51 protein-coding genes (2 of these 51 running past the window's edge) are annotated in these 57,671 nt (G+C 49.1%); all 51 read right to left on the minus strand.

Translation table 11 applies throughout. The features are described 5' to 3' along the window. Positions 1–202, minus strand: partial view of a response regulator gene (locus DVH26_RS36550; RefSeq protein WP_239630484.1) — the 5' end (the start) only. 524 nt of this gene lie to the left of the window's left edge; 202 of the gene's 726 nt are visible here — the first part of the coding sequence; the start codon lies at positions 200–202; its stop codon lies off the left edge, out of view. A gap of 4 nt (positions 203–206) precedes the next feature. Next, positions 207–1,361 carry a sensor histidine kinase gene (locus DVH26_RS36555; protein ID WP_239630485.1) on the minus strand — a complete coding sequence of 385 codons (1,155 nt, stop codon included), beginning with the start codon at positions 1,359–1,361 and terminating at the stop codon, positions 207–209. A gap of 121 nt (positions 1,362–1,482) precedes the next feature. Then, on the minus strand, positions 1,483–4,098 hold the full coding sequence (locus DVH26_RS36560; RefSeq protein ID WP_239630486.1) for a stalk domain-containing protein: 2,616 nt from the start codon (positions 4,096–4,098) through the stop codon (positions 1,483–1,485). 193 nt (positions 4,099–4,291) lie between these two features. Further along, positions 4,292–5,497, minus strand: a complete 1,206-nt coding sequence (gene metK / locus DVH26_RS36565; RefSeq protein ID WP_239630487.1) for a methionine adenosyltransferase — start codon at positions 5,495–5,497, stop codon at positions 4,292–4,294. Positions 5,498–5,700: 203 nt separating this feature from the next. After that, positions 5,701–5,973 (minus strand): alpha/beta-type small acid-soluble spore protein, encoded by a 273-nt coding sequence (locus DVH26_RS36570; protein ID WP_239630488.1) that lies wholly within the window; start codon positions 5,971–5,973, stop codon positions 5,701–5,703. Between the two features lie 87 nt (positions 5,974–6,060). Beyond that, positions 6,061–6,654 (minus strand): hypothetical protein, encoded by a 594-nt coding sequence (locus DVH26_RS36575; protein ID WP_239630489.1) that lies wholly within the window; start codon positions 6,652–6,654, stop codon positions 6,061–6,063. 96 nt (positions 6,655–6,750) lie between these two features. Next, the gene (locus DVH26_RS36580) at positions 6,751–9,972 is read right to left on the minus strand and encodes an S-layer homology domain-containing protein (RefSeq protein WP_239630490.1); all 3,222 of its coding nucleotides are present in this window, start codon (positions 9,970–9,972) and stop codon (positions 6,751–6,753) included. Positions 9,973–10,452: 480 nt separating this feature from the next. Then, positions 10,453–14,358, minus strand: coding sequence for an S-layer homology domain-containing protein (locus tag DVH26_RS36585; protein WP_239635609.1), 3,906 nt, complete (start codon positions 14,356–14,358; stop codon positions 10,453–10,455). Between the two features lie 269 nt (positions 14,359–14,627). Continuing rightward, on the minus strand, positions 14,628–15,737 hold the full coding sequence (locus DVH26_RS36590) for an MraY family glycosyltransferase (protein WP_239630491.1): 1,110 nt from the start codon (positions 15,735–15,737) through the stop codon (positions 14,628–14,630). 411 nt (positions 15,738–16,148) lie between these two features. Beyond that, a complete protein-coding gene (csaB, locus tag DVH26_RS36595; RefSeq protein WP_239630492.1) occupies positions 16,149–17,288 on the minus strand; it encodes a polysaccharide pyruvyl transferase CsaB in 1,140 nt (379 codons plus the stop codon). Beyond that, entirely contained in the window at positions 17,261–19,315 is a 2,055-nt protein-coding gene (locus tag DVH26_RS36600) for a DUF5693 family protein (protein WP_239630493.1), read from the minus strand. The genes csaB and DVH26_RS36600 overlap by 28 nt, the downstream gene beginning before the upstream one ends. A 17-nt stretch (positions 19,316–19,332) precedes the next feature. Then, positions 19,333–21,039 (minus strand): phospho-sugar mutase, encoded by a 1,707-nt coding sequence (locus DVH26_RS36605; RefSeq protein WP_239630494.1) that lies wholly within the window; start codon positions 21,037–21,039, stop codon positions 19,333–19,335. Positions 21,040–21,112: 73 nt separating this feature from the next. Then, positions 21,113–21,544 (minus strand): 3-hydroxyacyl-ACP dehydratase FabZ, encoded by a 432-nt coding sequence (gene fabZ / locus DVH26_RS36610; RefSeq protein WP_239630495.1) that lies wholly within the window; start codon positions 21,542–21,544, stop codon positions 21,113–21,115. Between the two features lie 195 nt (positions 21,545–21,739). Further along, positions 21,740–22,291, minus strand: coding sequence for a CDP-alcohol phosphatidyltransferase family protein (locus DVH26_RS36615; protein ID WP_239630496.1), 552 nt, complete (start codon positions 22,289–22,291; stop codon positions 21,740–21,742). 112 nt (positions 22,292–22,403) lie between these two features. Further along, positions 22,404–22,661, minus strand: a complete 258-nt coding sequence (locus tag DVH26_RS36620) for a DNA-directed RNA polymerase subunit beta (protein ID WP_239630497.1) — start codon at positions 22,659–22,661, stop codon at positions 22,404–22,406. A 27-nt stretch (positions 22,662–22,688) separates the two neighbouring features. Then, on the minus strand, positions 22,689–23,558 hold the full coding sequence (locus DVH26_RS36625; protein ID WP_239630498.1) for a flagellar hook-basal body protein: 870 nt from the start codon (positions 23,556–23,558) through the stop codon (positions 22,689–22,691). Between the two features lie 82 nt (positions 23,559–23,640). Continuing rightward, positions 23,641–24,549 (minus strand): flagellar hook-basal body protein, encoded by a 909-nt coding sequence (locus DVH26_RS36630; RefSeq protein ID WP_239630499.1) that lies wholly within the window; start codon positions 24,547–24,549, stop codon positions 23,641–23,643. A gap of 73 nt (positions 24,550–24,622) precedes the next feature. Beyond that, positions 24,623–25,621 carry a rod shape-determining protein gene (gene mreB, locus DVH26_RS36635; protein ID WP_239630500.1) on the minus strand — a complete coding sequence of 333 codons (999 nt, stop codon included), beginning with the start codon at positions 25,619–25,621 and terminating at the stop codon, positions 24,623–24,625. A gap of 192 nt (positions 25,622–25,813) precedes the next feature. Next, positions 25,814–26,101 carry a sporulation transcriptional regulator SpoIIID gene (gene spoIIID, locus DVH26_RS36640; protein ID WP_239630501.1) on the minus strand — a complete coding sequence of 96 codons (288 nt, stop codon included), beginning with the start codon at positions 26,099–26,101 and terminating at the stop codon, positions 25,814–25,816. Positions 26,102–26,288: 187 nt separating this feature from the next. Then, the gene (locus DVH26_RS36645) at positions 26,289–27,026 is read right to left on the minus strand and encodes a M23 family metallopeptidase (protein ID WP_239630502.1); all 738 of its coding nucleotides are present in this window, start codon (positions 27,024–27,026) and stop codon (positions 26,289–26,291) included. A 67-nt stretch (positions 27,027–27,093) separates the two neighbouring features. Further along, positions 27,094–28,137, minus strand: coding sequence for a stage II sporulation protein D (gene spoIID / locus DVH26_RS36650; protein ID WP_239630503.1), 1,044 nt, complete (start codon positions 28,135–28,137; stop codon positions 27,094–27,096). Positions 28,138–28,387: 250 nt separating this feature from the next. Then, complete coding sequence (murA, locus tag DVH26_RS36655) at positions 28,388–29,707, minus strand: UDP-N-acetylglucosamine 1-carboxyvinyltransferase (RefSeq protein ID WP_239635610.1); 1,320 nt, start codon at positions 29,705–29,707, stop codon at positions 28,388–28,390. A 192-nt stretch (positions 29,708–29,899) separates the two neighbouring features. Further along, positions 29,900–30,151: a DUF1146 family protein gene (locus DVH26_RS36660; protein WP_239630504.1), complete on the minus strand. Its 252-nt coding sequence runs from the start codon at positions 30,149–30,151 to the stop codon at positions 29,900–29,902. Between the two features lie 20 nt (positions 30,152–30,171). Continuing rightward, a complete protein-coding gene (locus tag DVH26_RS36665) occupies positions 30,172–32,679 on the minus strand; it encodes a S8 family serine peptidase (RefSeq protein WP_239630505.1) in 2,508 nt (835 codons plus the stop codon). Between the two features lie 369 nt (positions 32,680–33,048). Continuing rightward, positions 33,049–34,563 (minus strand): NADH-quinone oxidoreductase subunit N, encoded by a 1,515-nt coding sequence (locus DVH26_RS36670; RefSeq protein WP_239630506.1) that lies wholly within the window; start codon positions 34,561–34,563, stop codon positions 33,049–33,051. 4 nt (positions 34,564–34,567) lie between these two features. Then, a complete protein-coding gene (locus DVH26_RS36675) occupies positions 34,568–36,196 on the minus strand; it encodes a complex I subunit 4 family protein (protein ID WP_239630507.1) in 1,629 nt (542 codons plus the stop codon). Then, entirely contained in the window at positions 36,186–38,069 is a 1,884-nt protein-coding gene (nuoL, locus tag DVH26_RS36680) for an NADH-quinone oxidoreductase subunit L (RefSeq protein ID WP_239630508.1), read from the minus strand. Before nuoL ends, DVH26_RS36675 begins: the two co-directional genes overlap by 11 nt. Before the next feature lie 76 nt (positions 38,070–38,145). Further along, the gene (gene nuoK / locus DVH26_RS36685) at positions 38,146–38,457 is read right to left on the minus strand and encodes an NADH-quinone oxidoreductase subunit NuoK (protein ID WP_239630509.1); all 312 of its coding nucleotides are present in this window, start codon (positions 38,455–38,457) and stop codon (positions 38,146–38,148) included. A gap of 2 nt (positions 38,458–38,459) precedes the next feature. Beyond that, positions 38,460–38,984 (minus strand): NADH-quinone oxidoreductase subunit J, encoded by a 525-nt coding sequence (locus DVH26_RS36690; protein ID WP_239630510.1) that lies wholly within the window; start codon positions 38,982–38,984, stop codon positions 38,460–38,462. 1 nt (position 38,985) lies between these two features. Next, entirely contained in the window at positions 38,986–39,429 is a 444-nt protein-coding gene (gene nuoI, locus DVH26_RS36695; RefSeq protein ID WP_239630511.1) for an NADH-quinone oxidoreductase subunit NuoI, read from the minus strand. A gap of 45 nt (positions 39,430–39,474) precedes the next feature. Then, positions 39,475–40,488: an NADH-quinone oxidoreductase subunit NuoH gene (gene nuoH, locus DVH26_RS36700; protein ID WP_239630512.1), complete on the minus strand. Its 1,014-nt coding sequence runs from the start codon at positions 40,486–40,488 to the stop codon at positions 39,475–39,477. Next, positions 40,488–41,588 carry an NADH-quinone oxidoreductase subunit D gene (locus DVH26_RS36705; RefSeq protein WP_239630513.1) on the minus strand — a complete coding sequence of 367 codons (1,101 nt, stop codon included), beginning with the start codon at positions 41,586–41,588 and terminating at the stop codon, positions 40,488–40,490. The genes nuoH and DVH26_RS36705 overlap by 1 nt, the downstream gene beginning before the upstream one ends. A gap of 6 nt (positions 41,589–41,594) precedes the next feature. Next, positions 41,595–42,596: an NADH-quinone oxidoreductase subunit C gene (locus tag DVH26_RS36710; protein ID WP_239630514.1), complete on the minus strand. Its 1,002-nt coding sequence runs from the start codon at positions 42,594–42,596 to the stop codon at positions 41,595–41,597. Further along, entirely contained in the window at positions 42,593–43,111 is a 519-nt protein-coding gene (locus tag DVH26_RS36715) for a NuoB/complex I 20 kDa subunit family protein (RefSeq protein WP_239630515.1), read from the minus strand. Before DVH26_RS36715 ends, DVH26_RS36710 begins: the two co-directional genes overlap by 4 nt. Beyond that, complete coding sequence (locus DVH26_RS36720) at positions 43,096–43,461, minus strand: NADH-quinone oxidoreductase subunit A (RefSeq protein WP_239630516.1); 366 nt, start codon at positions 43,459–43,461, stop codon at positions 43,096–43,098. The genes DVH26_RS36715 and DVH26_RS36720 overlap by 16 nt, the downstream gene beginning before the upstream one ends. 350 nt (positions 43,462–43,811) lie before the next feature. Beyond that, positions 43,812–44,213 (minus strand): F0F1 ATP synthase subunit epsilon, encoded by a 402-nt coding sequence (locus DVH26_RS36725; RefSeq protein WP_239630517.1) that lies wholly within the window; start codon positions 44,211–44,213, stop codon positions 43,812–43,814. Positions 44,214–44,345: 132 nt separating this feature from the next. Beyond that, a complete protein-coding gene (atpD, locus tag DVH26_RS36730) occupies positions 44,346–45,752 on the minus strand; it encodes a F0F1 ATP synthase subunit beta (protein ID WP_239630518.1) in 1,407 nt (468 codons plus the stop codon). A gap of 125 nt (positions 45,753–45,877) precedes the next feature. Further along, positions 45,878–46,735 (minus strand): ATP synthase F1 subunit gamma, encoded by an 858-nt coding sequence (gene atpG, locus DVH26_RS36735; RefSeq protein WP_239630519.1) that lies wholly within the window; start codon positions 46,733–46,735, stop codon positions 45,878–45,880. A gap of 119 nt (positions 46,736–46,854) precedes the next feature. Continuing rightward, positions 46,855–48,372 (minus strand): F0F1 ATP synthase subunit alpha, encoded by a 1,518-nt coding sequence (atpA, locus tag DVH26_RS36740; RefSeq protein WP_239630520.1) that lies wholly within the window; start codon positions 48,370–48,372, stop codon positions 46,855–46,857. Positions 48,373–48,389: 17 nt separating this feature from the next. Further along, the gene (locus tag DVH26_RS36745; protein WP_239630521.1) at positions 48,390–48,941 is read right to left on the minus strand and encodes a F0F1 ATP synthase subunit delta; all 552 of its coding nucleotides are present in this window, start codon (positions 48,939–48,941) and stop codon (positions 48,390–48,392) included. Beyond that, positions 48,938–49,426 carry a F0F1 ATP synthase subunit B gene (gene atpF, locus DVH26_RS36750; protein ID WP_239630522.1) on the minus strand — a complete coding sequence of 163 codons (489 nt, stop codon included), beginning with the start codon at positions 49,424–49,426 and terminating at the stop codon, positions 48,938–48,940. The genes DVH26_RS36745 and atpF overlap by 4 nt, the downstream gene beginning before the upstream one ends. Before the next feature lie 85 nt (positions 49,427–49,511). Continuing rightward, positions 49,512–49,727 (minus strand): F0F1 ATP synthase subunit C, encoded by a 216-nt coding sequence (atpE, locus tag DVH26_RS36755; protein WP_054796275.1) that lies wholly within the window; start codon positions 49,725–49,727, stop codon positions 49,512–49,514. A gap of 112 nt (positions 49,728–49,839) precedes the next feature. Beyond that, positions 49,840–50,619: a F0F1 ATP synthase subunit A gene (gene atpB / locus DVH26_RS36760; protein ID WP_239630523.1), complete on the minus strand. Its 780-nt coding sequence runs from the start codon at positions 50,617–50,619 to the stop codon at positions 49,840–49,842. A 25-nt stretch (positions 50,620–50,644) separates the two neighbouring features. After that, a complete protein-coding gene (locus DVH26_RS36765; RefSeq protein WP_239630524.1) occupies positions 50,645–51,013 on the minus strand; it encodes an ATP synthase subunit I in 369 nt (122 codons plus the stop codon). Between the two features lies 1 nt (position 51,014). Further along, positions 51,015–51,251, minus strand: coding sequence for an AtpZ/AtpI family protein (locus DVH26_RS36770; protein ID WP_239630525.1), 237 nt, complete (start codon positions 51,249–51,251; stop codon positions 51,015–51,017). 174 nt (positions 51,252–51,425) lie between these two features. Further along, positions 51,426–52,568, minus strand: coding sequence for a non-hydrolyzing UDP-N-acetylglucosamine 2-epimerase (gene wecB / locus DVH26_RS36775; RefSeq protein ID WP_239630526.1), 1,143 nt, complete (start codon positions 52,566–52,568; stop codon positions 51,426–51,428). 25 nt (positions 52,569–52,593) lie between these two features. Next, positions 52,594–53,223, minus strand: coding sequence for a uracil phosphoribosyltransferase (gene upp, locus DVH26_RS36780; protein WP_239630527.1), 630 nt, complete (start codon positions 53,221–53,223; stop codon positions 52,594–52,596). A gap of 186 nt (positions 53,224–53,409) precedes the next feature. Continuing rightward, positions 53,410–54,570, minus strand: coding sequence for a tryptophan synthase subunit beta (gene trpB, locus DVH26_RS36785; RefSeq protein WP_239630528.1), 1,161 nt, complete (start codon positions 54,568–54,570; stop codon positions 53,410–53,412). 90 nt (positions 54,571–54,660) lie between these two features. Beyond that, on the minus strand, positions 54,661–55,992 hold the full coding sequence (locus tag DVH26_RS36790; RefSeq protein ID WP_239630529.1) for an ABC transporter substrate-binding protein: 1,332 nt from the start codon (positions 55,990–55,992) through the stop codon (positions 54,661–54,663). A gap of 174 nt (positions 55,993–56,166) precedes the next feature. After that, a complete protein-coding gene (gene glyA, locus DVH26_RS36795) occupies positions 56,167–57,414 on the minus strand; it encodes a serine hydroxymethyltransferase (RefSeq protein ID WP_239630530.1) in 1,248 nt (415 codons plus the stop codon). Between the two features lie 63 nt (positions 57,415–57,477). After that, positions 57,478–57,671, minus strand: partial view of a TIGR01440 family protein gene (locus DVH26_RS36800; protein WP_239630531.1) — the end only. The gene runs 514 nt beyond the window's last position; 194 of the gene's 708 nt are visible here — the last part of the coding sequence; the start codon falls outside the window, past its right edge; its stop codon occupies positions 57,478–57,480.

Here is a 57,671-nt window from a genome sequence, read left to right on the forward strand (position 1 = left end):
CCGGCATGTTAATATCCATTAATACGATATCCGGTGATAACGAATTACACAACTCGATGACCTGAATTCCGTCACCGCACTCGCCTACAACCTCAAGATCGTTCTCCATATTTAAAATGCGTTTGACCCCTTCGCGAAACAGCTGGTGGTCGTCTGCAAGCACGAGCTTTATATTGCGCTTCGTATTTCCCATGATGTCCATTATCTTACTCCTCCTTCGAGTCTAGTTTAATTGGAATCAACATCGATACCTTCGTGCCGGCCCCTTTAGCCGATTGAAGCTCCATTCTGCCCTCGAGCAGCTCAACACGCTCACGCATGCCTATTAAACCGTAATGACTTCCTTTCTCAATCTTTTTATCGATACTTTCAACAGCAAACCCGATTCCGTTATCGGTCACGACGATTTTGACCATTTGCTGCTGATAGGTTACCTCTAGTGTAACATGAGAAGCTTGCGCATGCTTCGCTACGTTGGAGAAAGCTTCTTGAACAAGGCGATAAATCGCGACTTCCATCCCCGACGGAAGACGGGAGTCTTTCCCCGTAAAATCGAACTGCGTGCGGATTCTCGATTTTTCCTCAAAATCCTGTACGAACTTCCTGACGGCCGGAATCAGACCGAGATCGTCCAAGGCCATTGGCCGGAGGTTAAATATGATTTTGCGGACTTCCTCAATCCCGCCTCGAACCTGTCCTTTCAGGTCCACCAGCTCTTCTTTAACAGAAGTATAGGCTTGCTTGGTAAGCATCCGTTCGGCGATTTCCGTTCGCAGCACGACGTTTGCCATCGTTTGTGCCAAGCCGTCGTGTATTTCCCGGGCAATCCGTTTGCGTTCCTCTTCCTGGGCCAAAATAATCTTCAAACCAAGCAGCTGTCGATTTTTGGCGGATTCCAGCAACCGGGTTACCTGGTTCAAATCTCCCGACAGGTACTCAAGAACTACATTCACTTGCGAGACGACCGATTCCGCTCTCTCCAGTTGTTTATCGACATTTTTAATCCTTTTTTGCAGATCGTCCCGTCTCGCCTTCAGGTACAGCTCCTTCTCCCTGTAGGTAGCGAGCTGAGTTTGCATCTGCGTGGCGAATTCGTAAGCGGTCCGTATGTCCTCTTCCTTGAATCGTTTAAAATCACGGCTTACCTCGGTCAAACGGATGCGAGCCCGCCTATATTCCATTTCAATATGATCGACCATATCGATCGTTTTCGTCGTTTCGTCGATAACTTGCTCCAGTTCGTTATTAAGTGCGTTCCGCTCTGACCGGACATTCTCGCAAATTTCAAATATCTGATATTTGCTGCTCTCCATGACGTCAATCGCATTTTTAATAATGCGGTCCAATGCGTCCACTTGCATATGCCAGGCCCCTTCATTAACGATTCCATATGGAGAAGCCTGTTCGACCCCGAGTGTCGGACAGGCTCCTAGCAATATAGTACCATATTTATCGACGTTTGTAAGAGGAGCATGGAACTAATTATTGCAGAGTAATTTGCTGCGTTTTCTCATCCCATGTTACTTTCCAGCCGAGATTCTCGGATAAAATCCGAAGCGGTACCATCGTCACATCTTTCATAATCCTTGGCGCGACCTCCGCCGTAATCCGTTTTCCATTCACAATCAGATCGGGATTGTCGATCCAAAGATCGATCATTTTATCGCCTCGAATCACCGTCACCTTACGCTCATTATCGTCCCATCGGACAGTGCCGCCCAGTGCATCCGTTACGAAACGGATAGGGAGCAACGTATTCCCGCTAATTATGACCGGAGCTTGCTCCAAGGTCATATTTTTGCTGTTCACTGTAACCGCCGTCTTATTCACGGTCAGTTTCACCGAGTTGTTCGATGGAGTTGTAATCTGGCCTTTGTAACTAAACGTAATATCGTCGAGGCCGACTTTGCCAACGGCAGCCCGCTCGTCTTGACCCATTTTGTCGTTGACTACATAGACACTCTTTACGGTAATCGGATACTTCAAGTCATATGCCGACAAATCAACGGAAAGCTGCTTCCACCCTTTCCAGTTAATGTTCGGGGTGAGCTCTACATAATAAATCTTACCGCTGTTATCTTTAATTTCCGTTTTCAGAGCATTGAGGCTCTCATCACCATTGACTTTCAATTTCAAAAGCTGCGGCTGGCCTTCAATCTGGATGCCCGTGTCCATATCGGCATAGGCCCATTTGGTCCCTTCGCCTTTGGTGAAGTCATACGCCAACTCCAAATATTTGTTCTTGTTTTCTTCCCGAATATAGACCGAAGTCGTTACGCCTTCCGGAAGCGGTCTGGAGAGCGTCATCACCGCATTGGTGTCCAGATCGTACCACACCTTGTCCTTACCAATAGCAAGAGTCAGCATCGTGCTGTAGCCGTCATAACGGGCGATAAGCTGAACCTGGGTTGCACCAGCGAGACTTTCGACGTTCAGAACGCCGTTTTTAACTTCGCCTTTCATGCCGAGCACTTCCCATTGGATCAGCTCAGCCGGCACCTCTCTGGATTTCCCGGATTTTGTCGTCGCAATGACAGGAAGCTTGTAAGAGGAGCCTTCGGACAAAGCGATGTCGCTTCCGCTAATTCGGAGCCCCGCCAGCTGATCCCGTCCTACGACCGGAATTTCAGCGGATTGCGTTCCATTGCCCGATTTAGCCGTTACTTTTGCTGTTCCTACTTTGGTTGGTGTAAATACATTCTCATTAAACGTGCCCGCTTGATTATCGGAGCTCCATTGTGCTACTACATTATCGGATACAACCGGATTGTAAAAAATATCATAGCCTTTAAACTTCAATGGCACTTGTTCGTTCAAAAATAAAAATTCAGGCGCTTGGATAAACAATGCGCTGACATCGCCTTTAGGTGCGGTAGAATAAACACCGACTCCGTTAACGACTTTTCGCTGAACGCCTGTCTCCGTCTTATTGACCAATACGGGGTTAAATTCCCCTAACGGCCGGGCAACCATCTGGGTCGATCCGCCGCCGTCCAGGTTCATCCCTTTCCATACGCCGACTTTGATCATAAACTGCTGCAGCTCTGTCATGCTCAAGCCTTTGCTTTCTCCGCTATTATCCACTGTAATGAGATAAGCCTTTTTCATGTCTTGCGAGTACCCAATGGCTGTTCGGGAACGGTAGCAGCACAGATCGTCCACGGTTCTTGAAAACTCGGTAGCTTGCCCCCCATCTACCATGATGGTATGGCCGCCGATCATCATTTTGAAATTTTTCGCATCATACTTTTTGCTTGGATCTTGAGGAAGAATCTCATAATCCGCTACCAACGGATCTCCGACCTTCATATGCTCACGAACAAAGTCCGCCGCTTTCCCGGAAGCTCTAAGTATGTATCCGTCTTGAGGAGCAATCATATCGATGATCGCATTATCAGCGATTTTTGTTATAATTCCTTTTTGGACCAGGACTTCTGTCGGCACGGTAACACCATCATTGGAACGGTCCACCTGTCCCCATGCATTAGTGTACATGAACATGGCGTCAATATGGCTGTGCTCGCCGCCCGGCTCAAACCAGTAATACGTTTTATTGATACCGCCGAGAGCGAATTTCGCCCCGTCTTTTGCCTTTATGGAACCTTGAAACGTAAACAAATCTACTATCGGCACATTGTCCTTGGTCAACGCGAAGGAATAAAAACCAGGCAAATAAGGAGGCGTTGCCACCAGCTGTCCGTTGGATATTTCCGGTCCCATCGGAACCCCTTCCGCCTTCGTATTATAAAAATCCCCGTTGACCCCGGCTACCGCCTTGGTTTCTGTAGCCATTCCCAATATGCTCTGCTCTTTGGTCAGCTGGTTGTTCGTGCCTGTCATGACATCCAACTTCACATAGGGATTGGTCAAATCGACCTCGATGACATTACCATTCGTCATATACTCTTTATTGCTTCGTGTCGATTTCCAAACATATTTTTTGAGAACTGCGCCCGTCGTTAATATATCTTGGCCTACTAACGTTACTGTCGGTTCCGTCGCAGCGTACACTTGTGTTGTAGATAAAAGAGGCGACATGCTTATCACAGCCGATAAGACTATTGAAGACATACGAATCCATAACTTATGCTTACTCACGTTGCGTTCTCCCTTCTATTTCCCACTCTCCTTAATCTTAGACTCTATTACTATGGAAAAAGTTACGTTTTGCTAGATTAAAATAAGATAAAATCCACCTTAAATTCGCTATATTTGAACATTTCGCGACAGACAAACAAAAAAGCCCGGTTCTCATAAAAGAACCAGGCTTTGGTATCTGAAGCAGATGAAATTATACTAATGCATCGCGCTTAAGAAGCTCGGCTTTGTCCGTACGCTCCCAAGGCAGATCCACGTCTGTACGGCCGAAATGACCGTATGCAGCCGTTTGTTTGTAGATAGGTCGGCGAAGATCCAATTGCTTGATAATGCCCGCAGGACGAAGATCGAAATGCTGGCGGATCACTTCAACCAATTTCTCTTCAGACACTTTCCCTGTGCCGAATGTGTCAACTGCGATCGAAACCGGTTGTGCTACACCGATTGCGTATGCAAGCTGAACTTCGCATTTGTCTGCAAGGCCTGCAGCAACGACGTTTTTAGCTACGTAACGAGCCGCGTAAGCGCCGGAGCGGTCAACTTTTGTCGGATCCTTACCGGAGAACGCACCGCCGCCATGACGTGCGTAGCCGCCATAGGTGTCAACGATGATTTTACGGCCAGTCAGACCAGCGTCACCTTGAGGTCCGCCGATAACGAAACGACCTGTCGGGTTTATGAAATACTTAGTGTTTGCATCAAGGAACTTCTCAGGCACGATAGGCTTAATAACGTGCTCTTTGATATCCGCTTGGATTTGCTCCAAAGTTACTTCTTCACCGTGCTGAGTCGATACAACGATTGTATCAACGCGTACTGGTGTATCACCTTCATACTCAACCGTTACTTGCGTTTTGCCGTCCGGACGAAGATATGGCAATGTACCGTTCTTACGAACTTCAGACAAACGACGGGACAATTGGTGAGAGATAGAGATTGGAAGTGGCATCAGTTCTGGCGTTTCATTAACCGCAAAACCGAACATCATCCCTTGGTCACCCGCACCAATAGCTTCGATCTGCTCGTCCGTCATTTGACCTTCACGTGCTTCTAGCGCTTTGTTAACGCCTTGTGCAATGTCTGGGGATTGTTCGTTCAAGGAAACGAGCACCGCGCAAGTTTTGGAATCAAAGCCATACTTCGCACGAGTATAGCCAATATCCTGGATCGCTTGGCGAGCAATCGATTGAATGTCTACATATTCGGATTGGCTTGTAATTTCTCCGATCACCAATACCAAACCTGTAGCTACAGAAACTTCGCACGCTACACGTGCATTGGGATCATTAGCAAGAAATGCGTCTAACACTGCATCGGAAATCTGATCGCAGATTTTATCCGGATGCCCTTCTGTAACGGACTCGGATGTAAATAAGCGTCGACCGCGTGGAATGGACATACTATCGACCTCCTATAAGTAGTATTCTTAAATAAAAAGTATACATACAAAAAAATCAACCTTTTCCTAGTGGAAAAGGTTTCTTTAAACATGACCTTCTTTAAGTTATGTTACTGGATTTGTCGAGTACTGTCAATAATATTGCATGAGTTCCCACAAAAATAACATATTTTTTAATTAATAGAAGCTGCATCATTCTTGGACTACAAATTAAACATCATTTCCTCAGCTTTACGTATTAACCTGCTTGTAATAGCTCCGCCAACGGCTCCTGCATCGCGGGATGCAATATGGCCCCAGTAGTCTTCCTTCATCGAATATTGAGGAATTGCGCCTAATTCTGTAGCAAATTCGACATTGGCGCTTGCGTTCGACATCGACTTTCCAACTGGTAAACCAAGCTCTGCAGCAATCTCATACTTCAATGCATCCAACGCTTGCTTACTTTCAGGTACAACCTTTTTGGCTTTTGCCATGAAGTCCACCTCCAAAAGTGATGTAACTGTAGTATGTCTCTCTGCACGATCAGCAAACGTATAAACTGTTGACAGTATGGGTAAAATTTATGGTGTCACTTTAGAACCATCTGCATTGGTTAGGACATAGCTTCCACGCACCATAACAAAAATGTCTTGCTTGTTTTTAGGGTCAGGCTTAACACCACGCCCTTCTCTAGGAACAATAAGCAAATGGTTGTTTTCAACTGCTGCACCAGCAGCCAAATCTTTACCGGACGTTACATCGGCAACACCATTATCATCTGTACTTATTACAGTTACCTTACCGGTTCGAACAATGATTTCAGCACCAGCACCGCCATAGAGCAATTGTCCCTGCTTGAGCTCCACGACGGTTAACTCGGAACTTCCAGAGGCTGGCGATGGGGTAGGTACATCAGGATTCGTTGTGCCAGATGTACCTTTGCCAAGCTCGGCACTTATGATTTGTTTAATTTTCTCTTCCGTCATCGATTGCTTGGCAAGCTCGTCCATCACTTTCTGCTTAATGTTCTGATCAAAATAGCTTTTCGTAATAACCGGATCATCGACTGACCCCGGCTGGATGGTGGAGTTATTGCCGTCTGCGTTCGCGCCAACAATGGTAGCTGCCCATAAGAGCAAAGTACTGACTAAAACTTTTGTATGTGTCTTGTTCATGCTTCACCTCTTGTCATCAGCTTAGTATGTACTGTAAGTATAGCTTGGATATACAAAAAAAAGAAGACCCCGAAGGGTCCTCTCTTTTGAAGCTTATTACTTGGAAACTGTGAATGTTGCAGTTGTTCCGTTACCAGCCATTACGTTGATTACGAAGGAAGTAACACCGGAACCAGCTTTCACAGAAACTTTACCATCTTCAGCTACGACTACATCGGACAATGTACCACCAACTACATCAGTGATGTAAGTTGTCAAGCCGTAAACAGAAGCATGTTTAACAGTTTCGGATTTAGCAGTATTCTCGGATACAACTTCACCGCCGTAGTTATCTTTCAAAGTCAACTTCTCGCCGAGTTTAGCATCCCACATGTAGGAGCTTCCGCTTACGAACAATGTGTCAAACTCAGATGCAGTAAGAGACTTCTCAGTCTTCTTGGACACCAAGCTTGTAACTGTCGGAGCATCAGCCTTCGTAGTTACTTCAAGAGCAGGAGCCGTTTTGCGCTCGCCTTTTTCGTTCGCATACAAGACAGTCAACTTCGTAGTACCTGGGTTGATACCTGCAACGAATTTGTTGTCATATGCAGTTGCAATGTTGTTGTTAGCGGAGCTAATCGATACGATGGAAGAACCAGTTTTCACTTCTTCACCGTTTTTCTTAACTCTTACTTTCAACTCTTTTGCAAGTTTAGGGAAGTTATCTTTTACATACGTTGCTTGAGTAGCAGTGGATCCGCCAAGGTCGAAGAAATCGCCTGCTGCAAGAAGCGTATTGTTCAAAGATTTGTCAGCATAAACTTCGTAAGTGAAGTTGTTGGAAGCACTGTTAGGGTTAAGAACTTCCAGAGTGTTAGACTCTTTGGAGATAGATTTGTACTCACTATCTTTCTTACCTTTTTTGAACAATTCAGCCTTGAATTCGAACGTAGAAGCTTGTGCAGCTGTTGTAGTGTAGAATTTCAAAGATGTGTCAAACAGGTTTGGAACTGGAACGTTGTTTTTGTAAACAGATTCGCCAACAGATGTTACTTTCAACGTTTCAGTTGTGTCGCCGATTTTACCTTGCAGGTAAGTTTGATCTACAGCGGTACCTTCAGTTGCTCTGTAGTTGAGGTTTACATAGTAATCATCATCTTCAGAGTTTTCGTATTTGATTGTTTGACCGTATTGGTCATAGAATTTCAATTTCAATTCGTTGTCCACGTTGCCTGTGATACCAGGAGTTTGGTATTTCTTAGGAGTAGTGGAGAACTTCACGGACTCAATTGTACGAACGTCGCCAACATAAGTAGTCCATGTTTTTGTTACTGGCTTATCTTCCAATTCGATGTCGATGTCTTGAGCACCCGTTTTGTCAACGGATTTAATTGCGATGTATCCTTTGTAAGGACCCGTTTTTTGGATCGCATTTTCTCTCAAAGTGATACCGTTGGAAGAGTCAACAGTAAACTTCTTCTTATCGTAGTAAGCAGTTACTACATCGTCTGCATCCAATACGTCGCCGTTAGCATCTTTGATGATAACAGGTACGTACAGTTGTTTTCTGAATTCTTCTTCACCCAACTTAGTATAGTCGTCGCCTTTAGCAAGCTGGTAGTTGTAAGAACCGAACTCTACGGAAGCAGGCTCTTTGGAAGCTCTGATTTTAACTTGCTTGGATACGGATTGACCGGAACCGTTAGCGAAGATTTGAACTGTTACGTCTTTATCTTCATCAGTGTCGGACCAGATTCTCAGATCGTCAGCATCGTCGCCGATAACGTCGGATACGAACGGATCGTCATTGCCTCTAACACCTGTTTCAAGGTCACGATCAGTTGTTACAACGTTAACGGAATCATTCAAGATAACTGCTTTCTCAACGCGGAAACCGTATTGGTCCCAAGCTTTAACGTCAAGGTAGCCGTATCCGTCTTTACCATCGATAGCGTCGATTTTCTTGCCAGTGGAGTCAACAAGATCACCAACTTCTACTTTAGCAACAACGGATTCCATACCAACTGTGAACAGCTTGTTAGCTTGAACGCCAGTTTCTTTATGGATGATTGTGATGGAGATACGGTCGTTAGTATCAACATCTTTCTCTTGAGTCAAACGGAACGCTTGCTCGCCAGCGATTGGAGTGATAGATCCATCGTTGGTTTTGATATCAAATGCACTTGCATTCAAGCTAGCTTTTGCACCGTATTGGTTAGTAGCTTTGAAGTCAATGCGGATATCTTGCAGCTTCTCGTCGCGGTCCCAACCCAAAGGAATTGTGTCGGAAGCAGTCAAGAAGTCGATTTTAGTGATTTTCTCTGGGCTAGTTGTAACAGAAGCAGTTTTAGCTGTTTGGTCAATGTTGTCCAAGCCGCCCAAAGTGATTTCATATTTGCTGTCAACGAACTTAGCGTCGAAAGTCAAAGTTGCTTTAGTTTTGTCGTCGCTCCACTTCGTAGTGAATCCGGAAGTGATAACTGCGCCGTCTTTCTTAACTTCAAGCTTCAAGTTTTTAGCAGCTTCTTCGGAAAGAGCTCCGTTCAACTCAAGAGACAAGATGTTAGCGTCAGTTGCTTTGAAGGACGCGATTGCATACTTGCCATTGAAGTTTGGCTTGTATTGTTGCTTAGCTTCGTAAGAAGAAAGAACCAGCAAGTCGCGAGTTGCTGCGGAAGTACCACCGAAAGTACCGTCAGTACCGCTAGTCAACAATTTCTTTTGGATTGCAAGAGCTACATAACCTTTAGCCCAGTCGGAAACTGTTTTGTCAGTAACGCCTGGAGTAGCTTGTGCGTCTTTATCCAAGCCCAAACCACGAAGCAAGAAAGTAGCCAATTGCTCTTTAGTCACTTCGCCAGATGGGTTGTATTGACCTTCTGCATATCCATCAGTGATGCCAGCAGCTTTAACTGCTTCGATGTAAGGAAGAGCATAACCGTTAGCTGGATCGTCAGCTTTAACGTCTGCGAAAGAAGATGTTTTCAGGGAAGTATCAACTTTCAATTTGAAAACCAGAGCCGCAACTTTAGCAAATTGAGCGCGGTTCATTTTGTCTTTCAAACCGAATGTGCCTTCGCTAACACCATCAAAAATACCAGCAGAGATCATATCGTCGAACTTAGCTTTAGTAGCTGCGTCCAGATCTTTCAAGTCGCTGAAATCAGCGGAAGTTTTAGCAGCTTCTGCACCCAGAGCTACGGAAGAAAACATAGAGAATGCCATAGCTAGGGACAGGATTGTAGATAAACTTTTCTTCATAACCTTTTTTTCTCCTCCTCGAATATCTTTCGGTTGTTGAGAGTTTTGTTTAGATAATTTATAGCTCGTTTCCCTCATTAGCCGATTCACCCCCTTCCCAGAGTTGAGCGAATTTAAAATTATTATAAAGGTCTGCAACGTATAATATTGCAGAAACTAGTAAACAATAAAAATAAGAACATAGGGACTCGCATACCCTTATACATTATACACTGCAAAACTAGTAAGGTAAAGAGGGTATTTTGTGAAAAATATCCAACAATACTTGCTCTTTTAAGCGATCATTTCCGTGTTGTTTTGTGTTTCATTGTATTAAACGCAACGTTGTTTAAAAAGTTGCGCTCTTTGAAAAAACTTTTTTAAAGTTTTTTCTCATTACTTTCAAGCGGTTAGTACTGCATTTCGTATATCATTTCAGTATACTCGCTCGCTTACGAAACTTAGTATACAACGATATATCACCTTCGTCATCACGTATTATTTTCCAACCGATACCTTATGAAAATGCCCGTCAACAAGCTGCATTGACGGGCTCCAATGATGATGTTATTCAGGAAGTTATTTAGGGATTTTCTTTTGCTGCTTCAATATGCGAATAGCTACTGCAGCGGCTTCTGCACGAGAGAAATAGTCCTTCGGCGCGAATCGAAGCGTCTGCTTCTTTTGGCCTTCCAGCAGCACGTTCGGCATCCCTTCGATAAAGCCTTCACGGGTTGCCGCTTCAACGGCAGGCCTTGCATAGTATTCAATGCTTCCGCCATCGGTAAATGCCTTTTGAAGCGACGCCAGCACTTTTTTATCATCGGTGGTCATCTTCAGATCGGCAGCTCTTGCAATCATGACGGCAGCATCTTGACGAGTTATAGAGTCTTTATGACCGAAATAGCCGTCACTTCCGCCTCTAACGATACCGGCTCTCGCAGCCGCCTCAATATGTTTAAAGTCGTACAACCCATCGGAACCATATAGATCGCCTCTTTGGACATCTTTAAATGTACCGTCATAGTTAGGGTCGCTCTCGTCAATAATATTCGTATCTTCATTTTCCAAAGGAATATTGAAGATTTTGACGAGCATCGTTACGAATTCCCCGCGAGTAATCGACTCATCCGGCAAAAATCGTTCCGGGCTGGAATCTTTGTTCTTCATCATACCCTTGGAGTAAAGAGTATCCAGATAGTCGCGCGCCCAAGAATGACCTGTGACATCATTAAAGCTGTCATCCATATACATAACCTGATAATAACCAAATGAATCAAACGGTACGGTAATCGTGTTTTTGCTTAAATCCACAACGCCACCGATATTTCTCCACTCTGCTCTGGCTTTGTTAGCTTCACCGTTGTTATCGGCAAACGTATTGAAATGGAACACCGTGACATACTTCCATGCGTCATCACGAATGTTGGCGTCATATTTTAACGTCAATGTACCGCGCTTGGTCGGAACAACGAGATCGTTTAAATAACGGTTGTAGAACGTATCGTTGGAAGAACCGAATTCGGAAGACTCGTTCGGCAAGCGTCCGCTTCCCTCTAAAGCATCCTTCAGCTTCTCGTCTTCTTTTGGAGCTCTAATCTCCTCAATCGTTCCGCCGTCAATCCAGAATCGTTTGCTGGCCGGCTTAAAGCGGCCCGACATTTCGATCAAAAAGTTTTTGCCTCCGCGGTCCTCAACTTCTTTATCTACTCGGCCATCGTCGTTGCTGGCAATACCGAACAAAATTTTGCGGTCTGCGGAAATGTATTGCTTCTCCGCTTTTCTGTCGTTGCGCATCAGCTTCGTATCTTTTGGGAAGCCTAGCTCAATGTCTCCATTAAATACTTTCATTTTGGAGGCCAGTTCGGCTTTGTATTGATTCCCTTCAATCGGTGTGTCTACATTATACAATATGATGCTGCCATTTAATTTGCCGGAAGAACGGTTGATCGTAAACTTGATTTCGTTCTTTCCTGGTTTCAAATTACGCGCTTCATAATAGTAAATACCCGGTTTCGTCGGATCCGTTTCTTTCACAGCTTCTTCTTTGCCGAAAATGACACTGTCTGCGTTCTCAGCAAGCATAGTTATTTTTTGGAAGTTCTTATTGATATTAGCCTGATCTTTTCCTTCTTCATTCTTGATGAGCGCCGGCTCCAAGATTTGATAAGGCGTCGGCTGGCGTGTAATCGTAAATGATTTGCTTACTACAGCACCGCTAACATTTTTCGCTTCAACTGTAAATACATAAGCGCCAAATTCGGTCAGCTTGATCGTATCGTCCGGAGAAGTGTTGCGGAATGGCGTTGCAGCCGCTCCGGCAGCATTCGGTGAAATGGAAACATTGATCGGCGTTGTACTGCCTGGCTTCAAATAAGTAACCTTCAAAGAGCTTGCATTGGTTGCGGAACCGCTAATTTTCATATCATTGGATGTTGTGTAGTACGTATCCGGCTTCGTATCTTTGGAGAACCGCACATCCTTCGGATCGTAATCCGGTGCAAAACTCACAATAGCAGGCAAAAATTGACTGAATACAAAAATATCGTAGCTTTGTTCGGTAACCTTTTGGCCGTTGACGATAAGCTCAAAATGAACCGTTTTTCTTCCGTCGTCTTTTCCGAAATAGTATTCCGATTTAGTTGAATCCAGGGCAATTGTAAAGCCGCCTGGTACAGCTGCATTCGTTTTAATGTCCGCAGCATCAACATCTTTGTTATTAATGGAAACCTTCAATACCCCATTACCAAGGTTAACAGTTCTACCCGAAATGCAAACACCGGCAGCTGCTGTACATGTAAGCTCACTTACATTTTTCACTACCATGCCGTTAAAGATATTATCAACGATGATATAAGGCGCAGCTGAAATTTGCAGATCGTACGACTTGCCTCCTGCAGTAACTAACTGAGGTGTCGCACTGTTATCGTACGGAATAACCTCCAAAGTCGTATTGCCGTCGCGAAGACCTTGCAGTAAAACGTCAACATTTCCTTTACCAGTTGCAGTATCCACAGTCAGAGCGTAAACTCCGCCAGAATGGGAGCCGTCATTATAAGGACTTCCATTGATCTTAACCAATACTTTGGTCGTTTTATCCGCATACACTTTTAATGTAGCCGGAAACTCATTGATCTGGTTTTTACTTGTTTCAAACAACAGAGGATTGTTCGTGCCGCCAGGTACAACAATTCGCTCTACTTTATCTACATAAGGCGCATCTTTATCGACGTAACTGAAGTAAAAGCTCGACTTCGTCGTATCGATCAAATTTTTGTGAGTGAATTCTACATCAATCTGCTGGAATCTTCGTCCTGTATTGACCGGCAAATCAACCTGAATATTATGGACCTCGTACAGACCCGAAGCATCCTTCACCACATTCGTATTGGCCACTCCAATTGCAGGGCTCAAATACGGAGTTAATCCGTTGTTCAATGCCCCCGCCGGACTCACGGGATTGCCGTTCGAATCAATGAGGGACAGCTTTCTATCTCCAAAAGTATAATGAAGGATATAGGTGCCGCCTGTACCTACCATCTCAATGTCCGCATAGACGTAGTCCGTAACAGATCCGGTCAGGTTCGTTTTCAGTGAAGCTGAGAAAGCGACATTGTTGTTGTTAGACGAGCTTTGTTCCAAATTAGGGCGCAAGCTCGGAGTCATCTTCTGCGTTGGTGCCGTTGGAGTCGTCGTAGCGTTCTTTTGATCAATAAAGGCGTTGTAAGCGAATGCTTTGCCGTCATCGTAAATAAAAGATTTGTTCAAGTTGTAAATATTCGTGCTGTTTCTCGACACAAAATTGATGTCGTTATCGCCAGGCACAAACTTGATGTCGTTGACCCGGTTCGTATTGCTGATATAAGTAAAGGTTCCGCGAGTAAAATTCGCAGGATGATACGCTGTCGTACCGCCGTTTACATAAGCTTCGATGCTGGTCGCGTTGCCTGCTTCCCCTGTAATCGTAGCGCCGGAGTAAGGAGGCTTCTTAGGAAACATCTGTCCATCCGTAATAGGATCGCCGTTAATAAGCAAATTATTAATTGAAGAGACAGGGATATAGTAAGCCCAGCTTGGCGCCGAAGCCGTATTCACAAGTCCATCGTATCTCAGGACGATCTTGTTGAGACCTTCTGTCAGCGTAACGTTGCTGAATGTAATTTGATTGTCCGCCGTTTTGAGTGGTTTACTTGTTTTATCTACGACCGATTTACCTGTATTCATATTCGTTACTTCAAAATAAATATTAGGAATCTCGTCGTCATTCAATCCGCTGACATCAGCAACTACGGTAATCGGGTTCGTCGTGAACTGATCTACAGGAGGATTCGGATTCGCAGGATCATTTCCTGGAGGCGGATTCGGATTATTGCGATACTGCAAGTTGGATACACTTAAGGTTACTTCCGCAAAAGCCGTCAATGGCGCCATAAGACTGAGAAATAACGCCAAGACTATGGACAGACTCGTCCATTTGGTAGTCATTCGTTTCAAAGTTGGTTCCTCCTTATGTCATACTTCTACTTTTTCCACTTCTATTTGTTGAAAGCTGTCGTATGGACCCTCCGAGTACAAATTCCCCCTTACCGCTGTTTTGCTACCAAATATGTAGTGCCGTAGCTTTCCAAAGTTAGTTGTACCTAATTTATCGGTCAAAAAGCATGAAAAATTTAGTCGAATCCTGAAATTCCGCAAAACAAAAAATCCCAAACCAATTAAGGTCTGGGATTATCATTCTTTTAAGGATATATCCGTTACTTCATCATTCTGGATCTGGCATTCAGCATGACTCTGACTTTATTGATAAACTGGAACACCGGCTTCTTGGTTTGACTAATAATTCCTATCGCTTCCGCTCCAACTACAAGCACCGCAATGAGGATAATAATGAGCAGTACAACGCCCCAAATGAGCTCCTGCTCCGACATGTAGGAGAGAAGCACGGCAGATAAACCAAAAATGGAGGCAACGCCATAAATGATCAAAACGGTAACCCGATGGCTGAAGCCCAGCTGCAGCAGGCAGTGGTGCAAGTGACTCTTGTCCGGTTTGGAGATGGGCAGATTATTAACCCAGCGCCGCAAAATCGCGAAGAACGTATCGGACAATGGAACACCTAGAATCATAATAGGAACTAACAAAGATAACACCGTAGCTTGTTTGAATCCAAGAATGGATAACGTGGCCAAGCTGAACCCAAGAAACAATGCGCCCGAATCTCCCATGAAGATTTTGGCGGGATGAAAGTTATAAAATAAAAAGCCGATGATACTGCCAAGCAAAATAACGCTCAGCAAAACAACCGTTATATTCCCCATCATTAATGCCAATACAAGAATCGTTGTTGTAGCAATTCCCGAAACGCCTGCCGATAGCCCGTCAAGACCGTCAATCAAGTTAATAGCATTCGTCACTCCGACAATCCAGAAGATTGTAAGCGGAACAGCCAGCCAAGTTAATGACAGCGTCGTATCTCCAAAAGGTACATTGACCAGGTCAATGACAACCCCGGAATAAACAACGACACAAGCAGCTAAAATTTGGCCCAGCAATTTCACTTTTGGTGATAAATCGAATCGGTCGTCCAATGCGCCAACCAGTACAATGATAGCACCGCCTACAAGCAGCCCTAACGCAACGTCCCCATTCAGTGAATCGATAACCGGCGAAATAACGAAGTACGCGCCGACAAATCCAACAAAAATGGCAAGTCCGCCTAGCCTTGGCATGATGCGGCTATGTACTTTCCGATGATTGGGTGCATCCACCGCGCCTACCCAAAAAGCAAACTTTTTGACGAGAGGCGTCATCAGAAGGGCAATCAAGCACGCTACAGCAAAACCAATTCCGTATAAAACATTCATATTTGTTTTCACAGCCCCTTTTATCTATAAAAACCCCAAACACTACAGATTATACTCCGTTTGAGACCGTAACACCACACTAATTTTCAGGAAAATAGGCGATAAATCGGTTGTTTTCATAGTAATTTTCAAGGTTTCTGTACGTTTTCTTGTTCGCGAATCGCTTCACTGCGTATTTCATGCTCCAGCGCCAGATTGGGTAAGTTTCCCTACATCATAGGTGCTCCGAATCGCTCGACTTATTTATAGGATGTCCGAATGAAGCAGCGGAATATTCTCTCTTCAATCATGCTTCATCCGACGACTAATCTAACTATATATTAATGGAAGAAACACATTCGTCCGTTCGTTATAACGATTCGCAGCAGCCACCATGATTTCAGGGGATGCCCCGAGCAAAAAGCTACGATGTTATCTGGAATCTTCCGCTTTGAGGTAAAACGACGCTATAGCCTTCGCCGGAAGCTGGGCTTCGTTCTTCAGCTGATGAATCAGCTCCCGCTTCTCATCCCGCCACGAGTCCCGCTCTTTTAACAGGCGCAAAGTTTCGTTTGCCACTGTTTTCGCTTGAAACACTTCCGTTGAAGCAACCGAGGTCATCCTCAGCCGGTTCAGAAACTGGTCGATTTTCGGATCATATGAGATCCCGAGCATTGGAACCGCCTGGGATGCCGCATAAATAAGCGAATGCAGACGCATGCCGATGAGCACCGCACATTGACTTACTTCCGCCAGCATGTGCTGCGGATGAACCACATTGTCAGCCATAGTGATTCTGGAACGGTAGGCTTCCCCTAAGTGATCCCGAACTTCAGCGGAAGCAGCTGCGTCCGAAGGCAGATGGAACGGAAGAAAGCGGATAACGGCCTCGCTGTTATCAAGAACCGTTTTCAACGCTTCGGCCAGCGCTTTCAGCTCCGAACGATCCTGATTCCAATATCGGATGGAGACGCCGATAACTGGTTTTACTTCAGAATCAACACCTGCCGCTGCCACTCTTTGTACATCATATGAACCCATAGGCATTCCCATGACCGGATCAGGGACAACCGCAATCTCTTTGACAACCTTCATTCGCTGCAGCAGCTGTTTGGACTCTTGATCCCGAACCGAAATGTATTGGCTCTTATCGAACGTGGAGCGGATCCAACCGAAGAACATTTTTTTATGGACAGGACCAATGCCCTGCGAGTAAACAAAGGTCGGCTTTCCAAGCCACTGTGCTATTTTGAGTATAGCGAGATAGTAAGGGATCGTCTTGGCGCTGGTAGCATCCTGCAGAAGACTGCCGCCGCCGCTGATCAAGCCGTCGGCTCCTCTTATGGCTCGTATCACTTCGCCAAGTCTCATACGATGAGCGGATTCGACGCCGTAGGTTCGGCTTGTTTTCTCAGGCTGGATGGAGAGGACCACCGGTACGAAACGAATACCGCTAGCCTTTCCCTGCTCCTCCAATGCCAGTAGAATGGATTGTAACACCGCTTCGTCACCGCTATTGTCGAAGCCGTAATATCCGGATAAGACTATTCTTTTAGTAATAACGGTGTCCAACGACGCCAACTCCTTACTACGATCTCCCATACGACAATCAAGCCGATTCCAATCGGGATGCCGAACGCCAGCCCGTATACGATACGAATCGAAGAAATCATCAGCGGCGTATGCAAATGGGCGAACGTATCCACAATAGAGGCTTGTCCCACAACGCCGACCAAGATGAGCAGCAGAGCACTGCGATATTTCACGCACAAGTAAGCACCAAGCAGGAACAACGGATGCGCGATCAAAAACTCCTTCGTTCTTGGACGAACACCCAGCGTATTTTCAAGGAACGAACGGAACAAACGTTCGAAAGCGGAGGCTTGTCCTTCGTTACCGGTTCTCGACAAATAGTACATCGCCCCGGCTACTAAGACAGCTGCTCCGATAACCCACAAAACACTGATGTAGGAAGTCAGCAGTTTTTTCCCCTTTTGTAGTTTCTCGCGATGGGTGAGATCATCATTAAATAGCAGCCAGTAAAGAGCAACCAATACAATCGGCAGCAGGTGAAGCACGCTTACGCCACGGAATTGATCGATCACAAGCTGATAAATAATGCTGTTCAGCAGCCCGACGATGAAGCAAATACCGATTACCGATATAGCCGACGTCTTAATCAGCAGCCAAATAGCGAATAGCAGCTTGGAGCCTTGGGCTCCATGTCGGTTTCGCGCTGTTCGGATTGCGAAGAGGATTGCCAGCGTCGGGGCGCAAGTACCCGCTCCCAGAGCCAATGCTTGAGCGAACAAATTCGCGTTCAGCACATAAAGACCTGCCCCTCCGATCAAGCCGACAATGAAGACAAGCAGCGCAATCTCCGGGATAAAATACGATATCGTCAACGTGATTAACGCGATGGCGCCGATAAACAGCAAGCCTTTGGCGATCTTCTGCCATCCGGAATGGAACGGGAAGAAGCGCTCTGCAATACCTAGTGTATAGCCGGCGTCCTGAATTCTGTTAAGCGCGCCGTCAGGCCCCACCAAGCTTTTACGCAGAGATTCCAACGGATTCAGAATCAGGCCCTTGTCCAGGTTTTTCACAGCCTTCGCATTCAAGAAGACCATACGGATATTCCGGTCTTTGACCGCAAGGACAAAGCGATCGGCCACACCCTGGATCCGGTCGTTCAATTCCTGCTCTGTCAAGTTCTCCGTCAGCTTCTCGCCGTCCTTTTCCGTAAATGAGTGCAGACGAACGACATTGTAATCGAGCAGCTTCGCAAGCTTGTTAAAGCCTTTTTGCTGCGTTTTTTGCAGTTCGATGTTCGCGAGGCCCATATGGTGCTTTTTCATCAGCTCGGACATCTTTTCGATGTTTTCAAAGTCAGAATCGCTCACATAGCCGGGAACGGTTTCCCCGTCTACGATGAACCTTTTGACCCCGTACTTTTGAAGCTGTCCAAGCAGCGTATCCATTCGCTCCTCATTGAAAGGTCTGCGGTTGGACATTCTCATTACGATCTGGAACCCTTGATCCTTCAGCATTTGCAGCGTAATAGGATCCGGATCCATCGGCTTAAGGTTTGCTTCCTCCAAGCCCATCTCAATAATCAAGCCGTTTTGATTTTTGAAATTCCACGGTCTTGTCTTTACATTCAAGCTGGAGAACGTTTGGACAATTAACGGCTGCAGCTTCTCCTGCGAATCCTTTTCGGCAAACAGGACATAGGTGAAGTTCTCATTCGGCGAAATCGGGCTTTGAGTCAGCGCCGTCGCTTCATGGGACGAAAATACCTCGATCCGGCGGGCAAGCCTGAGCTCATTCAACGTCGATTCATAGATCGCCATAGATTGAATACCCGCTTTTTTCATCTCTTTCACCTGGTTGGTGACAAACTGCCGCGGATCGGTTTGCGTATCGGAAATTTCCAGAAGGTCGCGGTAATCAAAGACAAACTCCACTTTGCGCGCCGTTTGCTGTTCCGTTTCATTTCTTTCATAGGCTATAGGAAGGGAGGCCAGCATCCCTAAGATAACCAGCCACCATAACCACTTTATGCTTCGTTTGTTCCATTGCAAGTAGCGCCCAGTCAACACGTTCACTCCTACCGTTAGTTTTGGTCGACCCGGCTCATTACGGCTTTAACCAGCCCATGAATCGCGTCCGAAGCCGCTTGCGCGGAACTGCCGCGGACAGCAAAGTACACTTTGATTTTTGGTTCCGTTCCGGAAGGGCGCAGGCAGAACCAGGAATTATCCGACAGAGTATATTTCAATACATTTTCAGCAGGCAGATCATACAATCCGAGCGAGAAATCCTCCACCTTGACGACTTGCTGCCCGTTGATCTCGGCAGGCGGGTTATTGCGCCAGTCGCGCATAATACCTTGGATTTGCTCTACGCCGTCCTTGCCTTTCATCGTACGCGACTCGAGCGACTCCAGGAAATAGCCGTGGCGCTCGTACAATTGCTGCAGCACCTCGTACAGCGTCTTGCCTTGGTTTTTATAGTAAGCGGCAGCTTCACAAATCAGCATGGAAGCGATAACCGCATCCTTGTCTCGTGCGTAAGTGCCGGCTAAATACCCGTAGCTCTCCTCGTAGCCGAACAAAAACTCCGCTTCCTTCGAGGATTCGAACTTCGTCATTTTCTCGCCGATATATTTGAACCCTGTCAGCGTGTTCAATGTCTCTACGCCATAATGCTTGGCTATGACAGCTCCCATTTCGCTGGTCACAATCGTTTTGATCACAACGCCGTTTGCAGGAAGCTCTCCCCGCTCCTTCAAGCTGTTAAGCAGGTAGTCCACCATAATAGCACCCGACTGGTTGCCTGTCAGAACAAAATATTCCCCGTTCGCATCCTTAACAACAGCGCCCATGCGGTCGCAGTCCGGGTCGGTACCGATGATGATGTCCGCATCGACTTCCTTCGCCTGGCGGATAGCCAGCGTGAAGGCTTCCTTCTCTTCCGGGTTCGGAGACTTCACGGTAGAGAACTTCGCATCCGGCAGCTCCTGCTCCGCCACGACGTCGACTTGGGAGAAGCCTACCTCCTCCAACACGGCGCGTACGGACAAATTCCCCGCTCCGTGCAGCGGCGTATAAACAACGCGGAAATTATCGCTCATTTTCTTAATGAGCTCTTTATTCAAGCTTACGGAAGTGACTGCGGCGATATACTGATCGTCCAGCTCCTGTCCGACCCACTGCAGCATGCCTGCAGATTCGGCCTCCGAACGCGTCGAGCGTTTGACGTCCGCGAACGATTGCACCTTCTGGATTTCTCCAATCACTTGTTCAGCTTGATCGGGAACCAACTGGCCGCCGTCGGCGCCATACACCTTGTAGCCGTTATATTCCGGCGGATTATGGCTAGCCGTGACTACGATGCCGGCCGTTGCCTTCAAAGCTCTTACGGCAAAGGACAGCTCAGGCGTAGGGCGAAGCGATTCGAATACATAAGCCTTAATCCCGTTGCCTGCAAGCACTTTGGCCGCTTCCAGCGAAAACTCGGGAGATTGATTACGGGAATCGTAAGCAATGACTACGGACGGATTCGTTGCGCCCGTTTGGTTGACGAATTGGGCAAGCCCTTGAGTAGCGCGGCCCACCGTATATAAATTCATCCGGTTCGTGCCTGCCCCAATAACTCCGCGGAGGCCTCCGGTACCGAATTCCAGATCACGATAGAAACGATCTTCTATTTCTTTAGGATCGTTAGCGATGCTTGTAAGCTCCTGTTTGGTTGCTTCATCGATGGCAGGATCGTTTAACCATAGTTGATATTGTTCTTCGACTCGGTTTTGCGTACTCATGCTCCATCTCCTTAAATTTAATAGATATATGGGTTCTATCGTGCCCTCTTGTGAGGGTTCACGGTTGTTTTTTTTATTTGGGGTCGGACAAGGCGAACATTAGCGTTCCTTCGGCAACGACCTTATCCCCTACTTTGGCAACAGCCTGTCCTTTGCCGATGGAGCCTTTTAAACGGGTGATCTCCACCTCTAAAGTCAGCGTATCGCCAGGAACAACTTGACCGCGGAACCGGAATTCATCAATGCCGGCGAAAAAGCCTAATTTGCCCCTGTTCGCTTCCACCTGCAGCATCGCTACGGTACCGACTTGCGCAAGAGCCTCCACGATCAGCACGCCTGGCATAACCGGATAAGCCGGGAAGTGTCCGGCGAAAAACGGCTCGTTAATGGTCACATTCTTGAGACCTACCGCTCTGACCCCGGCTTCTACCTCCAAAATTCGGTCTACAAGTAAAAACGGGTAACGATGGGGAATAATTTCTTGAATCTGCATTGCATCCAGCACAGTTGTGTTGCTCCTTTCAGGTTTTAGAATAAAATGTATAGTTTCAACTTACACTATGCTTATCCTTCATGATCTGCAGTAATGAAGGTTGATATAAGGGAGCTTATGTGCGGGTTTGCCAATGTATGCCAGCCCGAACCATAAGCTCTTTTTCCCGATTCAATTGCACCTATATCGGCGCGCTTGTCTCATAGCTTAGTTGCTATGATTGTGATGGTTCGATGCGGGAGAATCGTCTCCCTTTTTATTCAGCAGCAGGAATTGCACTATGTAAATCACCGAGGTCAAAAAAGAAACCGTGATGACGAACCACAAGTATGCGTTTGCGTAAGGAAGCTGAAAGACGATGAGCAAAATCGCTACGTAATAGAGCACCGTAGTCAATTTCCCCATAGCATTGGCCGGAACCGTCTGTTTGCCGCGAAAATGAAATATCGCTGATCCTACGATCATGCCAGCATCCCTCAGAAACATCGCTATGGCAGCCTCCCACGATATCATTCCGGAGAATACAAGAGAAAGAATCACCGTGATCATCATGGACTTGTCCGCCAACGGATCCAGCATGCTTCCGAGCTGTGTCACGAGCTTGCGTCTGCGCGCAATATAGCCGTCCAGAACATCCGTAAGTCCCGCTACCAGCAAAACTAAAAAAGCGGTTTTCACGTATCCTGCCCGGAACACGGCCACATAGAGGGGAATCAGTAAAAATCGGCATAGGGTTAACAGGTTAGGCACATTCCACACGGAACACTTGTCTCCCCCTCCAGCTCATTTGGGCATTCGTCCCATCCTTACATTATACCGTTCTTAGGCAAAAAATAAAACTCCCATACCGGGAGCTTTGATTGAAATCCTATTAAGCTATAGAAAAGACCAGATCGTAGATATGGCGCCATGTATCGAGCTCGTACACCTCTTCAAGCGGCCGCTTGCCCAAATACACATAGCCAAGAACCAGCCCGGTGCATAAGGCAACCACGCACAATAGCGGTATCGCCAGCCACCTGCTTATAGAAAATACAACCCTCTTCCATTTTGGTCTGGAAGCGGCTTTCTTTTTCTTGCTTGGCTTGCTCTCTGACTTGACTGCTTTCTTGCCTTCTGTTTCCGTCATGCTCACCAACCTCACTTCAAAAGACGCTTAGCCGTTGCGCAAACCGTTCGCAAGACCCATCATCGTATCCGAGGAGGTAACCGCCCGGGAATTCAGCTGAAATGCTTTCTGCACTTGCAGCAAGTCCGTCATTTCGTCAGCCAATGTCACATTGGCCTGCTCCAAGAATCCTTGACGAACCGAAATCGGGTCAACCAGATTGTTAGCTGCGTCCACCGTTTGCAAAATTTCCTCGCGATTCGCGACATCCGCCGGCAAATTGTATAAATTATCACCCAGCTGCTGCAGCAGCTGCGGGCGAATAACACGTACCATTTTGATTTGACCGACCTCGATCGGAGGGGCTGTTTTATCTGCATCGTCGGATGCCATAATGGTTCCGTTCGGCTCGATTTTGATGGTATGGTTCTCCGGAATCCGGATCGGATTGTCGTCCGTTCCCATAACATAGTTCCCTTCCTTGGTCATCAGGAATAAATCCGGATCAGCCGGGTCGGCGGATTGGCTTAATTGGAAGGATCCGTTGCGAGTCCATACGGTTTGCGTCGTCAAATTGTTATTGGCATCCCGGATGACCGAGTTGATCTCGAACAACCCGTTGCCTTCCACGGCCACATCCAAATTATTTCCCGTCGCCTGCAGCGACCCTTGGGCCATATTGAGCTGAGCCTGTACAAGCTTCGCGCCCCAGCCTTGGTTATAACCTAGGGGCGACAACCGGCCGAGCTTCTGAAATCCGTTAGGCTGCTGCTTTACGCTGGTCAGCACATCCTGAAACGAAGCTTCTCTGCGCTTGTACCCGGTGGTGTTGGAATTGGCGATATTGTTGGCTACCAGATCCAGCTTTTGCTGCAGAGCATGCATCGAGACGGATGAGTTTATCATCGAATTGTTCATGGGTTCCTCCTGAAAGCTTTGCGGAGCAAAACTTGCTTCGTAAGTGTTACTGGGTTTTACGCAGCAAAACCGGCGTCATAAGCTACACCCGTCCAACCTCGTTAACAGCCTTGTCCATGCTTTTGTCGTAAAATTGAACGACCTTCTGATTCGCCTCATAAGCCCTAAGAGCAGCCATCATGTCGACCATGGATTGGGTAGGATCTACATTCGAACGCTCGACGAAGCCTTGGCGGATTTCTACCTGATCGTTAGGATCATTCGGATTGATAGCTCTGACCAGACCTTCTTGTCCATCATTGATACGGTACAAGCCGTTGCCTTCGCGGACGAGCTGATTAGGATCATCCACCCGGCTCACCAGCAAGCTCATCGGCTCATTGTTCGCATCGAGCAGCAATTCGCCGTTAGCGTCGGTAAGCTGTCCCGACTTGGTGATATGGAAATTCGTAATCGGCGTTTGCATTACAGGGTCAAACAGCACAACCGGCTGGCCGTTCCCGCCTATAACAGCATGTCCATCCCCTGTAATCAATTGCCCGTTAATGTCTACGGATAACTTGCCGTCCAAAGAATATCTCTGCTCGCCGGCCGCATTCTGCACGGTAAAGAACGCCTGCGGCTGAACGATGCGTGTTCCGTTCTCGTCCACATATTTGCCTGACGCATCAAAACGAGCGCCCGGCACTTGAATGTTCGAGATCAAGGCGAAGTCGAACGGGTTGTTCGTTTCCTGAATATCGCCCTGCTTATGGACAGAGACGTTCTCCTCCGCCATCACGCCGGTGTTGAGCTGGCCGACAGGAACCGCTCCCGCTTCGCCTTTTCCATTGTTAATCCGCGCAATGAGCATTTCCGGGAACGACCGGTTAATGCCGTTGCCCTGTTTGAAGCCCGGTGTATTAATATTAGCGATGTTGTTGGTCACGATGTCATGTCTGCGCTGTTGAGATATCATTCCTGAAGCTGCGGTGTAAAAACCTCTTAGCATGTAACCATGAACCTCCCAAACGTATGTTCTAAAGCCTATCCGAAAGCAATCGGCCTACATGTATTATCGGTTTTTAGAACTTCCGTTTTGAGACCTTATCGAGGTTGTCCAACATAATTCCTGTCCCTTTTACGACGCAATGCATCGGGTCTTCCGCAATAAGAACCGGCACTCTAAGCTCGTCCGCCAGTAATTGGTCGATTCCATGCAGCATGGCGCCGCCACCGGTCAAAATCACGCCGCGATCGATGATATCCGCCGACAGCTCCGGCGGTGTCCGCTCCAGCACCGATTTAGCTGCAGCTACGATGGAGGATACAGGATCCCACAGCGCTTCCTGAACTTCATTCGAGTTGATGGTTATCGTCAACGGCAGCCCGCTCACCATATCTCTGCCGCGAATATCCATCGTTTCCTTGCGTCCGTCCGGATATACGGTTCCGATCTTCACTTTAATATCTTCTGAAGTCCGTTCACCGATCAGCAGCTTGTATTTGCTCTTGATGTATTTCATGATGGAGGAGTCGAACTTGTCCCCCGCGATTTTAATGGAAGAGGAGGTGACGATATCGCCCATAGACAGCACGGCCACATCTGTCGTCCCTCCACCGATGTCAACGACCATATTCCCGCTAGGCTGGTAAATATCCATACCCGCTCCGATCGCCGCAGCTTTAGGTTCCTCTTCCAAAAATACCTCACGCGCTCCGCTGCGTTCCGCCGCTTCACGAATAGCCTTCTGTTCCACGGACGTAATATTCGTCGGAGCGCAAATGAGGATTCTCGGGTGGCTGTACCACTGCTTTCCTCCTACCTTATTGATGAAATGCTTGAGCATTAATTCGGTGATCTCAAAGTCGGCAATGACACCGTCTTTAAGCGGGCGAATAGCCACAATATTACCGGGAGTACGTCCGACCATGCGGAACGCTTCCTCGCCCACAGCCAGCACCCGCTTCGTATCGCTTTCAATAGCGACCACAGACGGCTCATCCAGAACAACGCCGCGCCCCTTCACATGTATCAGGACGTTCGCTGTCCCCAGATCTATGCCAATATCCTTGCTTAACATTGAAATGTTCCTCCCTAAACAAAACCGTCCATTCCTTAAAAAGAAGCGGCACCTCTTATTATAATTTTCGTTAAATTATTACATTCGCTATTTATTTTCAAAATCCTCTTTTTTCATCATTTTTTTCGACATGAATCGCTTCGTTTTGTCGGTTCGGATCGGTTCTGGGGAGTAAAGAATTTCATTGCCATGCTACTTTACAGTGACCAGCTTATCCTGAGCTTTAGGGCTGCGTGTCTTCCTGTATTTGATCTTCGTGGCTTCTCCCCCGCGCAGGTGACGAATCGACTTATGATACTCAAGAATATGCTTGACTTGATTAGCTAAATCCGGGTTGATTTCGGGCAGCCTTTCGGTTAAATCTTTGTGCACCGTACTTTTGGAAACACCGAATTCTTTGGCAATCGTGCGGACCGTATGCTTCGTTTCCACTAGGCAACGTCCGATTTTAATGGTCCGCTCTTTGATGTAATCGTGCACTCCCCTCGCCTCCCTACTCGAGTTAGTTTGGTACATTATATGAGGGGCGTTTACTTATATTCTTTGTTTCCAAGCATGACAAGCCCAATATGACACAATTATTTTCAAGGACAAGCGGTAACGGCGCCTTGGAATGCGAAAAAAAGGGAGCGTCTATGCGCCCCCTGCCCATGTTATTCCATTCCAATTAATTTGTAGCGGTCATAAATTGTTCCGGATTTACAGCTTGGCCTTCTTGACCTTGACGAACTTCAAAGTGAAGGTGGGTGCCTTGCTCCTTCTCCAATTCATTGCGGCCCGCTTTGGCGATCACGTCGCCCTTTTTCACTTCAGCGTCTTTAGCTACCGTGACTTCGGACAAGCTTTGATATACGGAGACCAGTCCGTTGGAGTGAGTAATCTCGACCAAGTTGCCGACAACCGGGTTTTTCTCAACAGCAGTAACTTTACCGCTCATAGCAGCCAACACCTCAAACGGCTGATTGTCTGGTCTCGAGAAATCCATACCCATGTGCGGTGTGAACGTGTCGCCATACTCCACCATAGCGGTCTGTCTCACTTCATTCGAAGCTTTGCTGTCGAAGAAAGGAAGCGTTACTTCCAGCTCGTTGCGATCCTTAACCGGCCATTGCATCGATTCGGTGCTGCCATTGACAGCTACTGCGTCCGGCTTCATCACGTTGTCGGTTACCGTAGCGGATTTGGAACTGTCGATCCCCAGCTCATTGGTGAGGGACGACTTTCCGGCATCCTGGTATACCCACATTAACGTTAAGATAATTGCCGCCGCTGCCATGTACGTTGCAGGAAATACCCACTTTTTCGCCAGTAGTCTTTTCCAGGAAAAAGATGGACTCGATTGCGCTCCTTCGATAGTTTTAGGAGCTTCTTCTTTTTGCAAATCTCTCTTTTGATCATTATTCATAGATTTATCACCTCGCTAATCATTGTTGCCACGGATGCGAGTTTTATACGCGAGGTGATCTATTTTTTTAGAAACTTTTCCCTTTTAGTAGGTTTGCCGCTCTATCAATCTCAATTCCGGTGTAAAAGTATTTGACGATGTCCTCGGCCTTGCGTCCTTCCTTGGCCATTCCGTTCGCTCCCCATTGACTCATGCCGACCCCGTGCCCGTAACCGAACGTGGTGATTTGGAGACTGCTTCCCTTCCAGCTCCACTGGAATTGCGAGGAGGCCAAGCCGAGCTTTTCTCTTACGTCGCGGCCGGTGAACGTTTTTCCGCCTATGCTGATGTTCTTGATCCGGTGCCCTTGCGTGGTCTCGATAACCTTCATAGCACCGCTGCCGCTGGCCGACGCCGGAACCGCGCTGCGCAGGCCCAGTTTCGTTTGAAGCTCTTTGGCCGTAAAGACTGTCGTTTCCCTGTACCGGGGCGACAGCTGAACATCCCAAGGGCTTGGGACACTGCGCAAATAAGGAATATATTGATTCCAATAGTCTTCCGAATTTTCCGTATACCCGTTGCTCGTGGAGAAAAAGGTCGCTTCGATCGGCTTGCCCTGATACGTCAGCACGGAATCTTTCGTTTCATTTACCGCCCGGCTCAGCTTGTCCATATTGGAAACGTAGGCCGCCCCCCATCGCGCTTTCAAATCATCATCGGTGCTGTAGGCTTGATGAGCGATCGTATCCGTTACCCAAGCTCCAGACACGGGCATGTTGCTGAAATCCTGGTCCAAAATGCGGCGAACGATGTACGTTCGAGCGGCCATTGCCTGGGCTTTCATCGCTTCCAATTCAAACTCGATAGGCATTTCCGCGGCCAAAACACCTCTTACATAAGCTTCCAGCTGAACCGATTGGACTTTCTTCTCTTTGGATAAATAGACGGGGATGACGAGCGAAGAAGCGTCATTCTGTGATTGAAGCTCTGCTGTCGATTGCGGCACCGCGCCGGCAGGGGTGTGCGTCGAATCGGTAGTCTTTACAAGAATAGCCGGTACCAGAACTACGACAGCTACAAAGCTGGACAAGCATGCAGCCGCCCAGCGGATGATCTTTTTTTTGTTGTTCATTCTCCTGCTTCCTCCATCTTCTGTCGGCTCTTATCGCTCCTCCAGAACGGTTCCGTCCGCTCCGCTATCATTTCCTGGATACTCTCAAAATGCCGGGATCCTTCCTGCTAGCGCAGGTAACATCATCTTATGAGCCGAAAAGATAGAATAGAACACGGAAGCAAGCTCTCTTACAACTTAAGAGCAAAGAGAAAAAAAGAGGAGACCCTCTCCATAACAGAGAGAATCTCCTCTATAAGCTCGCAGCATCTTATGCCAAGCTTGGGCTGACTGCAAAAATCGAAATCGGCTCCTCCACCGGCTCGGCCACTTCCAGCGGCATTCTTTGAACGTCCGCACCGATCAGACGCAGCTTGTTCGCAATATCGACATAGCCGCGATCAATATGATGGACGCCGGTAATCTCGGTTTCTCCGTCAGCGGCCAGGGCTGCCAATACTAGAGCCGCGCCGGCACGCAGGTCGGTAGCGCATACTTTAGCGCCGCGCAAACGGTTGCCTCCGCCAATAACGGCGGTACGCCCGTCGACTTTGATCTGCGCGTTCATATTGACCAGCTGCTCTACATGCATGAAACGGTTCTCGAATACCGTTTCCGTCACGATACTCGTCCCGTCGGCCGTAAGCAAGAGCGCCATCATCTGGGATTGCATATCGGTCGGGAAGCCGGGATAAGGCAGCGTCTTCACGTCGACGCAACGAAGCGGTCGGTCGGTAAACACGCGCAGGCCGTTCTCGTCTTCCTCTACGTGGACGCCCATTTCCTGCATTTTGGAAATGACTGGCCGCAAATGATCGCCAATCGCTCCTTCAATGTACAAATCGCTGCCGGTAATGGCCGCGGCGATCATATATGTACCCGCTTCAATTCGATCCGGAATGACCGTATGTACGCAGCCGCTCAGCTTTTCCACGCCGTCAATTCGAATAAGACCGGTGCCCGCACCGCGAATTTTTGCACCCATGGCGTTCAAGTAGTTGGCCAAATCCACAATTTCCGGCTCTTTCGCCGCATTTTCAATCGTGGTTGTACCCTCTGCCAGCGTGGCTGCCATCATGATATTTTCCGTAGCGCCTACGCTGGCTACGTCCAAATACACTTTGGCGCCCTTAAGACGTCCGGATATTTTCGCATCGATATACCCTTGGCCAAGCTCGATCTCGGCACCCATGGCCTCGAACCCTTTCAGATGCTGGTCAATAGGTCTCGTACCGATGGCACATCCGCCGGGAAGCGATATTCTCGCGTGTCCCATCCGGGCCAATAAAGGTCCCATTACGAGAAACGAAGCCCGCATTTTGCGAACCAGCTCGTAGGATGCTTCACAAGTCCTTATGTTCTGTGCATTTACGCGTATAGTTTCATCTTTATATTCAATTTCGACACCAAGACTTTCCAAAACCTTGTTGATCACAATAACGTCGTCCAGGGGAGGCGCGTCATGAATCACGCTGACTCCTTCTGTACCCAAGATAGAGGCTGCGATAATCGGCAGGACGGCATTTTTTGCGCCGTGTATTTTCACTCTGCCGGACAATCTTTTGCCGCCGCGGACGATAATTTTGCTCATCATGGTCCCCCTCCGCGCTGTTTTCATTGCATACTGTAACAGTTTAGCATTGAACCTTCAGCATGTAAATTTTCAAATTGAAAAACAAACGATCACGAATACTATTCGGAGCTAATAAGGGATTTCTAACGGTTGTACTAACCATTGTTGACAAAATTCACCTTAGTTATTCTAAATCCGGTGGACAAACCGTCAAAACATCCCCGAAAGCCAGGTCGACCAATGAAAATAATCGACAAAAAATTTCGCAACCTGATAGCCCAATGCAATCGACAAAAAGATTTGCAGCACCTTGCTTTGGATGCTCTTTGGTTTTTTTACTATTTTATCTAACTGAAGTTCTTGCAGCGCCCACCACGAGCATGCAATGCATACGAGCACGATGAAGATGTTCATTAACCCGTTCATCCCCATGGACGTGCTCATTTGATCTACATAATCCATACTTGACCCCCGTTTTCGGATTAAGGCATGATTTTCGCAAGCATCGTGACAAATTCGGCCCTGGACGCCTGCTGATCGGGTCTGTAGCTGCCATCGTCATAGCCGGTAATCCAGCCTTCCGCCTTCATTTGCTTTAGCACGCCAACGCCCCAATAATTTTCATCGACATCGGTAAAAGGAATCGCGCCCCGCCGTTTGCCCGATATGTTCATGCTTCTGGCAATCATCGAGGTCATTTCCATCCGGCTCACCGGCTGGTCGGGCGCGAACGAGCGATCAGGATAGCCGTCAACAATTCCTGCTTGGGCGGCCTTGGCAATATCCGCGTAAGCCCAATGCCCGCTGGACACATCCGTGTAGCTGATCGTCTTTTGCTTGCTGAGCTTGAACGCCCGGCTAAGTATCGTCGTCGCTTCCGCACGGGTTATCGGCAAATCCGGACGGAACGTGTAGTCGTCGTAGCCGTTAATGATCTGTTTACCGCTTAGCTCCAGGATGCTGTTCAAAGCCCAGTGCTCCTGAATGTCGGCATACCCTCCGATTAGAGGCTTGGCTTTGACCATGAGCTGATACACATCGCGATCGAACAGCTCGCTTGCCGTCAGCTTCAAATAATACGTCCCCGATGGAAGCCGTTGATGCAGCATGATGGTTTTCCTGCCGTCGCCGCTCGCGATCGGACGCATGCTTCCATCGTACAGGAACGCGAACATAGGAACGTTCGGAATGCCGGTTACATTCAGCTGCGCATACGTATCTCCGCTTAACTGGAATTGATACCAATCCACGTCGTCCGCCTTATCGATCAAACCGGTGTATTCAGTATCCAGCGAGATCGTCGTCGCCTGATAGGAGCGATTGTTCGGCTCGTTAGGGTCCATTTGCTTCGCGTCGTATTCAATATCCAGCATATACTCGCCAACGACCGCGTTCGCGTATTGTTTGACGTTGCTTACTTTAATATAATATTTGCCCGGAAACACTTCCGCTAGCGCCAGCATTTCCGTAACGCCATCATCATCGGTATCGATAGTGGTGCCCTTCTCTCCCTGCTTCTGCACGAACAATACCGGATCGATCCGGGCCGTATCCGTGCTGAGGCGTATCGTAAGCGATCCGGACTGTTCTACCGGAAACTCGAACCAATCCTGGTCGCCAGTCTGATGAAACGTTCCTTTCAGTCTCTGGCTTCGGGAAGGGAGCACGTATGCTTTATACTGTTTATCGTTATCTTCGAACTGATCGCGGTAAATGTCAAAAGACGTGGTCAGCTTGTAAGGCACTTCGCCGGTTTGATTCCGGTCCGTCAATTGAAGCAGCAGGTAGCTTTTGCCTTGGGTTACCTTCAAGGGCACCGGCTGACCGGGGTGCGCCGTCACACTGCTAAAGGTGCCTTTGGCATCGGTATGCTGTACCGTCACCGTCTGTCCTTCCGCCAATTCGAAGGTGAGGTTCACCGTGCCGTCGTACGGGGCATCGAATGAGAACCAGTCCTGGTCCGAGCCGCCGGTGAACGATGCGGAAATCATCTTGCTCACGGAGATCGCTTTGGCTTGATTTTTCCGGTTATTCGGTTCATACATATCCAGTAAAGGCATCTCCGCGAGGGCGCGATCCGCACGCAGAAGCCCGTAACCCGTAGACTCATCCCATCCCGTATCCATCAAATCCTGTGCGGTTTGCCGCAGCAGCTGACGAATTTGGTACACCTTCATATCCGGATACTTGCTCCATGCCAAGGCAGCTACGGCAGCGACTTGAGGAGCGGCCATGGACGTGCCGTCCTTATGCTCATACGAATTGCCTTTGGCTGTCGTGAACACATCCCACGGGGCAACAAGATCGATCTCCGGCCCCGAATTCGACAGGCTGTTCGCCTGGAAATCGGCCGACATGCCGCCAACCGCCAATACCGTAGGATACGCAGCGGGATACCTCACCCGGTTCCCTTCATTCCCCGTCGCTGCGACGAGAAGCACGTCTTTTTCCTCCGCATAGCGGACAATATCATTCATATAATCAGAATATTTATTAATGCCAAGGGACAGCACAACTATTTTCGCCCCATGATCAATGGCATACTTGATTCCTTCGCCCAGCTTCTGCTCCCCGCCGGAACCGTCCGACTCCAGCGCTTTGATCGGCATGATTTTCGCATCCCACAAAATGCCCGAAATGCCTCTGTCATTGTTGGCTGCGGCAGCCAATACGCCGGCCACATTCGTTCCATGCCCGTTATCGTCCTGGGGCAAGAGCTTCGAATTGATCAGATTGATCCCTGGAACCAAATTCTTTTTCAAATCGGGATGATTCAAATCGACCCCGGTATCGACGATGGCTATCGTTATATTGGAATTGCCTTTCGCTATATCCCATGCTTCATTGATATGGATGTCTTTTAAGTAAGTTTGCTTTTCCCCCAGAGGATCGTTTGCCGTTGCCGCCAGCACTTGACCGGCACACAGCAGCATCATCACGATCACAACGGCCCAATGAACGAGTTGGCGAGTAACGGTTTTATGTAACATGTCCATGGTTCCTTCTTTGCTTTTTGGAGTAGCTTACCTATTTCGATACAGCCCCCTTGTTTCCTGCCGTACGGGGCCGTTCACAGACTAGTAAATGATGGAGGTTTGAGCAGCGCCATCGTTTAGCTCATTCATTGTACCACTTCTATTCCGTGCGGTGAATAGCTGGATGACGCCCTCTCGATGCAAAATTATGACAACTTAGCGACGGTCATTCCTTTGACTGCCTAACCCCCTATTCAGAAGTACCGATCGGTTCCGTATCGTTGCGCACCATGCTAAGTATTAACACAAAAAAGCCCGGTTTGACACGCATGAAAGCGGCCAACCGGACTTTATTTTTTATGACTCAGGTCTATTCTTCTGGAACTAGCTCAGGAAAAATAAATCCTGCGTCAAGGAGAAGATTTGTTCGATCCATCCCAGCACCCATTGAGGGACGATACCGAGCAGCACGCTAATTCCCGCACACAGCCACAGTGTAATCCCAAGAGGCAAGGGCACTACGACGTCACGCGACTCGAAATCGGTACGCATGAACATTTGGCGGATCAAGCCGAAGTAATAATAGAACGAGACTACGCTCGTACCGATCATAACGGCTGCCAGCCAGTAATGCTGAGTCTGCATGGTGCCCATCATAATGTACACTTTACCGAAGAAGCCGCCGGATAAGGGAAGCCCCGCCAAGGAAAGCACCAGCAGCACGGTCGCTATGGCGACTCCCGGAGCCCGGTAATACAGGCCGGCCAATGAGCTGATCGCTTCTTCGCCCGAAGACCGTTCCATAATCATGAGGACGGCAAAAATCCCGATGTTCATAAACAAGTAGGCAATCAGGTAAAAAGCAAACTCCGAAAAGTTGGAGTAGTGCGCCATAGCAAATTGGACCGCGATCGGGACAAGCAAGTAACCAGAATTGGCAATTCCGGAGTAAGCCAACAGCCGCTTCAGGTTGTTTTGGCGCAGGGCGGTAAAGTTACCGATGATCATTGCCGCTGCCGCCACCACCATGAGGGAGAGCAGCATATCGCCGTGGAACGGCAGGCTCATCAACTCTCCAATACCGAACACGCCGTATAGCATCCGGAATATGATAGCGAACGCCGCTGCCTTCGATACGACCGCTAGAAACGCCGTGATCGGCGTCGAAGCTCCCTGATACACGTCCGGCGCCCACATATGGAACGGAGCCGCCGCAATTTTGAAGCCGAATCCGGCCAGCAGCAGGAAGAACGACAAGTACAGGAACGGCATCATGGCTTCGCCATTTTGTCCGAGCGCCGCATTGATTTCCGCGATGCTGGTTGACCCCGACATCCCGTACAGGAACGACATCCCGTACAAAATCAAGGCCGACGAGATCCCTCCCAGCACAACATATTTGAACGCACCTTCGTTGGAACGGAGATCCTTCTTCCTCATAGCAACCAGAATATAAGACGTGATGCTGAGCAGCTCCAAACCGACATAGAGCGTGATCATGTCGCCGGACGACGCCATAATCATGCCGCCTAACGTTGCAGGGAGAAGCAAGTAGTAGAACTCCCCGATATGCGGTACTTCCTCTTCCTTGACGGAGCCGATGCTCATGAACGTTACCAGTGCAGCCCCCGTCAGAAGAATCAGCTTCATGATGTTCGCAAAGTCGTCAACGCGGTAGCTGAAATTCAACAATACTTTCGGCTCCGTCGGATTCAAATATCCGAGTACGAACAAGCCCGACACGACAATGCTTACGAGCGAGAGCCATCCGAGCGCCGTACGGTTCACTCGTTTGGGCAGCAACAGGTCGAGCAGCGACAATACGACCGCAGCTATAACCAGAGTCAGCTCCGGTGCCAAGTATGCCAGATCGCTCCCTTGGAGACGTAGTTGTTCCACCGGTCTAACCCCCCATCTTCACTACGGTATGGATAAATTGATCGAAGCTGCTAACCGTCTGATGCAGCGGATCGCTCAGCACCGCAGGGTAAATGCCCAGCACGACGACAAAGGCAACCAGCGCTACCATCGGAATAGCTTCCATTAACCGGGCATCGCGTATGCCTTCCGGCTGTACTTTCGGCGGCCCGTAAGTAATGCTCAGTACCCCGCGCAATACATACACCGCCGTCAGAATCACGCCGACCGTTCCGATCACCGTAATGATTTTGGCTTTTTCGAACAAGCCCGCGAAGGCCAGGAACTCACTGATGAACCCGGACAAGCCCGGCAGACCAAGCGATGCCATACCGGCAACCAGCAAAATGCCGGAAATGAACGGCACGTTCTTGGCGAGCCCGCCCAGCTGATCCAGCATGGTCGTTTGCGTCCGCTCATAGATAGCACCGACGAGCAGGAACATAAGCGCCGAAATCAAGCCGTGGGACACGAGCTGGAAGATCGCCCCCTGCATCCCAATCGTGTTGAACGCCGCAATCCCGAGCAGCACGATCCCCATATGGCTAATACTGGAGTAAGCCAGCACCAGCTTGAAATCCTTTTGTACGAATGCCAGGATCGCCCCGTACAAAATATTAATTACACCCAGAATCGCCAGTACCGTCGCCCACTGCATCGCTTGCTGCGGGAACAGCAGGATGCCGAAGCGGATCAAGCCGTACGCCCCCATTTTCAGCAGAATGCCGGAGTGGATCATAACGATCGACGGCGGAGCTTCCGTATGTACCTTCAGCATCCAAGTGTGGAACGGGAAGATCGGCAGCTTGATTCCGAACGCAACCAAGAGCAGGATGAATAGCGTCCATTTCATCGTCTCGCTCATAAAGAACGGGTTGCCTTCCAAATCTCCTTGATTTACATAAGCCGCCTGGTCCTGAAACAAATGACTCGTTATGACGCTGAGGTCACCGCTGTAAAAAATCGATGTGCCTGCCTCATTCGACACTTGCCCGAAGCCTGCGGTCACAATAATAATCAGAAACGCAATCAGCATGACGGCCGAGCCCAAGCCGTTGTAGATCAAGAACTTGTTGGCCGCCCGCTCCCGCTCCATGTAGCCCCAGATTCCGATCAGGAAGAACACCGGAATGAGCGTCACTTCGAAGAAGACGAAGAATAAGAACAGGTCTTGCGCCATAAAGACTCCGAACATCCCGGTTTCTAACAGCAAGAACAAAATGTAGTACGATTTCCACCTTTTCTTGATATACACCGACGCAAGCGCCGCCATCGTACCGATGAATGCGGTTAGGAACACCAGCGGCAGTGACAAGCCGTCTACCGCCATGTTGTACTTGAACTGGAAGTAGTAAGACGTCATCTGATTCAAGCCTTGCGCCTCATGATTGAGAGGGACTTGAATCCATGTCGCTTCCTCCTTGAACTGCATTCCTTCGAGCTGGTGATTGAAATCAGCATAGAGCCAAGCCGACAAGGCCAGCGGGATCAATGTGGCGATTATGGCGATCGTCTTGATCCATCTGCCCCGGTCCTTCGGCATGAATAGAAGCACAAGAACGCCAAGCAAAGGAGAGAAGGTGATCAGCGATAAAATATACGAGCTATCCGACATGGATAAACCTCCTTCCCGCTAATGCCAGCACCAGAATGATAAGCCCTAGCAGCGTCATCAAGCCGTAGCTTTGCACCTGACCGTTTTGCAGCCTGGAGCCGATCCGGCCGATCCCTACGACGGAATAGCTGGCCAGCTTCACAATGCCGTCAACGATATACTCGTCGAACAAATGCAGTACGATGCCGAGCCCTTTGAGCGGCTTCACGATAATGGTGTCATAAATCTCATCGATATAAAACTTCCGGTTTAGCAGCCGGTACACCCACGGAGCGCGGCTCGATACCGCATCACTCGGGATCGAACGTTTCACGAAGACCAGATAACCGAGCCCGATACCCGCTACTCCTGCCAGAGTAGAAAGGATCATGACCATTCCGCTGGCATGCTCTTCCGCCTCGTGACCGGTCAACCAGGTGCCGAGCCAAGGACTGAATGGCGTGAACACGAAGCCGGCTACTACGGCGAGGACAGCCAACACGATAAGCGGCAGTGTCATCGTTGCCGGAGATTCGTGCACATGCGCCTGGTGGCGAGGCTTGCCCAAGAACACCAGGAAAAACAGTCTAGACATGTAGAACGCTGTAAAGAACGCAGCGATGAGCCCGATCCAGAACAACAACGGATTGTTCGCATACGCTTCTGCCAAAATCGCATCCTTCGACCAGAAGCCGGATAGCGGAGGAATTCCCGATAATGCCAGGGCACCGATGCCGAACGTCCAAGCCGTAATTTTCATCTTGCTTCCGATGCCGCCCATCTCATGTATATCCTGCGTATGTACGGCATGGATGACGCTGCCTGCCCCGAGGAACAGCAGCGCTTTGAAGAATGCGTGCGTAAACAAGTGGAAAATGCCCGCCGTATAGGCGACCGTCGTCCCAATTCCCAGCGCCATCATCATATAGCCCAGCTGGCTAACAGTGGAGTAGGCGAGAATCCGCTTGATGTCGTTTTGCGCCGTCCCGATGACGGCTGCGAATATAGCTGTAAAGCCTCCGATGCAAGCGACGACCGTGAGAGCCGCCGGAGAAGCCTGGAAAATGTCAAACGTGCGCGCAACCAGATATACGCCAGCCGCAACCATTGTCGCAGCATGGATCAGGGCGCTTATTGGCGTAGGGCCTTCCATCGCGTCAGGCAGCCATGTGTGCAATGGAAACTGGCCTGATTTGCCTATCGCACCGACAAAGATTAATATCGCGATCCACGTAGTTATATCGCCCGATATTTTCCCGCTAGTGAACGCATTATGAATCGAGGTGAAGTCCAGAGCGTGATTAGGCATCGCCCAGAACAGAAGAAGTATGGCAATCAGCAAGCCGACATCCCCGATTCTTGTAACGATGAACGCCTTCTTGGCCGCAGCCCGCGCCTCGGGCTTGAAATACCAGAATCCGACCAAGAGGAACGAGCACACCCCGACCAGCTCCCAGAATATGTACAGCTCCAGCAAGTTTTCCGAAATGACCAGCCCGAGCATGGAAAACGTGAACAGCGCTATGTACGAGAAAAATACATTGATTCGCTCGTCTCCCTCCATGTACCCTTTCGAGTACAGGTTGACCAGCAAGCTGACCAAGGTCACGATAACAAGCATCAATGCGTTCAGGTTCGTTATTTCAAAGCCCATGTTCAGCGAAAACGTGCCGAGATTGATCCATTGCAGCTTATTCCACGTATAGTCCTCGATTTGACCGCCCAACCGCTCGATGAAGATGAGCAAGGAGACGACAAAAGAGGCGAAGACCGCAACGATACTGATATAAGCGCCCGCTTCTTTTAATTGGCGTCCCACTGCCGTCAGTATTAGAAACGATAGCAGCGGAAACAACGGGATGAGCCAGGCATACTGCGAGTAGGCCGATATCATGAGTTAATGTCCTCCTCCTACAAGTTTGCGTAAGCAAACTTACTTCGAAAGCGCTGCTAGTCGACTCGCCAGCAAGCTATCGTTTCAACGAATCCATCTCGTTGACATCCGTCGTTCCTTTGTTGCGGTACAGCGCGATCAAAATCGCGACCCCTACGGCCGCTTCCGCCGCGGCAATCGTAATGTTAAACAGCGAGAAGATTTGCCCCGTCAAGTTAGGATGAATGCCCAGCTTGGAAAAGGCGACGAGATTCAAGTTCACTGAATTCAGCATCAGCTCGATGGACAACAGCACGACTACGGCGTTCTTTTTGGACAAGGCGCCGTACAGTCCGATACAGAACAGGATCGCCGCCAAAGTCAAATAAGGAGTTACCAACCCTTCCATGCTTAGTCCTCCTCTCTCTTGGCGACGACAATCGCTCCGATGAAGGCTACCGTCAAGAGCACTGACATCAGTTCAAAAGGAATGACATGCTGATTGAACAACAGCTTGCCGATCTCCATCGTGTTGTCCTCTGCCGCCTTGAACTCTCCCGATGGGAAGGTGACGTTCTGAATCGCATAGAACAGGACGCCGAACAGCGCCAAGGATCCGATAATCAGCAGCACATTATGGACCGGCCGCTTCGGCTCCGCTTCCTCCCCCTGGTGCTTGGTCATCATGATCCCGAAAATCATGAGGATTGTTATCGCACCGGCGTAGATCAATATTTGCACAAAAGCTACGAACTCCGCATCCAGAATGACGTACAATCCCGCCATACTAATAAAGGTCAGAGCCAGTGCGCACACCATGTGAACGACCTTGTCGAAGCTGATCATAAAGATCGCCCCGCCTATCGCCATCAGTGCAAAGACGAAAAACGCGATATTCTCACCGCTGGATAAAAACGTTCCGATATTTCCCAGCATGCTATTTCGCCCCACCTTTCGGAAGCGCCGAGTTGTTTTCCTTCCGCACATTCACATTGTTTTCGTTGAGCCACTGCAAGTTTTTGAACAGATCGTCACGGCTATAGGTACTGAGCTCAAAATTATTCGTCATGACGATAGCTTCCGTCGGACATACTTCCGTGCACAAGTCGCACAAAATGCAAATTTCGAAGTTGATGTCGTACGTATCGATGACCTTGCCCTTTTTCTCTGGGTCCGGGTTCGCTTTACCGATTAAGTTGATGCATTCCGTCGGGCAAATCCGAGCACACTGGTTGCAAACGATGCATTTGTCAGGATCAAAATGCTGTATGCCCCTGAACCGGTCCGGCATTTGCAAAGGCACGTCCGGATATGCGTAGGTCACTTTTTTCTGCGTCAAGCTTTTCAGGGTAACACCGAGACCTTTGACTATGCCTTTCATGATTTCTCACCCTTTCCAAAGCGCCATGGTTATTTGAAAGGAAACCTACGATTTGAGTCCGATACTCATCAAAATCGCCGTTACGAAGATGTTGACGAGCGCAAGCGGCAGCAGCACCTTCCAGCCCATTCCCATCAATTGGTCGACCCGAATCCTTGGCAGTGTGGCCCGAATCCAGAACAGGAAGAACACAATGAACGAGAATTTCAACAGAAACCAGATGATCCCCGGGATAAATTCCAGGAACGGGAACGGCGCGTGCCACCCGCCTAGGAACAAGGTCGTCGTCAATCCGGCGATGGCAAACACGTACACATACTCCGCGAGCATAAAGAAGGCAAAACGGAAGCCGCTGTACTCGACGTGATAGCCGGCTACAAGCTCCGACTCCGCTTCAGGCAAGTCGAACGGGGTACGGTTCAGCTCCGATACTCCTGCGATGATGAACACGACAAACCCGATGATTTGGGGCAAAAAGTTCCAATGCCAGAACCCGCCCGCCTGCTGCTCGGCGATCACATTCAAATTCAAGCTGCCGGTCATCATAATAACGCCGATCACCGAAATGACCAGAGGAATTTCATAGCTGATCATTTGCGCAGCGGACCGCATGCCGCCAAGCAATGCGTACTTGTTGTTGGACGCCCAGCCGCCCAATACGATACCGATCGTCGATATTCCCGAAAGGGCTACGTAATATAGCAGCCCTACGTTCAAATCGGTGCTGATCAGTCTTTCCGAATACGGAATGACTGCAAGAACAACGAAGGCCGGAATGAAGGTGATGACCGGAGCCAAAATAAACAGCTCCCGTTCCGCCTTCCGCGGAATCGTATCCTCCTTGATAAGAAGCTTCGTCACGTCCGCGACGCTCTGCAGCAGTCCTAATGGACCTACACGGTTCGGCCCGATCCGGAATTGCATCCAGCCGATAACCTTGCGCTCAAAATAGATGGCATACGTTACGAAGCCCAGTACGACCAGCAGCAGAACGACGCCCCAAGCAAAAAAGATCGCGAAATTGGTCAAAGTCAACTGCTGTTGCAATAAATCTCCCATTAGCAGTCCACCTCCCCAACGACAATATCGATGCCTCCGAGAATCGTAATTAGATTGGTCATTGTTTCGCCGACTAACAATTTCGGCAAAATCTGTAAATTAACGAATGAAGGTCGGCGGAATTTCAGCCGATATGGCTTATCTTTACCCCTGGATACGATGTAGCAGCCGATTTCTCCGCGCGGCGCTTCAATCCGGGCATAGACTTCGCCTTCCGGCGGGCGCACCACCCGAGGTACCTTGCCCATGATCTCGCCTTCTGCCGGGAATTGCTCCACAGCCTGCTCCAAAATGCGCAGCGATTGGCGTATTTCCTCAAACCGGATTAAATAGCGGTCGTAGCAGTCCCCGTTATGGCCAACCGGCACATCGAACTCAAACCGGTTGTACAAGCTGTAGGGTTGATCCTTCCTAATATCCCAATTCACACCGGTACAACGCAGGTTCGCTCCGCTTAAGCCGTAAGCGATAGCGGTTTGCGCATCGTATTTGCCAATGCCCTTGATCCGGGCCAAAAAGATCTCGTTGCCGCTGACCAGATTGTTGTACTCGTCCAGCTTGCTTCTCATGTAAGGAATGAACTTCCTTACCTTCTCGATCCAGCCTTCCGGCGCATCCCATTTCACGCCGCCGACCCGCATGTAGTTGTAGGTCAACCGTGCGCCGCACAGCTCGTTGAACAAATCAATAATGATCTCCCGGTCACGGAACGCGAACAGGAACGGGCTCATGGCCCCGATATCGAGCAAATACGTGCCCCACCAGACCAAGTGGCTGGCAACGCGCTGCAGCTCCATAACAATCAGCCGCAAAAACTCCGCTCTCTCGGGGATCTCCAGCTGCATCAGCTTCTCTACGGCATGAACCAGCACATAATTGTTGGTCATGGCTGACACATAATCCATACGGTCCGTGTACGGGATGATCTGAGTGTATGACAAATTTTCCGCAAGCTTCTCGGTTCCTCTGTGCAAATACCCCATCACCGGATCGGCATGCGTTATGATTTCCCCGTCCAGCTTAACCACGATACGAAAAACCCCGTGGGTACTCGGATGCTGAGGCCCTACATTTAACAGCAACTCTTCCGTTCTAATCAAGAGACTCTACACCTCCGGGTCAAGCGGTTCATAGTCTTTGCGAAGCGGATGGCCGACCCAATCGTCAGACATCATGATTCTTCTCATATCCGGATGTCCCGGGAAATCAATGCCCAGCAAATCATAAATTTCGCGTTCGTTCCAGTTGGCCGTCGGCCAAACACCGGTTACCGAAGGGATCGTTGCCGCATCCCGATTCGTTTTTATTTTGACGCACAGCTCCTGCTTCGTCTCCAAAGACAACAGATGGTATGCAACCTCCATATGTGTCTCCTGGTCGATGCCGGACACATTGCGCAAATAATTCAGTTGGAATTCGCTATGGTCCCTCAGCTGCTCTGCAGAGGAAACCCACTTATCATTCTTGATGATGATATACGGAAGATGGCCGTCCTTCTCATTGATAAAAGCCTCCTCCACCGCATCGTCGCCTATCTGCTCCTTCAAGATTTTGACCCATTGGTCCAATCTCGGCTGATTTGGTGACGGCTGCTTGGGAGCATCATCCTCGCCCTCCGTCTTCTTCGCCCGCGCGTTAGCCCTTGCAGCCCGTGCTTCGGCTGCCGCTTTCGCCTTCGCTTCCTTCTCCTCGTCCGAAGGAGCGGCACTCTCCGCTGCCGGCGCGTCTGACGGCTCCTTGGCGGCCGCACGCGCTGCACGTGCAGCCGCTCTAGCCGCTGCTGCGTCAGCCTTTGCCTGTGCGTCGTCGGCTTTCTCCGCCTTCGGCTCGACCTTGGCGTCCGCCGGTGCGTCAGTGGCCTCGGCCTTCGGCTCTGCAGGAGCTGCAGCAGCCTTCTCAGCTTGTGCCGCCGGAGCCGCTTCACCTGCCTCAGCTGACGCATCCGCTTGCTTCGCTTCCGCCGGCTCGGCTGCAGCTGCAGGCGTGACCTGCTCGCTTGGCGCAGCGCTCTCCGGCTTATTTACAGCCTCATCGGCTGCCGCAGGCTCCTCTTTCCGGGACTCGGCCACTGCATCCTGAGGCAGATCCTTCTTTTGCTCATCGCTCATCGGTTCGTCACCTGCTTACCGGTTTTTGCTTCGTAGCGAATTTTCTCCTGCAGCTTGTTGATTCCGTAAATAAGAGCGGCAGGATTCGGCGGGCAGCCTGGTATATATACATCGACAGGTACCACCTGATCGACGCCTTTAACCACTGCGTATGATTTCACATACGGACCGCCCGCCGTTGCACAGGATCCCATGGCAATAACCCATTTGGGCTCCGGCATTTGTTCGTACAATCGGCGCAGCAGCGGAGCCATCTTCTTCGTTACGGTTCCGGCCACGATCATTACGTCCGATTGTCTGGGAGACGTACGGAAAATAACGCCGAACCGGTCAAGATCATAATGAGACCCCCCGGTTCCCATCATTTCAATGGCGCAGCATGCCAGTCCGAAAGTCAAAGGCCACAAGGAATTGCTTCGTGCCCAAGACTTGATCTGCTCCAGCGTCGTCATAAACACATTGCGTTCGAGCTCTTGTCTTTCTTCCGGAGTTATCGACTCTAAATTGAAGTCCATTGCAGCACCTTCTTCTTCCAAGCGTAAATTAATCCGACTACCAGCAGCCCGACAAAAATACACATCTCTACAAGCGCAAACAAGCCTAATTGCTTATACGCAACGGCCCATGGGTACAAAAATACAGTTTCCACATCAAAAATGACAAACATCAGCGCAAACAAATAATAACGGATGTTGAACCGCACATGGCTCTCGCCCAAAGGCTCATTACCGCTCTCATAAGTGGTATACTTCTCCTCCACCGGTTTGTTTGGGCGAAGCAATCGTCCCACTGTAAGCGCTACAATAGGAAGTAACACTCCAAGCATGAGAAAAATGGCTACGACCACGTAATTGTTCATGTACATCGTGAACGATCCGCCTCCCACTTCGTTTTGGAAAGTATGTTCTTTGATAGTCTGTGCAGGATGGATTTTACAGTAGAGGCTCGTTCTGTCTTCTTGCATCCTATGTAAGCGCGAACAAGACGATTTCCCGATGTCCGTCTATTGACTAATCTTATCTTGCACATCACTGTTAATTTATGCCTAAACAATTATAACAAATGCCCGTTGGGGTGTCTAATACAAATTCCCTTGAAAAGGTAATTATTCCGTTCATTTGACCCTTCTGCATGCAGGATAGGCCGCCAACCTCATCATTTCGATATGCAAAAAAAGCGGAGGAACCCAAGTTCCCCCGCATTTTAAGTTGTAGCTTATTTTCTCCCAAAAACCTCGATCCGATTCAATGCTTTTTGCAATGCCACCTCGGCGCGTTTAAAATCATATTCGTCCTTTTTGGACGACAGACGTTGTTCTGCGCGGGATTTGGCTGCTTTAGCACGCTCGATATCGATTTGTTCCGGCAGCTCAGCGCTTTCCGCCAGAATAACCACTTTGTCCTTGCGAACTTCCATAAAGCCGCCGTTTACCGCGATATGCTCTTGCTTGCCGTTCTGCTTCACGGTAACCGGTGCAATTTTCAATGGAGTAACCAAAGGAATGTGATTTGGCAGAATGCCAAGCTCGCCTTCTACGCCCTTCACGATAATCATGTTCACTTCTTGGGCGAACACTTTGCGCTCAGGAGTTACAATTTCAAGTAGGAAAGTACTCACTTGGATTCCTCCTAAGAACTTTTCTTATGAAAAGTCCACTTCGTAAGCGAACACCAAACTCGCTTCGTGTCCGTACTGCATGCGCCGGACGAATGCTCTCGAGAGGTCCGCCCGGCGATGTATATGAATGAATTACAATGTTTTCGCTTTTTCGATCGCTTGCTCGATTGTACCTACGTTATGGAAAGCCGGTTCAGGAAGGTTGTCGTGCTTGCCTTCGAGAATTTCCTTGAAGCTGCGAACCGTTTCTTTAACCGGTACATACAAGCCCGGAATCCCGTTAAATGCCTCGGCCACGTGAAGCGGCTGAGCAAAGAACAATTGAATCCGTCTTGCGCGGTGAACCGTGAGCTTATCTTCGTCGGACAATTCGTCCATACCGAGGATCGCGATGATATCGAGCAGTTCTTTATAGCGCTGCAAAATTTTCTTAACGCCTTGCGCTACGTTGTAGTGCTCTTCGCCAAGAATTTCCGGAGTCAAAATACGGGAAGACGATGCCAATGGATCCACCGCTGGGAAAATACCCATTGCCGCGATGTTACGCTCCAAGTTCGTCGTTGCATCCAAGTGAGCAAACGCTGTAGCCGGAGCCGGATCCGTATAGTCATCCGCAGGAACGTAGATCGCTTGGATCGACGTAACGGAACCTTTTTTCGTGGATGTGATACGTTCTTGCAATTGACCCATTTCCGTTGCCAATGTCGGCTGGTAACCTACCGCAGAAGGCATACGTCCAAGAAGGGCGGAAACCTCGGAACCCGCTTGAGTAAAACGGAAAATGTTGTCGATAAACAGAAGCACGTCACGGCCCTCTTCATCACGGAAATATTCCGCCATGGTCAAACCGGACAATGCTACGCGAAGACGGGCACCTGGAGGCTCGTTCATTTGTCCGAAAACCATCGCGGTTTTGGAAATAACGCCAGATTCCTTCATCTCGTGGTACAAGTCGTTACCTTCACGTGTTCTCTCGCCTACGCCGGCGAATACGGAGATACCGCCGTGCTCGGAAGCGATGTTGTGAATCAACTCTTGCATCGTTACCGTCTTACCTACGCCCGCACCGCCGAACAGACCGATTTTACCGCCCTTCGCGTATGGAGCCATCAAGTCGATAACTTTGATCCCTGTTTCCAAAATTTCCGCTTGCGTCGACAAATTGTCGAACGCTGGAGCGCTTTTGTGAATTGGGCTTGTCAAAGTGCGGTCCACTTCTTCAACTCCGTCGATCGGATCGCCCAATACGTTAAATACACGGCCCAATGTTGCTTGACCTACAGGAACGCTGATAGCCGCGCCTGTGTCCACTGCTTCCAAACCGCGAACCAAACCGTCAGTGGAAGACATTGCAACGCAGCGAACCAGATTGTCGCCCAAATGTACAGCAGCTTCAACCGTCAGCTTGATGTCCTGTTCGCCTGCTTTTTCAGCTTTTTTCTCAATTTTGATCGCATTTAAAATCTCAGGGAGGTGTCCACGCTCGAACTCAATGTCGACGACCGGCCCCGTAATGTTCACAACGCGCCCTTTGCTCACTGTTTTCCCTCCTAAAGCTCTATTCTTGGACTAAGCCGCTTCTTAGCTTACACGATAGCTGCGAGCAGGCTTGTCACAAGCTGTACTTTTTAAACCGATGTCCGTACGTTCCAATATTGCGTATTCTAAGACTGTGCGTTCGCGCCAGCGACGATCTCGGAAATCTCTTGAGTGATGGCAGCCTGACGAGCACGGTTGTAAGACAGTGTCAACGAGCCGATCATCTTCGTCGCATTTTTCGTAGCGTTGTTCATGGCCGTCATTCTCGCACCGAATTCGCTTGCTTTACCATCCAGAACCGCACTGTAAATCAGTGTCTCTGCATATTTCGGCAGAAGTACTTCCAGAACGCCTTCCGGAGAAGGCTCATATTCATAGTTCGATACTACCGTTCCGCCCATATCTTCCATCGGTAAAAGCTGTTTCATCGTAGGAATTTGGGAGATCGCGTTCACGAACTTGTTATACACCAGGTACAACTGATCGTAGGTTCCGTTCTCGAAGTTTTTAACCGCTGCAGCAGCAACCGTCTTAATGTCACTGAAGGTCGGCGAGTCCGAAAGACCCGTCACTTCTTCAACGATAGTGATATTGCGCTTGCGGAAGAAGTCTCTGCCTTTGCGCCCGATCACAAAGATCGAGTACTCGGAAGGGGACTTATGTCTTTCGTTGATCTCCGCCATTACTTTACGCAGCACGTTTGCGTTATAACCACCAGCGAGACCACGGTCCGAAGTGACAACAAGATACCCCGTCTTTTTCACTTCGCGGTTTTGCAGCATTGGATGCTTAACACCCTTGGTACCTGCTGCAATACTGCCGACCACTTCCTTCAGCTTATCCGCGTAAGGACGCGCAGCTTCGGCTGCCTCTTGCGCTCTTCTAAGCCTAGAGGCCGCAACCATCTCCATCGCTTTCGTGATTTGCTTGGTGCTTTGTTTGGACTTGATCTCGCGCTTAATTTCGCGCATCCCTTTTGCCATGCTTGCTCACCTCTCTCTCGAAGCTTTTCCTTGGACAGAAAAGCCTTCACTCGAAAAGCCTGTTAAAAGACTTCATATGAAACACCGAGCTTCTCAAGCGAGAAGCTCAGTCTTAAGTTTTATTCTGCGGAAGGTGCGAATCCTTTTTTGAAGCTTTGGATCGCATCTTTCAATGCGTTCTCATTATCCGACGTCAAATCATTCGTGTCGCGGATGCTTTGCAGAATTTCCGGACGGTTGGAATCTACGTAAGCCAAGAAACCTGCTTCAAAACGACGAATGTCTTGAACCGGCAAATCGTCAAGATGTCCTCTTACCACCGTGTAGATGGAGACTACTTGCTTCTCAACCGACAATGGTTGGTGAACGCCTTGCTTCAGAATTTCCAGCGTACGCAAGCCGCGGTCCAAACGGGTTTTGGTCGCTTTATCCAAATCGGAACCGAACGCGGCGAAAGCAGCCAATTCACGGTATTGAGCAAGGTCGGTTTTGAGCGTACCTGCGACCTTTTTCATCGCTTTGATTTGAGCGGAGCTACCTACCCGGGATACGGAGATACCGACGTTAACCGCCGGACGCTGACCGGAGTAGAACAGGTCGGACTCAAGGAAAATCTGACCGTCCGTAATCGAAATTACGTTTGTTGGGATATAAGCGGATACGTCGCCGGCTTGCGTTTCGATGAACGGAAGCGCGGTAAGCGATCCTGCGCCGAGCTCGTCGCTCAGCTTAGCTGCACGCTCGAGCAAACGGGAGTGCAAGTAGAACACGTCACCAGGATAAGCTTCCCGACCCGGAGGACGGCGAAGCAGCAAGGAAAGCTCGCGGTATGCTGCCGCTTGTTTCGTCAAGTCATCGTAAATGATAAGCGCGTGCTCGCCTTTGTACATGAAGTACTCGCCCATTGCGCAGCCTGCGAAAGGAGCAAGCCACAGCATTGGAGCAGGCTCGGAAGCACTTGCCGTTACGACGATCGTATAATCCATAGCGCCTGCTTTACGCAGCGTTTCCACAACGTTTACAACGGTGGATTGCTTTTGGCCGATCGCAACGTAAATACATTTTACGCCGTTGCCTTTTTGGTTGATGATCGTATCGATCGCAATGGCGGTTTTACCTGTTTGACGGTCACCGATGATCAACTCGCGCTGACCTCGACCGACAGGAATCATCGCGTCAATCGCTTTGATACCTGTTTGCATAGGCTCATGAACCGATTTACGGGCCATAACGCCTGGCGCCGGGGATTCAACCGGACGGAACGTCGTTGTGTTAATAGGACCTTTGCCGTCAACCGGCTGTCCAAGTGGATTCACTACGCGACCGATCAATTCGTCGCCTACAGGAACCTCCATGATACGGCCGGTACGTTTAACTTGGTCGCCTTCACGAATGTCTTTGTAAGGTCCCAAAATAACGATACCGACGTTGCTTTCCTCAAGGTTAAAGACATAGCCTAGAACCCCGCTCGGAAACTCAAGCAATTCGCCCGCCATAGCGTTTTCCAAACCGTGAGCGCGAGCAATACCGTCACCGACTTGAATGACTGTACCAACGTCAACGACTTGCATGTCGGATTTAAAGTTTTCAATCTGTTGTTTGATCAATGTGCTGATTTCTTCCGGTCTGATACTCAAGATTTCCTCACCCCTATCTACAGTGCTTGAGATTGATTCAATGATTTTTTCAACCGCTCAAGCTTGCCGGACAAGCTGCCGTCATACAGACGGTCGCCGATGCGAACTTGAATGCCTCCAAGCAAGCTTTTATCGAGAACCGATTCCACACGGATTTGTTTGCTTATCAATTTGCTGAAAGATGCCGTGATGCTGTTCAATTCGGCCTCCGTCAATTCCACAGGAGTATAGACGATGGCTTTCGCTTCACCCAGCGCGTCGCCGGCAATCTTGTTATAAGCATTCACAACTGCTTCAAGCGATTCTTCTCTTCCTTTTTCAATCAAAAGATTGATCGTGTTTATCACGACTTCCGAAAGAGTGGATTCGAAGATTTGCTTGATCAACCCGATTTTCACATCAGCCCCGATGCCCGGATGCTTGATCAGCTTGTTCAGATCCGCATTTTCTTTCAAAACGGAAAGAACGGAGTCAAGCTCCTGCTCTACTTGAGCAATCCGGTCTTGATCGCGGGCTACTTCAAACAAGGCTTTCGCGTATCTTTTGGCTGCAATTGTGTTCTGGCTCATTGATTGTTGCCCCCTACTTCTTTCAGGTAGTGCTCAATCAATTGCTCCTGAGATTTTTCGTCAATTTGCTTCTCGATAATTTTGGAAGCGATCATGACGGACATTGCGCTAACTTGACCTTTAAGAGCTGCAATGGCTTTGTTCTTTTCATTCTCAATATCTTTGAGCGCTTCGTCTTTCATACGAGTCGCTTCCGCTTTAGCCTGCTCCACAATTTCCTCGCCTTGCTTGGCGCTGGTTCTGCGAGCTTGTTCAATAATCTCCTGAGCTTCTTTGCGTACATCCTGCAATGCTTGCTTTTGCTCAGCCATCAGTTGTTCCGCTTCACGGCGGTTTTGTTCTGTTGTAGTGATTTGTTCAGACAGCATGCGTCTGCGTTGTTCCATGATACCGAACAAAGGCCCGAAAGCATATTTGTTCAAGAGTGCATATAAAATCACGAACGCTACGATCGCAAACACGAACGATTCCCAATGCCAACCCATTTAAGCAACTCCTTTCGGTGATTTCAGGCAAAACGAAGGCGTGGAAGGGCTTAGGCCTTCCGCGCCAAACCTAATCGTCATGGAATTAAGCGCCGAAGAAAATCAAGAAGCCGAGAACGACGCCGATAATTGGAACAACCTCTACGATACCGACCCCGATAAACATTGTTGTTTGCAATGTACCGCGAAGTTCTGGTTGACGGGAGATACCTTCAACTGTCTTGCTTACGATCATACCGTTACCGATACCTGCGCCAAGTGCGCCCAAACCGATTGCCAAAGCTGCTGCCAAAAATTCCATTGTTAAATCCTCCTCAAAAATTGTACTGGATTTTAGTATAGTTGTATTTCTCTTATTCTCTTTCCACGCTTAATTGAAACGCTGCCATGGTTGAGATAAGTTCATAAAGAGACTAGTGATGACCATCTTCCTCGTGTACGGTCGCTTGCGAGATGTACACCATCGTAAGAATCGTAAACAAAAACGCCTGAATGGCACCAACGAAAATACTGAAGCCTTGCCAAGCAATAAGAAGCGGAGTCCCGAAAACGCCTGCCATCAGGATCGTCGCAATCAACACTTCACCCGCAAAGATGTTAGCGTACAAACGAAGACCGAGCGTAAGAGGCTTGGAAATCTCCTTGATCAAGTTGAGCGGGAAGAAGAACCAGAACGGCTCGAAGTAGTGTTTCAGATAATGCTTTCTGTTCAGCTTCAACCCAAGGTAATGCGTCAGTATAAATACAATCGTTGCCAAACCGAAGGTTACGGATACGTCGGCGGTCGGCGATTTCCACCAAGCCACTTCAGCACCATGCTCGCCGTGTGCGTTGTGAATCATTTCCTCGGAGACGATCGTGTATCCCATGAATGTCACCGGCTGCTCATGCGTAGTAACAAAACCGAATGGCAGACCCAACAGGTTGGATACAAAGATGAACATAATCAAAGTCATGCCAAGCGCCACATAAGGCTTCACTCTGTTGAGCGGCATCGTGCTGGCGATCAGGTTTTGTACGAACTCGATGACCCATTCCATAAAGTTTTGCATTTTGGACGGATTGGTTACGGACAAGTTCTTCACAGCCATGCGAGCCATAATGAACACGATTACGCAGGATACGATAATCCCGAGAAAACTGGACAGGTCAATATTCAAACCACCCAGCTGTAACACCGGAAATTCATGCATTCGATATTTCCCCCCTTTCCATGCACTACGAATGATTTCTTTTACTAAATAGTAAACCCATCAGGAGTGTTGCCAATTGGACGAAAAATAATCCAATAATGGTGAAAATAAGGTCGAATTGCGGCACTTTCAATGCGATCATGACCCCAATCAGTGCCATGCACATTCTGGAAACCGTTCCCAAACCAACCCGTTTCTCCGTTTTTTCGATAATGTTGCGGGAGATCGCTTTGATCTTGATCGACAAAATCCAAGCGTTTACAAGGCTGATCGACATTCCGAGAATGAAGCCCGCAGCATAGGTGCGGTACATCGGAACAAAGGCCCAGAACAGCAGCAAGGCAGACAAAAACAACAATGTGGCGCGAACGATAGGCTTCATCTGGTCATTCATTTTATTCCCGTTTGTCCTCCAGAAACTTTTTAAGAACCAGTACGACCGTGAAGATACCGATTGCAAATCCAATCAGTACTCCCCAGATCACCCAAGCCTTTTCGCCATTGCCAAATTGTTTTCCGGCCAAGCCTCCTACAAAATACCCTATCGTAGTGCAAACGACGATGTCGATGCCCAAAGCGCTGACCAAAGCAGCTGCGCGCCAAGGTGAATTGTACGGATCTTTTTGATTCATAGGCTGTACCCTAACAATCCTCATTTATTTTATCTAAGGTTAGCTTCATTTGTCAATGAAAGATAGATTGGTTTTTTTAATCAAAAATCTCCAGAAACCCTTGATATATCAAGGATTTCCGGACTTGCAAACCAAACAGTGCAACTGTACGCTGTGACGTTTGTCATAGGATTGTCACGGTTGGAACGGCTCGGGTCTTGCAGAAGCATGTCCAAAATGGTAAAGGATGGCCTGAACGATACGTTCCGACGCTTTTCCGTCGCCGTACGGGTTCGCCGCCTGGCTCATTTTTTGGTACAATTTGTCGTCGGTCAGCAGTGCTCTCGCACGCTCGTAAACCTTCTCTTCATTAGTCCCTACAAGTTCCAGCGTTCCCGCATCGATCCCTTCCGGACGCTCGGTAGTTTCACGCAGAACGAGCACCGGTACACCGAACGAAGGCGCTTCCTCCTGAAGACCTCCGGAATCGGTCAAAATCATATGCGCATGCGGATAAATGTTATGGAATTCAAACACGTCCAATGGCTCGATCAGCTTGATGCGAGGGTGTCCGCCAAGCAGCTCGTACGCTGGTTCCTTCACAGCCGGGCTCGGATGAACCGGGTAAACGATGGCGATATCCTCGAATTCATCGGCAATACGCCGTACGGCGCGGAAAATTTGCCGGTGCGGCTCCCCTTGCGCTTCACGGCGGTGAGCCGTCATCAGCACAAGACGCTTGCCTTCGGCCCATTCGAGCACCGGATGGTTGAAATCCTTCTGTACCGTATACTGGAATACATCCGTAACTGAATTGCCTGTCACGAAGATCGACTCATCGGATTTGTTCTCCTTGCGGAGGTTGCCAGCCGATAAATTCGTCGGCGCAAAATGAAGATCAGCCAGCACTCCCGTCAGCTGCCGGTTCATTTCTTCCGGATATGGCGACATTTTGTTCCATGTCCTAAGCCCCGCTTCAACATGACCTACCTTTACCTGCTGCAGGAACGCAGCGTAACTGGCCAAAAATGTTGTCAGTGTGTCGCCGTGGACAAGAACCAGATCCGGCTTCTCCTCCCGGAACACCGGCTCCAGGCCTTGCAGCACCCGAATCGTCACTTCGTTCAGGGTCTGACGCTCTTTCATGACGTCCAAGTCGTAGTTCGGCTTGATTTTGAACGTGTCGAGCACCTGATCCAGCATTTGACGATGCTGCGCCGTTACGCAAACCAGCGATTCGAAACGCTCCGGATGCTTCTGCAGCTCGAGCACAAGCGGCGCCATCTTGATAGCCTCAGGCCTCGTGCCGAAAATGGTGATCACTTTAATTTTGCTCATATCCGGTTTCCCTCCGATTTGTTTCTTATTTCGTTCCGAACAAACGGTCCCCTGCGTCTCCCAATCCCGGGATGATGTACCCGTGATCGTCCAAATAATCGTCGATGGCCGCTACATAAATATCCACGTCCGGATGCGCCTGCTGTACCGCTTGTACACCTTCAGGCGCAGCAATAAGGCACATCAGCTTGATTTGCGTGCACTGACGGTTCTTTAACGCCGTAATCGCCGCATTAGCCGACCCGCCGGTTGCGAGCATCGGATCGATTACGATCAGCTCCCGCTCCGTTACATCGGTCGGCAGCTTGGCATAATATTCAATCGGCTCGAGCGTCTCCGGATCACGGTACAGCCCGATATGGCCCACCTTAGCCGCCGGAACCAGCTGCAGGATGCCTTCGACCATGCCGAGACCTGCACGCAAAATAGGGATCAACCCCAGCATCCGCCCCGATATGACTCGGCATTCAGCGGTAGCGACAGGCGTTTGCACCTGCACCTTCTGCAAAGGTATGTCCCTCGTTATTTCATAAGCCATCAGCGTGGCCACCTCATCGACAAGCTCGCGAAAATCTTTCGTCGTCGTGGCCTTGTCCCTTATGTAAGTGAGCTTATGCTGTATCAACGGATGATCGCACACAAATACTTTTCCCATATTCTGTCCCCTTTACGCCAAATCTTATCTATTATACCACAATTGTCAGATGCTATCCCAACAACTTCGCATTTTCGTAACAAGATTGGATTGGCGGCATAAACAGGCATTGAAAAGCCTCCCCCAGTATAAGCAGAAGTCTCGATTTCCTATACTTAGAGGAGGCCTATGATTCAACGACGCTTACTATTTTTGCAGCATATGGAACACTTGTTCTACATCCTTGTCGCCACGCCCGGACAGGTTCACGATCAGGATATCCTCGCTGGATAGCGTCGGAGCCAGCTTGAGCGCATAAGCAACCGCGTGCGCGCTTTCCAGAGCGGGAATGATCCCTTCCGTCTTGGACAGTACCTGGAAGGCTTCTAGCACTTCCTCGTTCGTCACCATGTAATATTCCGCGCGTCCGCTTTCTTTTAAATAGCTGTGCTCAGGTCCGATCCCCGGATAATCGAGACCTGCCGCGATAGAATACGTTTTTCTCGGCTCGCCGTTCTCATCGAGCAATACGAGGCACTTGAAGCCGTGAATGATGGCCGGTACGCCTTCCGAAAGCGTCGGAGCCTGATCCGGCTCTACGCCGATCAAGCGGACGGACGGCTCATCGATATAATGGGCGAAGGAGCCGATCGCGTTGCTGCCGCCCCCTGCGCATGCAAGGACAGCGGTAGGCAAGCGGCCTTCCTTCTCCATGATTTGCCGCTTCGATTCCTCACTGATAACCGATTGGAAATGCTTGACCATCGTCGGGAACGGATGCGGTCCTACTGCCGAGCCCAGCAAATAAAACGTGTTCTTGTAGTTTTGCACCAAATCGCCGAGCGCCTCGTCCACGGCGTCCTTCAGCCTGCCTTGGCCTTTATCGACGGCAACGACCTTCGCACCGAGCAGCTCCATCCGGAACACATTCAAAGCCTGGCGGCGCGTATCCTCCGCTCCCATATAGATGGTGCAGTCCATGTCGAACATCGCGCACACGGTCGCCGTCGCCACGCCATGCTGACCCGCTCCGGTCTCCGCAATGATCCGCTTTGCTCCCATCCGCTTGGCAAGCAGAATTTGCCCCAGCACGTTGTTGATTTTGTGCGAGCCGGTATGGTTCAAGTCTTCGCGTTTCAAATAAATTTTGGCTCCGCCCAGCTTCGCTGTCAGATGCCGGGCATAGGTCAAAGGATTTTCCCTGCCGACATACTCTCTCAAATAATATTGAAACTCCTCGATAAACTCGGGATCGTTCTTGTACTTCTCAAATTGCTGCGCCAAATAATCCATAGCTTCCTGAAGATCGGGAGGAATAAAGCTGCCTCCGAATTGGCCGAAATAACCTGGGGTTTGAACCGTTTCCATATCTTCTACCATCCTCCTCAAGCTTCTGCAACATATATGGTATTTATTGTACTAAATGGCATTCGGTTTGTACAAGCACGGTTTTTCCGGTTATTTCTTCCCTGCGGCAGCGGCAGCGGCTTCCGCCTCTTCAATCTTCTTGTTCGCCTTCTCTGCCGCTTCTCTAAGTGCGGTATTGATGTCTTTCGTGCCAAGGTTGACGTTCTTGAGGGTCGTATTCAACTCTCCGCTAGCCGTAGCGTTGTATTTATCGACTCCGCCGGAAGGGGCGTACTTATCCGGCTGCAATGCTTTGACGTTCTTCCCTTTGTACATCGGGTTGTCTTGTCCGAACGCCTGCCGGATCTCCTTTTTATTCAGAACGGTCAAGAACTTCCCTTCCTTGGACTTTTGCATCTGATATTCGTCCGTTGTCAAATAGCTGATCGCCTCAAACGCATCGTCCTTATAATCGCTCATGGACGTTACGAAGAAGTAGGTCGGATACGCTTGCGGTCCGACGCCAGGCATCTCTTTATAGAACGGGAACGAGGCGAGATCCCAGTTCATGTCCCCGAGCTCCTTCTCAGAATGGAGCGCGGTCGAAGCGAGGAACATCCCGATGTTTCGGTCCTTGAAGAACCGGTTCCGCTCGTTCGGCTCCGACATCTGGTTAGCCTGCAGGTTGTATCCCGGGATTTTATAAAACCGCGTCAAGTTATCGGAGAACGTCTTCCACTTCTCGTTCGTGTCAAAGGTAGCCTTCCTCGTCGTCGGATCGATCAAAGGCATGGAAAATTGGTTCATGACCGCCAAATGGCCGTAGGAAGAGGCAAAGCCGTAGTATTGGGTGCCGCTGTCCATGCGGGTGAGCTGTTTGCTCAATTCGTATAGATCATCCCAAGTCATGCCGTCCTTCGGATAGGCGACCCCGAATTTATCGAAAATATCTTTGTTGTAATAAATCGTAGACGGGGGAACGAGCACAGGAATCCCGTAGATCGCATTGCCTCCGGCCTGCTTCTTCGCAGCGTCCACCATCGTAGGCTCCAATCGGCTGAGATCATAATTAAACTTTTTGATCTGCGGGGTGATATCGTATTGAAGCTGGTTCTCGATGAGTTGGGCGGCTACCGTTCCGATCGACGTATAAAGGATATCAATTTTTTGGCCCGCGGTCAGCAGATCCTGGATTTTACCGCCAGCGATATATTTGAAGGTGATGTGAGGATATTTTTGCTTCATCGGATCACCGAATGTCTTCATGAAATCCTCTTCGCTCCAGTCTTGAGGAAACGGATGGTACACAACGAGCTCAATCGGGTCTCTTTTGGCTTGAGGCTGCGGGCTGTCCGTTCCCGTTGTAGCTCCTCCTCCGCCGCAAGCGGATAATAAGGCCATGCAGATAGCTGGTACGATCCAAAATGCTTGTTTACTCATCATTGACCACCCCTTATAAAAATTAAAACAAGCCAAAAAATAAAGCGCTTTCACAACTACATATTATATGCTATTTTTCCTTATTTAGGAATATACAAAATTCAATTACAGTTGTATGAAGTTCAGCAATGCAAAAAAGAGCCGGCGCCCTTAAGCGTCGACTCTCTTGTGTTATTCTTAGTAAGCCAATCCAGGATACAGCGGGAATTGAGCGGTCAAATCTTTCACCATGCCGCGCACTTTGTCATGAACAGCGGCGTCGGATGGGTTTTTCAAGGTCAAAGCGATAATTTTGGCGATCGTTCTCATCGCTTCCTCGTTCATGCCGCGGGAAGTTGCAGCCGGTGTACCGATCCGGATTCCGCTTGTTACCATAGGCTTCGCCGGGTCGAAAGGAATCGCGTTTTTGTTACAAGTCACGCCTACTTCGTCGAGCAAATGCTCGGCGTCTTTACCGCTGATGCTCAAGCTGCGCAGGTCGATCAGCATCAGATGGTTATCCGTACCGCCGGAAACAAGATCAATGCCTTCGGCAATCAGAGCTTCGGACAACGCTTTGGCATTGTTAATCACGTTTTGCGCATACGTTTTGAATTCAGGCTGCAAAGCTTCGCCGAACGATACCGCTTTGGCAGCGATAGTATGCATCAGAGGACCGCCTTGCGTTCCAGGAAATACGGCTTTATCGATAGCTGCAGCCCAAGCTTTGCGGCACAGGATCATACCGCCGCGAGGTCCGCGAAGCGTTTTGTGAGTCGTTGTTGTTACGAAATGAGCGTAAGGAACCGGATTCGGGTGCAAGCCTGCAGCAACCAGACCGGCGATGTGAGCCATGTCCACCATGAACAATGCGCCTACATCATTAGCGATTTGAGCCATAGCTTCGAAATCGATAATGCGCGGATATGCACTTGCACCGGCAACAATCAAACGAGGCTTATGCTTGAAAGCCACTTTGCGCACATCATCATAATCGATGCGGGAATCGGATTCGCTTACTCCGTAAGCAACGAAGTTGTACAAAAGACCGGATGCGTTAACAGGGCTTCCGTGAGTCAAGTGGCCGCCATGAGCCAGGTTCATACCCAATACGGTATCTCCAGGCTGAAGTGCCGCCAAGTAAACCGCCATGTTCGCTTGAGCGCCGGAATGAGGCTGAACGTTCGCATGCTCCGCACCGAACAGCTCTTTTGCGCGATCGCGTGCAATATCTTCAACGATATCGACGTACTCGCATCCGCCGTAATAACGGCGGCCTGGGTAACCTTCCGCATATTTGTTGGTAAGAACCGTACCCATAGCTTGCATAACCGCTTCACTTACAAAGTTCTCCGAAGCTATCAGCTCGATTTTATCGCGTTGACGGCCGATTTCGAGATTCATCGCCTCAACGATTTTAGGGTCTTGCTTGCGTAATTGTTCCATGTCTAATGTCCTCCTTAAAGTTCGGCTTATAGGGATGTATCATTCCAATTAAGACTAATCAATTTAGCTGCAGGTTTCCGTGCCGTTAGCCGGAACTTCTTGGGCAGTATAAACCGCCCGCGCTCCGCCGATGAGCTTTGGTCGGGTAAACGCCATTTGGACGGACGCCTGTCCGATCTGGCGAATGGTCGGTCTAACCGGAACGGCTACCCGCTTCAGATGCATGCCGATCAGCGTGCCCCCGATATCGATTCCCG

This window comes from Paenibacillus sp. H1-7 (assembly GCF_022354825.1).
GTDB lineage: Bacteria > Bacillota > Bacilli > Paenibacillales > NBRC-103111 > Paenibacillus_S.

Bases quoted from the DNA above. Each gene is read 5' to 3' on its own strand.
- DVH26_RS36555 (WP_239630485.1), bottom strand. From the start codon at position 1,361: ATGCAAGTGGACGCATTGGACCGCATTATTAAAAATGCGATTGACGTC.
- metK (WP_239630487.1), bottom strand. From the start codon at position 5,497: ATGTCCATTCCACGCGGTCGACGCTTATTTACATCCGAGTCCGTTACA.
- DVH26_RS36570 (WP_239630488.1), bottom strand. From the start codon at position 5,973: ATGGCAAAAGCCAAAAAGGTTGTACCTGAAAGTAAGCAAGCGTTGGAT.
- DVH26_RS36575 (WP_239630489.1), bottom strand. From the start codon at position 6,654: ATGAACAAGACACATACAAAAGTTTTAGTCAGTACTTTGCTCTTATGG.
- DVH26_RS36580 (WP_239630490.1), bottom strand. From the start codon at position 9,972: ATGAGGGAAACGAGCTATAAATTATCTAAACAAAACTCTCAACAACCG.
- DVH26_RS36585 (WP_239635609.1), bottom strand. From the start codon at position 14,358: ATGACTACCAAATGGACGAGTCTGTCCATAGTCTTGGCGTTATTTCTC.
- DVH26_RS36590 (WP_239630491.1), bottom strand. From the start codon at position 15,737: ATGAATGTTTTATACGGAATTGGTTTTGCTGTAGCGTGCTTGATTGCC.
- DVH26_RS36605 (WP_239630494.1), bottom strand. From the start codon at position 21,039: ATGAGTACGCAAAACCGAGTCGAAGAACAATATCAACTATGGTTAAAC.
- DVH26_RS36620 (WP_239630497.1), bottom strand. From the start codon at position 22,661: ATGACGGAAACAGAAGGCAAGAAAGCAGTCAAGTCAGAGAGCAAGCCA.
- DVH26_RS36625 (WP_239630498.1), bottom strand. From the start codon at position 23,558: ATGAACAATTCGATGATAAACTCATCCGTCTCGATGCATGCTCTGCAG.
- DVH26_RS36630 (WP_239630499.1), bottom strand. From the start codon at position 24,549: ATGCTAAGAGGTTTTTACACCGCAGCTTCAGGAATGATATCTCAACAG.
- mreB (WP_239630500.1), bottom strand. From the start codon at position 25,621: ATGTTAAGCAAGGATATTGGCATAGATCTGGGGACAGCGAACGTCCTG.
- DVH26_RS36645 (WP_239630502.1), bottom strand. From the start codon at position 27,026: ATGAATAATGATCAAAAGAGAGATTTGCAAAAAGAAGAAGCTCCTAAA.
- spoIID (WP_239630503.1), bottom strand. From the start codon at position 28,137: ATGAACAACAAAAAAAAGATCATCCGCTGGGCGGCTGCATGCTTGTCC.
- murA (WP_239635610.1), bottom strand. From the start codon at position 29,707: ATGAGCAAAATTATCGTCCGCGGCGGCAAAAGATTGTCCGGCAGAGTG.
- DVH26_RS36660 (WP_239630504.1), bottom strand. From the start codon at position 30,151: ATGGATTATGTAGATCAAATGAGCACGTCCATGGGGATGAACGGGTTA.
- DVH26_RS36665 (WP_239630505.1), bottom strand. From the start codon at position 32,679: ATGTTACATAAAACCGTTACTCGCCAACTCGTTCATTGGGCCGTTGTG.
- DVH26_RS36675 (WP_239630507.1), bottom strand. From the start codon at position 36,196: ATGTCGGATAGCTCGTATATTTTATCGCTGATCACCTTCTCTCCTTTG.
- nuoL (WP_239630508.1), bottom strand. From the start codon at position 38,069: ATGATATCGGCCTACTCGCAGTATGCCTGGCTCATCCCGTTGTTTCCG.
- nuoK (WP_239630509.1), bottom strand. From the start codon at position 38,457: ATGGAAGGGTTGGTAACTCCTTATTTGACTTTGGCGGCGATCCTGTTC.
- DVH26_RS36690 (WP_239630510.1), bottom strand. From the start codon at position 38,984: ATGCTGGGAAATATCGGAACGTTTTTATCCAGCGGTGAGAATATCGCG.
- nuoI (WP_239630511.1), bottom strand. From the start codon at position 39,429: ATGAAAGGCATAGTCAAAGGTCTCGGTGTTACCCTGAAAAGCTTGACG.
- nuoH (WP_239630512.1), bottom strand. From the start codon at position 40,488: ATGGGAGATTTATTGCAACAGCAGTTGACTTTGACCAATTTCGCGATC.
- DVH26_RS36710 (WP_239630514.1), bottom strand. From the start codon at position 42,596: ATGAGCGATGAGCAAAAGAAGGATCTGCCTCAGGATGCAGTGGCCGAG.
- DVH26_RS36715 (WP_239630515.1), bottom strand. From the start codon at position 43,111: ATGGACTTCAATTTAGAGTCGATAACTCCGGAAGAAAGACAAGAGCTC.
- DVH26_RS36720 (WP_239630516.1), bottom strand. From the start codon at position 43,461: ATGTACATGAACAATTACGTGGTCGTAGCCATTTTTCTCATGCTTGGA.
- atpG (WP_239630519.1), bottom strand. From the start codon at position 46,735: ATGGCAAAAGGGATGCGCGAAATTAAGCGCGAGATCAAGTCCAAACAA.
- DVH26_RS36745 (WP_239630521.1), bottom strand. From the start codon at position 48,941: ATGAGCCAGAACACAATTGCAGCCAAAAGATACGCGAAAGCCTTGTTT.
- atpF (WP_239630522.1), bottom strand. From the start codon at position 49,426: ATGGGTTGGCATTGGGAATCGTTCGTGTTTGCGATCGTAGCGTTCGTG.
- atpE (WP_054796275.1), bottom strand. From the start codon at position 49,727: ATGGAATTTTTGGCAGCAGCTTTGGCAATCGGTTTGGGCGCACTTGGC.
- atpB (WP_239630523.1), bottom strand. From the start codon at position 50,619: ATGCATGAATTTCCGGTGTTACAGCTGGGTGGTTTGAATATTGACCTG.
- DVH26_RS36765 (WP_239630524.1), bottom strand. From the start codon at position 51,013: ATGAATGACCAGATGAAGCCTATCGTTCGCGCCACATTGTTGTTTTTG.
- DVH26_RS36770 (WP_239630525.1), bottom strand. From the start codon at position 51,251: ATGAATCAAAAAGATCCGTACAATTCACCTTGGCGCGCAGCTGCTTTG.
- wecB (WP_239630526.1), bottom strand. From the start codon at position 52,568: ATGAGCAAAATTAAAGTGATCACCATTTTCGGCACGAGGCCTGAGGCT.
- upp (WP_239630527.1), bottom strand. From the start codon at position 53,223: ATGGGAAAAGTATTTGTGTGCGATCATCCGTTGATACAGCATAAGCTC.
- trpB (WP_239630528.1), bottom strand. From the start codon at position 54,570: ATGGAAACGGTTCAAACCCCAGGTTATTTCGGCCAATTCGGAGGCAGC.
- DVH26_RS36790 (WP_239630529.1), bottom strand. From the start codon at position 55,992: ATGATGAGTAAACAAGCATTTTGGATCGTACCAGCTATCTGCATGGCC.
- glyA (WP_239630530.1), bottom strand. From the start codon at position 57,414: ATGGAACAATTACGCAAGCAAGACCCTAAAATCGTTGAGGCGATGAAT.